The following is a 44291-nucleotide window of genomic DNA, read 5'->3' as shown; positions in this document are numbered from 1 at the left end:
ACAGAAAATACGGATCTGTTTCTTTTGTTAACTGTTTACTGTTCACTGTTCACTGTTTCAACCACTAGACACAAATTATTTTAGGAAATTTGAAACAGGAACGTTACTAAATCTCCCTTACCCAAACTGATGCGATCGCCTGGGCGCAAACGATGCCGATTTCCTGGCAATAAGGCCAAGTTATTGATGTAGGTACCATTGGAACTTCCTACATCTTCGATATAGTGAGCGCCTCCCTCTAAACGAATATCAGCATGAATCCGCGAAACAATTTCTGAATTGGGAAATCCGGAAACATCTATATCTGGAGGAATGCGATCATTGGGCTTGCCCATATGAACAACAGAAAGGTTTTGCGGTAACTCAATTATCCTGTCTGTTTGAACGTGGATCAGTTTTGCCATCTCCTGCTGCAATTGAGTTCTAGAAACACTAGATGTGACAACAGTTGGCGGTGGAGTTTGGGCAGTTGTAGGAGTTGGTTCTGGGGGTGGAGTTGGTGGTGCTGATACTTGCTCTTGTGGGGGTGGAGTTGGTATTGATGGGGGTTCGCTGAAAACAGGTTGTGGAGGTGGGGTAGTGATGGTTGGTGGCGGTGGGCTGCTTTGTGTTGTCTCTAGTGATTCATCAAATGCAACTGCTGTTGGCGGTATAGGTGCGGAATTAGGGGGTGTGTAATCAGCACCATTAACCGATATCGGTTGTGGTTGTAGTGGCTCAGGGTTAACCAGAGGCGGTACATTAGGTGCGCTAGCAGCAGTGGGAATAGCTGCACGCAGGTTATAACCACACTGACCGCAAAAAGCTGCATCTGTCTGTACGTTTGCCCCACAACTGGGACAGTTACTAGTAGCTGGTAATGGGGTGTAGCAAGCTTCACACTGGACAGCGCCGTCTGGGTTTGGGTGATTGCAATTAGGGCAGACGATCATGAGGTTAGGTTAGCCTTTGTTGATGTTCTATGGTGTAATAGTGCGTTCAAGCAGAGGGGCAACTCTAGCTTTCGGTTTTAACAAATGCGTTTGAAAGTCGAAGTATGAAGTCTTATGAAGTGTGATTGAGTTTCATCCTTCATACTTCATTACTTGTTGTTTTACCCTGCATCCTTTTTTAGATCACTTCCAGCAGCCGCATCTAGCAACCACCAAAGTTCTCCTTCAGGTTGAATTAAGCGGGATGGGTAAGTCAACTCATCTGCCACAGGTGCAAAGACTTGAGCAAGAGCTGGTCTTTTATTCGCACCAGCAACAACAAAGATAACGCAGCGAGCAGAGTTAATGAATGGGTATGTAAAGGTGATGCGAGGGTTTGCGTCTTTGTTCCCAACTGTAATCAGCTTATCTGTAACCTTTAAAGCTTCGGTATGGGGAAACAAAGATGCGGTGTGACCATCATCTCCCATTCCTAGCAAATTCACATCTAAAGGAGGAAATTCTCCTGGTGAGGAGTGAAAAAATTCCTGTAGATGTCTTTCGTACTTAGCTGCTGCCATTGCGGGGTCAGCTTCATCTGTGGGTATGGGATGGATGTTACCTGGCCCGATATCGACGCGATCTAACCACGCACGACGCGTCATCAGTTGATTGCTATCTGGATGCTCAGGTGCTACGTAACGCTCATCTCCCCAAAACACGTGAATTTTGTCCCAAGGCAGTTTTTGGCTAGAGATTGCCTCGTACAACGGTTTCGGTGTACTGCCACCAGACAAGGCAATCGTAAACTGCCCACGCTCTTTGATAGCTATTTCTATTTTAGACAAGATCAATTCTAACGCTCGCGCAATTAGTGTTGTTTGATCCCCAAGAACTTCAATTTTTGTGCTCATCGCGTCATCTTCAAACTAGCTACTTCAAGCAATACAATAGCGAAATAATGACAACTTCCCTTTTTACTTTTTGAAACTTTTAACATCATTCATATGGATGTAGAGCCTGGTTGAGCCGTTGTACAAAATTCTTGCCAAATCGTAACAAAAATTTGTATAAACAACGACAGGAAGAATACCGCCTCCTCTTAAAGGGCGGATGTAGCGACAGAAGCGGTTTCAATCCCTATACTATAATCATATCAGTCAGCCCCAGACTTGAAAACCTACTCGTTTCCAACGGAAAGCTGGGCGCTCTAGATAGAATTTACGGAAATTTTCCGGAAATATCACTTGAAGCGTCTGGGCTAATGGATAAGAAGTGGAATATTCTTAAAATGTGCAAGGTTTAAAGCATAGAACTGTTTTAGCCTTGGTAGAGTTCATTCCAGTTTGCGATCGCTTCACGTTGGGCAATTAACAATTGTTGAATGCCTTTCTCCGCAAAATCCAGTAGAGAATTGAGTTGGGTACGGCTAAAACTACCTTCTTCGGCAGTGCCCTGAACTTCTATTATCCCCAACTGCTGATTCATCACCAGATTAAAATCTACCTCAGCCCTGACATCTTCAATGTAGTTCAGATCCAAAAACGGCTCACCTTGCAACAATCCTACAGAAATCGCTGCTACCTGTCCAATGATGGGCGATCGCTCTAATACTCCTTGCTGCAACAATTTAGAGATTGCATTCGCTAATGCCACAAACCCGCCTGTAATCGCTGTTGTCCTGGTTCCAGCATCTGCTTGCAACACATCTGCATCAACAGTCAGCGTGCGTTCTCCTATCGCTTCTAAATCTAATGCTGCTCTTAAACTACGTCCAATCAAACGTTGGATTTCTTGAGTTCGTCCAGACAACTTCAGAAATTCTCGTTCTTGCCGTTGCGGTGTGGCTGTTGGTAGCATTCGATATTCCGCAGTTAGCCAACCTTTACCAGTTCCTTCTAGAAATTTAGGAACTCCCTGTGTTACGCTGACGCTACAAAGTACTTGAGTGTCGCCACATTTTGCCAGAACAGCTGCAGGCGCAAAGCGCGTAAAACTTTGCACAAAGCTAATAGGACGTAGTTGGTAGGGTTGCCGACCGTCTGGACGCTGCCAAGCCATTGGGTTTGCCTTAAAATTTGTATCCACTATACAGTCGGTTATGCTTTGAGTATTAGGCTTTAAGTATTATAAAGCTTGACTCATTTTCTCGCCAATAGTCAACAACATCAACAGAGTTTGGTACTCTAAAAAAGATAATCACTATACTTTTGTCTCAAAGCTTATTGGGAAGTTAAAAGTAAATCGATAATATTTTGCTGCACAGCCTCTGGTGGCTGGTCTCCGTTGATAGTTAACAAGCGGCGGCGACGATCATAATACTCTAAAATAGGAACAGTACGGTCATAAAAAGTTTCCACACGACGCTGCACAATTTCCGGTAGATCATCTGGAAGAAAACGTCCCATACAACGATTCACCATAACCGCTTGTGGGACTTGTAAGTAGATTGCCCAGTCTAAGTTGTGCCCTAGATCATCTAATAAAAAGTCCAATCCCTCAGCTTGCTCTGCTATACTAGGATAACCCTCCAACACCCAATTATCCTTAAAATCAGACTTTTTTAGCTGAATCTGGATGGATTCAAGAATTATTTCGTCTAGAACGAGTTCTCCTGTCTCCATGTATGACTGTGCGAGATTACCGAGATAGGAAAAGGATGAAATTGCAAACCTGTGCTGGTGCTCTAGGATACCTCCGTTATCTTGTTCTGAGTTTCCTTTAGGAATAGAATTTTTTTGAGGAAAATCCTCTGGGCAAAAAGCAGCGATAGCTTCGCTGCTGCACTGCGCGCAGATCATATCTTGTAATATCTGATCACTGGAAATCAGAGGAATATTAAAGTATGTGCAAAGCCCTTGTGCTTGAGTGCTTTTCCCTGCTCCCGAACCTCCTATTATGACTAATTTCACAACATTCGCTCCTAATTTTTTGAAAAGAATTCAGAATACACCAACGCAGAAAACAGTCAAAACTCCCTGAGAGAAAACTTTCACACTCATTTGTCCTGTCTCTTAATTGATTTATGTTTTTCGTTATATGTTTCTATTTTTACAACAACTTTCTGACAAAAAGCAATCATCTGTGTTTCCATAACTCTTGACTTCAGCATAAATGTAGTGTTTGACTAAGAATACGACGCACCAAAATACATTACGTATCCTCAAAAGCAGCTAGATTATACAGTCTACTTTCGATAGCATAAATTTAAGCAAAACCACTGACTTTTATTGTTTTATTTTAGATACTATATGCTTGCTCAATTAGAAACCCCAAACTTAAATTCAACCCTCGATGTACCATACTCCGTTGAAGGCATCATACAAGTTTTCACTACCTATCATCGTAGTTTTTTTACTAGTGTTGTGGCTCAAGCACTGAGAATCGCCGGTCAAGGCACACCAGTGTTAGTAGTACAGATTCTCAAGGGTGGGATTCGTCAAGGACAAGAAAACCCGATTCGACTGGGACAAAAGTTAGATTGGATTCGCTGTGATTTGCCTCGTTGCATTGATACACCACACTTGGACGAAAGCGAAACGAAATCTTTACAAAAATTGTGGCAATATACACAAAAGGTTGTGTGTGAAGGTAAGTATTCTCTGGTTGTATTAGATGAGCTAAGCTTAGCGATTCACTTTGGCTTAATTGCTGAAACAGAAGTTCTAGCATTTCTGGCAAAACGTCCTTCCCACATCGATATTGTCCTGACAGGATCACAAATGCCCAAATCTATTCTAGAAATAGCAGACCAAATTACCGAAATTCGTCGTAGTTATCAACCGTAATTGAGTGTATCGATACCGAGTTACGACATTATAATATTACCTATCTCCGAGAGAAGGCTCCCGCTGTAACGGTACTCCGTACCTGCGGAAGTCGCTACGCGTCTGGTGCGGTGAGATGAATCAGTGTTACAAACATAACCTCGAAGGTTATGAATTGAGAGCAAAATAACTAAAGCAGAAGCTTCAATTCGTTCATCAAAGATTCCGGATTGGAGGTAAATGATAAGTCTAAAACACATTAATATGGAGAAGTAAATGTTAAAAAATGACCGGTGGATAATTCAGCAAGCTCAATTGGGTATGATTGAACCTTTTGAACCTAGTTTGGTTCGTGCTGTTTCGATAGATAGCACAGGTTTACCTCGTCCAGTCCTGAGTTATGGACTTTCTTCTTATGGATATGATATTAGGTTGTCACCTGTAGAATTCAAGGTATTCCGTCATATTCCTGGCACAGTAGTTAATCCTAAAAGATTTAATCCTGATAATCTTGAATCTGTACCATTACACTCCGATGAAGATGGTGATTATTTTATTATTCCTGCACACTCTTATGGTTTAGGAGTTGCACTAGAACGGCTTGTTATTCCACCTAATATTACTTGTTTATTTATTGGCAAATCTACATATGCTCGTTGTGGGTTAATTTGGAACCTGACTCCCGGAGAAAGTGGTTGGACAGGCTGGCTGACACTGGAGGTGTCGAATTCCTCTAGTGCTGATTGTCGAGTATTCGCCAATGAAGGTGTAGTTCAAGCTTTATTTATGGAAGGCGAACCATGTGGAACTACTTATGCAGATCGTGCAGGAAAATATCAAGACCAGCCTCATAAAGTGACGCTAGCTAAAGTTTAATAGATATGATTTCAAGTAGGAGTTAAACCATGCCAGTCAAACAGCCGAATACTGAAAGATTAAACAAAATGGTACTCTCGAAACTAGAGATGATTCCATGAAATCATACCAAAGCTTCACTACAAACAATCATGGGTATTGGCTGAGATAATGTAGGTAAACTGTTATCTTGCCATTCGCGCATATTATGTTGACGGTAAATCTGTACCAGTTGACTGAACAATTCTTGACCTGTGAAACCATCACGCCGCAATTTATTTAACTCTCGGTTGACTGCTTGATTCACACAAGCGCGAAACGTTTTTTCTAAAATATTGACCTGAGTTTTGAGTTCTTCATGTGCAATCGCTTTAAAAAAGATCCTCAATTCCCGCAGAATATACCTTTGACCTTGAGTCAAACGCGCGTTAAACTCCCTTTCGGCTTGACGATGCTTTACTTCTTCTGCAAATTGATGTTTCAGGCGCATGACAGCAGAGTTATGTTCTTTGGGAAGAGTTGAGGTGGGAGTGGTGGAATCAGCTTTAATTGCACCCAAGATGCGGGGGATATCCCTAGAAATGATTTTCCCTTTGTCGTCCAATAAAAATAACTGCTGGTAGCCTTTTATATCAGGTCTATTGGGGTCTGAAGCTTCACAGAAAACGTATGTTCCGTTTTGCTGCATAGAGAATTTAGCTGTACGAATACCATGCGGTAAATGAGCAATTCGTTCATATTCTCCGAGGTCATGTTTTTGTAATTTTCTCAGAATTTCTTCAGCTTCATTTAAATCCAAAAAATCCTCTTCTGCTTCAATATCAAAGAGACTCAACTGTTTGCCTTGTTGTTCGTAAATGGCATACATAGCTTCTTCGTTGAGTTGCTCAGTTCGGTCAAGAATCGCAGCATCTTCACCGATAGTATCATGAATTTCCTGAATTCTATTTTTCAGCTTTTGCTTCAAACCTAAATTGCGTTCAATACCCAATTCAGGTAAAAAGTTGTATCCATAAATGACATCTTTCTCGCTACCAATTCTATCTATACGACCAAAACGCTGAATCAATTTTACTGGATTCCAGTGCAAATCGTAATTCATTATCAGATCACCATCTTGGAGGTTTAAACCTTCTGCCAAGACATCGGTAGCAATCAGTGTATTAATTTCTGATTCACCTGGTTTAAATTTATATTCCTTGTTAGCGTTCGGCGCGAATCTTCCCACTAAACGCGCTTTATTCTTGTTGCTACCACTATAAATGACATCAAAATCATCTCGTTGTCCGCCTGGGTTTAAGTTCTCATATAGATACTTTGCTGTATCTGCATACTGAGTGAAAATTAATCGTTTTTTATTTTTCAGAGTAGATTTAGATAACCAATTAAGAAGAGTTTGTAGTTTGCTGTCTTTTTCAGGGGTGATAGGTTCAACTAATGCCAAAATCTTTTTTAGCAGTTTAATATCATGCTCGATATGCTGTTGTAACTTTTCTGCATCAAAATCTGCTATATCATATTTATCAGAGACTTTTTGCAATCCATCCATCAAATCTTGTTCTTCTGCTTGGTTATAATCTTCCGATAGCAGAGTTTGGGCTTCTTCTCCAGCTGCGACAAATCCTTGAGACAGTGCTTTTAAAAACCTTTCATGCACTATCAAGAGTTTTTTGATAGATTTTTGAAAAGCGCAAACACTGGACTCAAAGCGCTTAAACAACAGCACTCGCATGAGTCCTCGCAAGTTAGCGCCTGCGCGCTGCAATGTGTTATAAGGTTCTTGCTTTTGTTTATCTTTTAAAACATAATTCCACAGTCCATAACGCGCATAACTGAGTTCGTTAGTTGGTGGTTTGGCTAATTGGCGCTTGCGAGATTTACCCAAGTATTGACGTAATTCTTGGTATAGTCCTTGGTATGTATCCTCAATGCTGTACTCAATGGTTTCTAGTTCTCGCTTGGGAAAAAAGCGATGCTTTCCACCAACGATGACGTAAGCGCGTCGGCTTCCTTCCAGGTACTCACGAAAGTTAGCTGGATCTACTGCTTGTTGAGTTTGTGAGTCGAAACCGTAAAAACGTAGAATATGGTTGCGGGTACGACGAATTAGGATATGAGAGAGTAATTCTTGTAACTTTTTCTCGCCTTTTTCAACTAATTGGAAATATTCTTTTAAATCAGGAGGATCTATCGGTAAATCAGTTTTGTCGTCTTGATGAAATAGTTTTAGCTGGTGGTAGATATCCCAAGCACTCTTATTTCGCGGAGTCGCTGTTAATAAGCAACAACGTTTACCAGCAGCTAAAAATGCTTCTAGGACTTTATATCTTTGAGTCGTGTGATTTCGCAGGTTATGGCTTTCGTCTATAAGTACAAAATCTCTATCTTGAAATCTGAAATTATCTAACAAAACTTTGAATCTGCTTTCCTCGTCTTGTTTGAGCATTCCCATTGAAAGAACACGAGCATTTAGCTGGTAGACTTCGTTGTAACGTTCCCACATTTCTAGTAGTGGTGCAGGACAAATAATTAAAGGACGTGCGCGTTCTGTTTGTTCAAATCTTTTAACAATTGCAGCGCCAATAAAGCTTTTTCCCAGTCCGACAACATCCGAGACGAAAGCGCCGCCATAGTCTCTGATATTTTGCACAGCATTATTAACGGCGACTTTTTGAAAATCTGCTAATTGTTTAGTAATTACGTCTTCTAAAATTATGTCTTTTGGTGCGGTATCTTCTAATCTGTCTTTTACTAAACTATAGAGAGTTTTCATATAAACATCATAGGGACGAACTGTAGAACCCGCCCAAGATTGTTTCATTTCTCTCATCAAGGCTTCGTTAAAATCTTCCGCTTCGTTCCACAGTTCATCAAACCAGTGAGTTAATTCTGTATGGTTATCGTTTCCGTGAATGACTACATTGAGTTCGGTATTATGGGTGATACCAGAAAGGGTAAGATTGGATGAACCAACTATAGCAATGCCTTTCTCAGCACGTTCTAAGGCTCTACCTTTATGATCGTAAACAGTACCGTAGTCAAAAATATAAGCCTTGGCGTGTAAAGTTCCTTTGGTGTAAACCCGGACGTGAAGCCGTTTTTCTTCAATCATCTGCACGAGATTTTTTACCAGTATCTCAGCTTCATCTGTCTGATCCATGAGTTCGATACTGGAACGGATATTGGCTGCTGTAACACTCGCCATCTGTTTTTCTTCACTGCGCTTGGGATATTTTTGCGCTTCGATTTTATCTTCAATTAATTCTAGTCTTCGGTATCCTTGGGCTATTTGTTCAATGGTTTCGCGATTGCTAGTATTGCCAATTAGCAGACGTAATTCTTTCATGTTGGCGAGGCGTTCTGCAATGGCGGTGAAGCCAGAAATAAAGAAGTAACCTACCGCAAAATGAGCCGCTTCTGATGAGTCGAGAATGCGCTTGATTTGGTCTACTAATTTTTGATTGCGATTATCTATTATATCGTGGGTAGGCATATTTTTCTATTTTATGCATAAGTCGTAGGGCGCATTATGCTTTGTTAAAGCACTCTATGGTAAAGCTGCCATTTCTTACATCTTGCATTTGGTAAAATAAATATCAAAGTCATTGCATATGATTTGACTCCGTTCTTGTCCGCCTAGGACTGTAAGTCCCAGGCTAATAGCCGAAGTTCATTTTAATGGACTAAAATCGATATTTGTTTATTCTGATACTACGAGCGAGATTTATTCTCTTCTCTATTGTCCTATAAGCCATAAAGAGCGGCGACTCTCTCATCTATTTCTTTCTCCCATGCTTCACAGTCAACGCCTTTTGCATCTAGGCATTTTTGGACTATTTTAGATATTGCTTCGCGTTCTGTAGTTGAAGCATTGGGGATAGGAATTTTACTTATATAGATTGCTCTTAACTCTAACCGTCCACCTTTATCCGCGTCACCTAGTACAGAACAAATGTTTTTTAGATATTCCCAAACGGGTTTAGAATTTAACACGCCTAGAAGATAAAGGTCATTTGAAGGTATGATAAAAGCTTTATTGTTTAAAAATAAACTATTTTGATCAAATGCAAATCGTGGTTCTTTACATATTTCGGGATAAACAATCTTAGGTTGTTCAAAAACAGGGTAGTAATCACAAGCACGGAGTTCCCACCAATATTTACCTTTGTCATATCGCTTTTCTAATTCAGCTTGCCACTGCTTTAAATGTGCAAAAACAGCAGGATAGTGGTTGATGTTAACACCAATAGGTGTAACAATAAGCCAGCGTTTTTTAGATTCAAGACGCCACTTGCGAACGTCATCACCTACAGCCAAATGTTTAATAATTTCTACACTTTTTTGGTCTTGGATGATTAGTTCTGCCCGCTTCGTGTCATCAATGATAAATGCTTTATTAAAACCTGTTTTAATTCCCCAATAAATTTTACCCTTGATATACTCATTTAATTGAATACCTGTTGCTTCCATCTTTCGCAGACGGTTGCCATTAGTCATATCGGTTAGTGACCAGCTTGACCCTTTTAGAGCATCCTTAGCTAAGATTTGCCCATTTTCCCTAATAATTTCAAGTACATTAGGATAGGGTGGGTTCAAATATTTTACTTGTGTAAAGATACTTGAAACATTATCGCTTTTACTATTTTGACCAATAAAAACCATTGGAAAAGTAGCAGCACTTTTAAATACTGGTAACTCTCCAAAATCTGTAATGCTATGAACCTGGCAATTATCAGCGATATGCTTTCGCAACTTCTCACCATACTTTGCGCGGAACCATTTATTAGAAGAGATGAACGCCAACATTCCACCAGGCTTTAAAAGTTGCAAAGCACGGGCATAAAAGAAACAATATAAATCAGATGTTCCTGTATAAACAGCCGGATACACTTTTTGTAGTGTTGGCTTTAAGTGTTTTATTAATTCTTGTCGCACATAAGGCGGATTCGCTACCTGAATATCAAAACCACCATCTGCAAAAACTTCTGCAAACTCTACCGCCCAGTCAAACCCTTGCACTTTGCTGCTTCCATGAGTCACCAGCGCAATTTGAGTTTTTAATTCATTAATTTCCTGTTCTAATTTTCGCTTTTTACCTCCTTCATGAGTTCGCATATACTCAGCTTTCTTTTGGCGATACTGGTTGATAAACTCATGCCTAATAACTCCTGTCGTTGATGGACTAGGTGCAATTAAACTATCTCCCTGTTCAATTTTATATTTCAGGTTGGGTAAAGGTGGCGGGTTATCTCCTTCGTATTCCACGGCTAGCGATAACCACAACCTTAACCGGGCAATATTGACTGCAAAAATGTCAATATCTACACCATAAAGATTATTTTCTATAATGTCTAGCTTGCGGTGATATACATTCTTGGAATCCAATCCTGTGTTAGCAGATAAACATTGACGCAAATCTAATAACTCATGAAGCATACCTAGTATATAAGCACCGCTTCCACAGGCTAAATCGCAGGTTCTGACTTGATGCAATGCTTCTAAGATGGCTTCAGAATTTTTTATCTTATCTGGAATATGTTCGTCAACAAATTGAGCGATTGCATCACTTGACTCTCCTGATACTTGAGTTTTTAAATACCCCTTCAAAGCTTCCCGACACATGAAATAAACAATCGGCTTGGGAGTATAGTAACTTCCAGATTCATGCCTCCCTGTTACCAATTCCTCGAATACCTTGCCAAGCATTTCCGGATCTACTGCTACCTCTACATCTAGCGGCGTACTTTCAGTAACGGTGAAAGCGAAGCGTTGAAATAGATCATGAAGAATACTTTTTATACAATCATCTGGGATGATAATTTGATAATTTTTATCGTCTTCATCTTGCTCAAAAAGACCGCCATTAAGGTAAGGAACAGTACCAATTAACTCTTTCAGAAAACCACCATTATTGATGCCAGCTATATCAATTTCTTGAGGGTTGTTCAGTCCTGTAAAAAAGAGGAGTGAAAGTCTGTCTCTATAAAAGTTTCTGTTTGAAGTGCCGTCTTCATCTTGATAAGCTTCCGACAAAGCTGATAGATAATCTATTCTGCCTTGAAATTTCAGCCAACCTTTTTTCTGGATGAAACCTATAAACATCAAACGGTTAAACAACTTTTGAGTAAATAACCGTTTACGTTCTGAATCGGTTGTCCATTGAATTAAGCTTTCTACTTTCTCGAAAGTTTTACGATACTCTTTGAAAAATTCCTGAGTAACACCTTCAACATCAAACGCCTCATCATGGCGTGTCTGAATATCTAAGGGTGATGCATCTGGGTTGATAGAATCCAGATCTAACAAACTTATTCTTTCTGTTGCTGTACGTAATTGTTCACCTTCTCCAACTGTAATACGACGGAACAATTTTCGTTTTTGAGGCGAACTGTCGTACTTAACATTAATAAAGTGCCACCGCGATTGTGATTGATTAGAAAACACAAAAAGAGCATAGGGGTGTTTTTTCAGAAGATTATTGACAACACTTCTTTCGCCTTGTCTTGATAAGTCTTCTGATTTGAGACGCGCATAAATAACATGGAAAGTATTGTTACCCCCGGAAGCTAATAATAAAGGATCGTCTATTAGTTCATTCTTCACTGCATCAGTCATTCTCCGACGAGAAAGCTCTTTATTCACTCGCTCGTAGTTTAATTGACTCCAAAATAATCTTTTTAGTCCGTCAATATTTTTTAAGTTTTGAAGCGAATTTGAGATTGACTTTTGTACTTCTAATGCGATCATATATGCTACAATATGTGGTTATTGTGTGTTGTCCCTAAAAAAGTGCAGCAAACCTGACCGCGATTTTGATACGTCGCAGTTGCTGCTAAATATTCAAGAGGTGAAAAATTGGCTATTCTATTCCCAAGCGCGGTTAATCGTTGAGTAAGCCACACTCAATGAATCAAAGAAATTGGTTATTTTGCTAACTCAATTTGTTGCCATAGTTACTTTACTAACTAGGCAAGCAAGAGCAAATTTAGCTGACATTTGTAAAGCAAATCAGCTAACAATGGTTTATGAAAAGTGTTTAATTAACACTTTTGTAATGGCATATTCTCATCATTAATATGCGCTTGAGAGTATGATTTTCATACAATTCAAACAAAATTTATGGCTTTTATGGTTTCATACACCATATGTGTCGTAGACGCCATCCTGAGTTGAGATATGCAATACGTATAATCTTTTAGATGCGACCTTTACTAGCTATTGTCAGTATAAATAACAGAGTATATAAAATAACTTATATTTTTGCGGAATTTACCAGAAATTTAAAAACCCAATGTCGCTAATTTGCTCTAAAGAACAAAACATACCGCTCTACCTCTGATAAAATTGATATTCAAAGCTGCATGAACAAGATGTATATTCTTCTACAAAATTTTACATACAATTTCATTTACTGTTTACGCTATAAAGATCAGTGTTTTCACTGAGGCGAAATATTAGGTTTATTATCCTTCACACTTCAGCTTTTTTATTGATTTATCTTGCTCATAACTCAACTCTTGTTCCATTGACAACGCAAATTCTGCTTTTTGTAACTCCGTCCCTAAGTACATAGCGTGTTCAATTTGCAAGCCCTGACAACTAGCTGCTATTTGTTGATACAGTTGTTTTGCAGACTTACCTAAAAAGCAGTTCACAACTTCTCCAGAACCAGGAGTCATCTGTTCGACAAGAATTTTGCCGTCTTGCACACTAATCACAAAACTGCCTGCGGGATCTGCATAATCTCGCTGCTGACAAATTTTCGTATACTGAGACTGAATAACTTTTTCTGCATTTTCCCAGCAGTCATCATATATATGGGCGCTTTGACTGATAGTAATTAATGGTCCCATTTTTAATGAATGAGTTGAGATTTTACATATTTCATCTCGAATATGTTGTTGCAAAGCACGCAATCCCATTGCATTTGCGGGCCATGCTGAAAACATATCATTACTCCGCAAAGTCGCGGTCATTGAGAGTTCATTATCAACTATTCTCACCCAAATATGATTCAGGCAAGGCGGACTATCGTTAGCATCATTACTAACATCCCACAAAGACATGACCGCCCTAGCTGAATCAATATCAATGACTAGTTTATCAATCACTTGCTGAATTTGGTCGCGTCCAAACCAAGAACGCAAACGTTGACCGTATGTATACTTTACTCCTTCTTGGTTGGGTGCATCGTCTAAAGTTTGAGAAATATATTCTTGTAAAAAATCACGGTTAATTGGTAAATAATTGGGTTCTGGAAAATAAAAATTTTCTGGTTCTGAAGTGACAACTGCCATGACATCAATTAATTCCTGCCATTGTCCCTCATATGCACTTGGTCGAATTGTTCCGGTTGTTTTAATTAAATGGATGATTTTCACCCAAGTTTCAGCAATAGTTTTACCCTCAATTCTGTGTGCGTATCGTGAACCTGGTAAAGCAGTTGGCACTACAATAGATATGGGAAATTCTAATGGTAAACCCCAAGGTTTGCTCGCTACTTTTTCTGCAAAAGACTTCACCAGATTACAAGCTTCAGCAATTGATTTCGCTTCTTGAAACTCTATAGACTGACGCAGTTTTTGTAGCGCACTAGCATCAACTTCAATATCAATATATCCAACATAAAGCGAGCGAATCACCCAGCAACGGCGTCCAGTATCGCTCAATCCTTGTTCAAAGCCATTGCGGAAAAAGTCGAGCAAGCAGATTCCAGCACCTGCGTTCTTATCTTCTTTGGTGGCGTTAAGAACAACCAAGTTGCGGACATGGGGATTATAAAGCAAATTGCGAATCAGTAAGTTTATTCCTCTTGTCGGAGAGTAGAGCTGTCCAATGACAGCATATTCTTGGGGGTGTAGATGTTTGGCGATCGCACCCTTTACAGTCCATCCCGTTATCACTGCTGTCTGACCTTGACCATAAATCAGCGCTTTCGGCTTGTGCAGTGCCTTGTAATTATATTTGATTGCCTTGCCAGTTGCTGTCATGGTTGCCAGAAAGTCAAAAAAACCGCCTCGCTTAACATATCACCACTACTGGTGCTAGTCGAGCAAATTGTTTAAAAAAGTTTAGCAAGTTCGATTGTGTTTTCTCTACCTTTGTCAAAGCTACCCGTCAGAGGGAGTATTTCTGAGGACATAATACGGTAGTGTTCTGTTGTGGGTTAAACAGGATCAAACTGCTACATTATGAGCAAAATGCCCAAAATTGACCGTCAAAGGGAGCATCAAGCAAACGAGCGCACATTTTTAGCTTGGCTACGCACTTCAATATCACTAATTGGCTTTGGTTTTGCTATTGCTAGATTTGGTCTATTTATACGCCAGCTTAATTTCTCTCTGACTCAACAGCAACACGAACCATCACCACATCCTTTTTTCACCTCAGAAAATTTGGGTATTTGTTTGGTAATATTTGGTATTATTACTTTACTTTTAGCAGTCTGGCGATATAATCAAGTTTTTTCTCAAATTGAAGAAGGAAATTATCAACCCAGTAAGTTCACCGTTTGGGTAATGACTGGAGTAGTCATTATTTTTGGAATCCTCAGTATTCCTTTGCTCCTTTTGCGAAGTAATGCGCCTCGTTCCCCGTATCAGCTTCAAAATCAACCACAGTCACGTCATTTCCGTTAACTTTCAAACAGATTTACTGACTGAAAGTATACTAAAAATACAGAGAAATCATCATCTATAAAAAGGTTTTATTAATTACAAACAATTGGTATATTGAAAACGATATGACTCAGTCTTGCGGAAAAAAATATTAGGATTATGGCTTTAACTGCTTCAACAATGTTACCACTAGGTACTAAAGCGCCAGATTTTCATCTACTGGATGTGCTACATGAAGAAACGATTTCGCTTTCGACTTTTGCTGATAAACAAGGTTTACTTGTGATGTTTATTTGTCAGCATTGCCCGTTTGTAAAGCTTGTGAAGTCAGAATTGGCGCAGTTGGGAAAAGATTACGTTCATAATGGTTTAGGAATGGTTGCCATTAGTAGCAATGATGTCCATAACTATCCAGATGATGATCCTGAATTTCTCAGGGCAATGGCGATAGAACTTGATTTTAAATTTCCTTTTTGTTACGACGAAAGCCAAAAAACTGCAAAAGCTTACACAGCAGCTTGCACACCAGATTTCTTTCTCTTTGATGACAGGCGTCAACTTGTTTATCGAGGACAATTGGATGATAGTCGCCCTGGCAATGGCAAAGCTGTAACAGGTAGAGATCTACGCGCAGCTATTGACGCAGTATTGTCCGGTCAACGAGTTACAGCCAACCAAATGCCCAGTATTGGTTGCAATATCAAGTGGAAACCGGGCAACGAACCCAGCTATTTTGGTTAAATAACACAGAACAGTGAACAGTGAATAATTGATAACTGGTAAGTGGTAACTGGTAACTGATAACTGATAAAAATCCTCCTGAACAAAGGAGAAATAATTGCAAAGGAGGATTTATATGATTTACTTTTACCTTTAGTGTTTTATTTCTAAGCTAAGGACGTAAGATCCTAGTTGGATTTTTCCTGCCCACAATTCGTACTCCACTCGTAGATGCTTTGGTAGGGGGTGTCCGTCGAGTGTTAGGCTGCGGGTGAAATTTCTTAAGCGAATAGGTTCGCTAGGTTGTAATGATTCAACAGGTAACCAGTAGCGAGTAATGCCGTAAACTCCCTGTTCCCAAAAGTGACGATAACTCAACTGACCATTTCCTTGCATAGTCATAGTCACTCTGTACGGGGAAATTTCCAGCCATAATACTCGCGGACCACTAGGAACTGGAGTGCTACTTTGTTCTTGGCAAAGTGTGTTGTTTGTCAGCAGAAAGTCGTCTACGCTTTGAGAGTCTTTTACAGGTGGTGCGGACAAAAGTAAATGGAATCTGTCACGATCTTTTTGGTAGAGTGTTGCGGCAGTTTCCACAACAGACCAAACTGGTAGATCTGTGGAAATAAGTGATAGGCACACGGGCTTGCGATGGTGAGTAAGCATGGGAGCGATAAGGGCAAAAAGCCAATCAATGAGATGAGTTACAAGAAGAAATTGATAAAGATTAGTAGATCTGGGGGAGCAAGGAAAGCGATACGATACTAGCGCAGTCAACGCCAGTTTATCTTAATGTCAGCTTCTGTTATAACCGTAGAAAAGAGGGAGAGCGCTTCTCAAAACTTAATCATTGAGCCTGCTGCTTCTCTATCTCTACAAGGTCGCATCCGTGTTCCAGGTGATAAATCTATCTCCCATAGAGCTTTGATGCTGGGCGCAATAGCCGAAGGCGAAACCCAGATTTCCGGTCTACTTTTGGGAGAAGATCCCCGTAGCACAGCAAGCTGTTTCCAAGCGATGGGGGCAGAAATTTCCGAGTTGAATACGGAATTGGTGCGGGTTAAAGGCATCGGTTTAGGAAACTTACAAGAACCAGTTGATGTCTTAGATGCTGGTAACTCTGGAACAACGATACGCCTGATGCTGGGACTTTTGGCATCTCATGCTGGGCGCTTTTTTACCGTGACAGGTGATAGTTCCTTGCGATCGCGTCCCATGTCCCGTGTTATCAAACCATTACAAGAAATGGGATCGCAAATTTGGGGACGAAAAGGTAATACACTTGCACCACTTGCAGTTCAAGGAAAGTCCCTCAAACCTATTCACTACAATTCCCCCATCGCCTCTGCCCAAGTGAAATCTTGCATTCTCCTTGCAGGTTTGACGACAGAGGGAAAAACGATTGTGACAGAACCATCACTTTCACGCGATCACAGCGAACGCATGCTACGGGCATTTGGGGCAAATTTAGTTACAGACCACCAAACCAACAGTGTCACAATCACTGGGCCTACTCAACTTTACGGGCAAACAGTGATTGTTCCAGGCGATATAAGTTCCGCAGCTTTTTGGTTAGTCGCTGGGGCAATTGTACCAGATTCTGAACTGGTTATTGAAAATGTTGGAGTAAATCCCACCCGCACAGGCATTTTAGAAGCCTTGGCGATGATGGGAGCAGATATCCAACAGGAAAATCAGCGGGAGGTGGCTGGGGAACCAGTCGCTGATTTACGAGTGCGTTCCAGTCGTTTGAAAAGTTGCACTATCTCTGGTGATATTATCCCTAGGTTGATTGATGAAATCCCAATTTTGGCAGTGGCAGCGGTTTTCGCGCAAGGAACGACGATCATTCGGGACGCTGCTGAGTTAAGAGTCAAAGAAAGCGATCGCATTGCTGTCACAGCACAGCAACTCAACAAAATGGGGGCACAGGTGACAGAATTACCTGATGGTATGGAAATCACTGGCGGAACCTCCCTATCGGGTGCTGAGGTTGATAGTCATACTGATCACCGGATTGCGATGAGTTTGGCGATCGCATCTCTCAAAGCTTCTGGTCAAACGATTATCCAGCGTGCAGAAGCAGCAGCGGTATCCTACCCAGAATTTTTTACCACACTGCAACAAGTTTGTGGCGATGGCTAAATAAAGTCTGTTGTGGCTTAGATTTCTATGCAAAAGCCTGCATAAGCAGGCTTTATTGGCGTAAATAACTGCAACAGCAGCATTAAAATATTGCTCAATTTAGATACAATATCAGTTTTCGGACTCAAATGAAATACAACTCATTAAGTAACAAAACCCATTAAGATTTATGAAGTCTAGTATTTTTAAACAACTTTTCCAACGTAGTTGGATTTTCACTTTACTGAGTCTATTGGTAGTAGTAGCCCTCAATGGTTGTAATCCCAGTCAGTTTAAAAGCCAAGCGGCTCAAGTTCCGCGAATGATCACTGCTACTCTGGGTGCACCTTCAACTTTTAACTCAGCATTGAATGAGACGGCATATGGCGTTTTTGGCTTTATCTACGACTCATTGATAAATGAAAATCCTCTTACCAACAAGCAAGAGCCTGCTTTAGCCGAGTCCTGGGAAGTTTTTGACAATGGTAAGCGGATTATTATTACCCTCAGAGAAGGACTAAAGTGGTCAGATGGTCAGCCAATGACTGCTGATGATGTTGTGTTTTCTTACAACGAAATTTACTTAAATCCAAAAATTCCCACTCCTGTTAAGGACTCTCTGAAAATTGGTGAAAGTGGGGCAACACCAAATGTAAAAAAACTTGATGAACGACGCGTGGAATTCACGATACCCGAACCTTTTGCTCCTTTTTTAAGATGGGTAGGCGGTATCACAATTCTGCCTGCTCATGTTCTACAGGAGTCTGTTCGCACAACTGGTTCTGATGGGAATCCCAAGTTTTTTTCAATGTGGGGAACAGACACTGATCCAAAAAAAATTGTGGGGAACGGTCCTTATGTGATGGAAAGTTACATTCCAAGTCAGCGAGTGATATTCAAGCGTAACCCATACTACTGGCGCAAAGATACTCAAGGCAAACCTCAACCTTACATTGAGCGCATTGTTTACCAAATTATTGAATCTACTGACAATCAGTTAATCAGTTTTCGCTCTGGGCAGCTAGATGATTTGGAAGTGACCCCGGAAGGGTTTAGTTTGCTTAAACGAGAGGAAAAGCGAGTAGGTTTCAACATTTATAACGGAGGACCTGATACAGGCACAAGTTTTATTGCTTTTAATCTCACTAAAGGCAAAAATCCTAAAGGACAACCTTTTGTAGATCCAATCAAGTCTCGTTGGTTTAATAAAAAGGAATTCAGACAAGCTATAGCCTATGCAATTAACCGTGAAGCGATGAAAATAAATGTTTTTCGCGGACTAGGAGAACCGCAAAATTCCTTTGTTTATGTCAAAAGTCCCTTCTACCTTCCACCAGAAAAAGGGTTAAAAGTTTACAATTACGATCCAGAGAAAGCAAAGAAATTACTATTACAAGCCGGTTTCAAATATAATTCTCAGAATCAACTGTTGGATGCTGATGGCAACCGAGTCAGATTTACGCTGTTAACCAATGTAGAAAGGAAAACTAGGGCAGATATGGCAGCGCAAATCAGACAGGATTTGGCTAACATTGGAATTCATCTTGATTTGCAAGTCCTTACTTTTAACGCCTATATAGATAAACTTAAAGTGTCCCAGAACTGGGATTGTTACCTTGGTGGGTTTCTTGGCGGCGGCGTTGAACCTCACGGTGCTAGCAATATCTGGAGAATTAAAGGAGCATCCCACGCATTTAATCAAGGTTCACAACCCGGTAAACCTCCAATCATTGGCTGGGAACCTTCCGATTGGGAAAAGGAAATTGACCGACTTTATGTTAAGGGTGCACAAGAATTGGATGAGAACAAGCGCAAAGAAATTTATTACGAATATCAGCGAATTGCCTCGGAACAGTTACCGTTTATTCACTTGGTAGAACGGTTAAATTTGCAGGCAGTGCGCGATCGCTTCCAAGGTATCAAATACACAGCCCTAGGTGGCCCATTCTGGAACTTGTATGAAATCAAAGTTACAGAAAACTAGTTGTGTATAGGTTGGGCTAAATTCAGGCTGCAAAATATCAAAGCAACCAATTTTTGTTTACCGCTAAAGGACTAACAACCCGAAAGCGGTACCACAGTTTCAGCAGCTTGTTTTCTCCCATGACGGGGGTGAAGATGCAAGGTGATTTCCGTATCGAGTCGCTTGAGGAAAATGAGTAGTTTGCCCTCACTGAATCGTTGAAACTCTCCTTTCATCAGATGAGATACTTCTGGCTGTAGAATGCCGAGAAAGTCACTGATTTCGCGCTGTTTCAAGTTACGTTCTTTCAGGAGGTGGAGTACGACAATGCCTATCTTATCACGGGTAAAAAGTTCCTCTGCATCCTCTAAACCGAGGTCAGCGAATACGTTTGGGTTGGGTAAACCCTCAACAAGGATGGACAACCCTTGTATTTTTGCGGCCTCCAGTCAACTAGTTTTGCCCAAATTCGCAGGCTAAGCCGCAAAAACACACCCAGATTTTGGGTTTTACGAGTAGACATTGTGTAGGGTTGTCCATCCAAGGCTCATGGAAAATCAGGACTTACGCAACTGGCACATTTTTATTCAAACTGTCACACGGGGATAATTTGGCTATAACGTTTATAAATCAATGCTTACCAGTATTTACCTCCATTTGAAATATATGTGCCAGTTGACCTTATATTGTGACGCTTGCGTAAGTCCTAAAAATGAAGCGGCTGTTTTCTTCAAAAACAGGTTCTTCTGTCATGGTTGTTGCTCTCTAGCTAGCGCGTCCTTATAGCGTTGTTTAACCAGGTCAATATCAGTCTGTGGAGTTTTTATACCTTTCTAACGTGTATTATTGGGAAAAAATCCTAAAAATCTGTTGTAGCGGCTTCAATGAGAAATTACCCTTAGGGGTACTGACTTTGTCAAAGCATATCTGCCATATTTAGAAATCATTGCTCCCCGCTATATGTAAAAAAATGTAAAAAAATGCAATATCTTTCATAAAACAGGCATCTGAAACCTGATTAATCAATGTACGTGCATTATTTAGAAATCTAGGACTTATGGACTTTACTTTGAGACAGTTACGTGCATCAACGCCACCGCACTCAATCTTCTTGGTTGAACTGAACAGAATACTGGCAAATTTTTCAATTTCTATCCCAAAAGTGCATCAGTGATGGGTGCTTAGATCTATGAACCCAAGTTGCTAGTTATCAAAAAGTGCCCCGACTTAAGTACAAAACTTATTTGTTGTAACTTGAAATATTTAGACATGTTTTTGTATGTTGTGATACTATTTAGGGGACTAACTAGCAACTTGCGTTCTTAAGAATACAGAAAGAAAGCTAAATGAGTACTTAACTTCTGTTCTGCAAATCAAGTCATCCAATACCATGCCATAAAAATTTTGTCAATGCGTAAGCGCGAAAATCATTGCTTGCCGTTATATGTAAACACATGTAACAAAAAGTTGCATTTTGCATGAAACAGGCATGTGAAACAGTATTAATCAATATACGTACCTTTGTAATGCCAAAATGTCCATTTATTTTTTCGGCAATCCGAAATCCATATTCAATCCTTTGTAGAGGAATGTAATTACGACCGAAAAAAGTTTATTTCAACTGAACTTCTCCTTGGCAAATGATCACAAAGCTTACTGCATATGAATTTGTGCGATTTTTGAAATTGGCTGACTAGGTAGATATTAATGGCTGACGCTTACTTTTTAATGAACCACAAGAAACGACTTCACAACTTTAAATAAAACTCTTTTTTTACTAGCCGACGCTTCAGAACTGTTGGACTTTCACATGAGACTCAAGTAAGATGACTGACTATTTAAATGATTTAAAATTTTCCACTTTTATAGACCTGCTGCGCTACAGAGCACTAGACCAGCCAAATAAAGTAGGTTTTACCTTTTTACAGGATGGAGAAACAGAAAGCTCAAGCTTGACTTATCAAGAATTGGATAGACAGGCTCGGGCGATCGCGCAAGAGTTACAGTTATTAGGTGTTGCCAAGGGGGAACGTGCCCTACTTCTATATACGCCTGGTTTGGAATTTATTCCGGCATTTTTTGGCTGTTTGTATGCAGGGGTTGTTGCTGTTCCCGCCTATCCACCCCACTTAAATCGACCTATGCCAAGGTTGCAAGCGATTGTGGTGGATACTCAGGCAACGGTAGTGCTTACTACCGCCCAAATACTATCTAATGGCTCCCGTTTATTCACTCATACTCCAGAGTTGGGGGCTCTACAATGGCTTGCCACTGACAGTCTCACAGGTGGTCTGGAAGACCATTGGCAAAAGACGGAGGTAACTAGCGACACATTAGCTTTTCTGCAATATACTTCGGGTTCTACCTCTACACCAAAAGGTGTGATGGTGAACCACGGAAATCTTTTACACAACCAACAACTGATCAAATCAGGTTTTGGACATACTGAGCAAACTATTGTCGTCGGCTGGTTGCCCCTGTTCCATGACATGGGTTTGATTGGGAATATGCTTCAGCCCCTGTACTTAGGAACTGAGTGTATCCTAATGCCGCCAGTGGCTTTTCTCCAAAATCCTTTCCGTTGGCTCCAAGCCATTTGCCGATACAAAGCGACCACAAGTGGTGGGCCGAATTTTGCTTATGATCTGTGTGTGAGCAAAATTACTCCCGAACAACGGGCGACTCTTGACCTAAGTAGCTGGGAGGTGGCTTTTAACGGAGCCGAACCCGTCCGTGCCGAGACTATTGAGCGGTTTGCTCGAACTTTTGCTGATTCTGGCTTTCGACAAAAAGCTTTTTACCCATGTTATGGCATGGCAGAAACGACGCTCATTGTTTCTGGTGGTACCAAGGAAGCGCCGCCAGTATTCCAAAGCGTCGAGAAAGCGGCGCTAGAACAAAGTCGAGTCATTCCAGCCACTTTAGAGGATGGTGCGACTCAGAAATTAGTGAGTTCGGGTCAACCCTTGCAGGATTTGCGGGTTGTGATTGCCCACCCTGAGACATTAACTCGCTGTGCACCTGGAGAGGTAGGTGAGATTTGGGTTTCAGGTAACAGTGTGACTCAGGGTTACTGGAGGCGAACTGAGGAGACAGAACCCACTTTCCGCGCGTACCTCAAGGACTCTGGAGAAGGTTCATTTTTGCGTACAGGCGACTTAGGATTTTTGTACTCAGGCGAACTCTTTGTTACTGGTCGCCTCAAGGATTTAATTATCATCCGTGGTCGCAACCATTACCCCCAGGACATTGAACTGACATTGGAACAGAGCCATTCGGCACTGCAACCCACCTGTAGTGCGGCATTTGCCATTGATGTCACAGGTGAAGAACGGCTAGCAGTTGTTGTGGAAGTCAAGCGGAGCCACCTCCGGCATTTAAATGTCGAGGAGGTCGTGAAAGCTATTCGTCAAGCAGTTGCAGAACAACACGAGTTGCAAGTTTATGGTGTCTTACTGCTCAAGCCTGGAAGCATTCCCAAAACTTCCAGTGGCAAGATTCAACGTCATGCCTGCCGCGCTGATTATCTTAATGGCAGCCTGGATGTAGTAGGTAGCAGCATTTTGGAAGATACCTATGTCATGGAGAGCAAAGATAAACTGACTCGCGAAGCTCTGCTAGCAATAGAATCAAAACACCAAAAGCCGCTATTGGAGTCTTATCTTCAGGAGTGTGTGGCACGGGTGTTGAAGATAGCCCCGAACCAGTTGGACTTGCAGCAGCCCTTGAGTTCCTTGGGTCTGGACTCCTTGATGGCAACAGAACTGCAGCACAGCATCGAAACCGATCTGGGTGTGGTTCTGCCGATGACGAGTTTCTTAGAAGGCGATAGTATAGTCCAACTTGTTAGCTTGGTGTTAACTCAGTTGGCTGCACCTAACCAACAAACCACTCTTGTCCCAGTTGTGGAAGCTGATGTTGAACAACCTCTGTCTTATGGTCAGCGCTCCCTGTGGTTTTTGTACCAGCTAGCACCCCTAAGCCCAGCTTACAACATTGTCAATGCGGTGCGCATCAAGGGAGATATAGACATTCCTGCATTACAGCGTGCGTTTGAAAAACTGGTAGAACGCCATCCTGCTTTACGGACTACTTTCACTGCTTATTACGGGGAACCCGTTCAACAAGTTCACCAGCAGAGGGTCTTTGACTTCCACAAGCAAGACATTTCCACTTGGAGTGAGGAGTCTGTGAACCAACGTCTGCTGGAAGAGGCGCACCGTCCCTTCAATCTGGAACGAGGTCCCCTGATGCGGGTAAATCTGTTTGCGCGGTCAGCACAAGAGCATATTCTGCAGCTGGGTGTACATCACATCGTGGGTGACTTCTGGTCCCTGGCAGTACTGGTGCAGGAGCTAGGAATACTGTACGAGGCTCAAAAAGATGGTACTTCTGTGTCCCTTGCTCCTTTGCCACTACAGTACACTGACTATTCTCGCGCTACAGCAGAAATGCTAGCAAGTGCAGAAGGAGAGCGGTTTTGGGCATATTGGCAAAAGCAACTGGCGGGTCATTTACCAGTATTAAATTTATCCACCGATCGACCTCGACCACTGATTCAAACCTATCAGGGGGCAACTGTACCGTTCAAGCTGAGTGCAGATCTGACCCAGAGACTTAAGGCGCACAGTCGCACCCAAGGAGCCACCCTCTATATGACGTTACTGGCTGCCTTTAAGGTGCTGCTCCATCGCTATACAGGTCAAGAAGATATTCTAGTAGGCTCGCCCACAGCGGGGCGGAATCGCGCTGATTTTGCGGCGCTGGTAGGCTACTTCGTCAATCCCGTGGTTTTACGGTCGGATATGTCAGGAAACCCAACCTTCCTTGCGTTTCTTGGTCAAGTACAACAGACCGTGATTCATGCCTTTGAACACCAAGACTACTCCTTTGCACTGTTGGTAGAGCGACTGCAACCAGTACGAGATCCAAGCCGTTCGCCCCTGTTCCAAACCATGTTCGTCTTGCAGAAAGCGCATATTCTCAATGAGGAAGGCTTGGCATCGTTTGCTTTAGGCGAGACTGGGGCACGGATGCATCTGGGCAAACTGGAGATGGAGTCCTTGGCACTGGAACAACGGGTGGCGCAGTTCGATTTAACACTGACAATGGCGGAAGTGGACGGAGAACTAGCGGCATCCTTGGAGTACAACACCGACTTGTTTGATGCTGCCACCATCATGCGGATGGCAAGTCATTTTCAAACTTTGCTGGAAAGTATTCTCGCCAATCCACACCATAAACTCTCAGAGTTATCGATATTATCAAAAGCAGAACTGCATCAACTGCTTGTAGAGTTCAACCAGAATCAATCCAAAATCCGCATTCCCAGGCAGGAGCCTGGGAACGAGCCAAAATCCAAAATTGACCAATGCGTCCACGAACTGTTTGCCGCCCAGGTGGAGCGAACCCCCGATGCTGTAGCGGTGGAGTTTGCAAATGAAAAACTGTCCTACCGCGAACTGAACCTGCGTGCCAATCAACTAGCGCATTACCTAAAGTTTTTGGGTGTGGGATCGGACGTGCTGGTTAGTATCTGCCTAGAGCGATCGCCACAGATGTTGGTAGGAATTTTAGCCATCCTTAAGGCAGGTGGGGCGTATGTGCCCCTAGACCCGGCATATCCACCCCAAAGGTTGGCTTTGATGCTGGAAGATTCTCAATCGTCGGTGTTAATTACCCAACAGAAAATCACACAATGGCTACCCAAACACAAAGCTAAGGTCGTGTCGATAGACACAGACTGGGAAGTTATTGCCTGCGAAAGTCAGGAAAACCCTGTTAATAATGATGTCACTGCTGAAAATCTAGCTTATGTCATCTACACCTCTGGGTCCACTGGTGTTCCCAAGGGTGTGATGATTCCACACGGTGCTTTGACGAACTACACCCAGGCGGCGGCGGATGAATATGAGTTGGACATAGGCGATCGCGTATTGCAGTTTGCCTCTATTAGTTTCGATGCGGCGGCGGAAGAGATATTTCCCTGTCTGATACGGGGTGGAACCTTGGTGCTGCGTACTGATGCCATGTTAAGTTCAGTACGCGTGTTCTTACAAAAATGTTGTGAACTTGAGCTAACGGTGTTAGATCTGCCTACAGCATTCTGGCATCAAGTGGCTTCTGGCTTAGCTACCGAAGGTTGTATCTTACCTAAGCAACTGCGTTTGGTATTGATTGGCGGAGAAAAAGCGCTGAAGACCCAGTTGACAATTTGGCAAAAATATGCTACCAATAGCGTGCGGCTAGTAAATACTTACGGTCCTACGGAAACCACAATAGTTGCCACCAAGTGCGACTTATCGGAGTTAGCCTCAGCAGAGGTGCCCATTGGTTCTGCAATTCCTAACGTTCAAACTTACGTCCTGGATAACCATCTCCAACCAGTTCCTATTGGCGTAGTGGGCGAACTATACATTGGCGGGGTCGGTGTGGCAAGGGGCTATCTCAACCGTCCCGATCTGACAGCCGATAAATTTATTTCCAATCCCTATAGCCAAGAACCGATAGCACGGCTATACAAGACTGGGGACTTGGTTCGCTACTTGAGCAATGGAAACCTTGAGTTCATCGGGCGGATTGACCACCAAGTCAAGATTCGGGGCTTCCGGATCGAGCTAGGGGAGATTGAGGCGGTGCTGAACCAATATCCAGGGGTGCGGGAGGTTGTCGTCTTGGATAGAGAAGATATCCCTGGTGAAAAGCGCTTAGTAGCTTATGTAGTCCCTGACCAAGAGCAACCAATTACAACCAGTGAACTGCGTCGGTTCTTGAAAGAGAAACTGCCAGAGTATATGGTGCCTTCCGCCTTCATACTGCTGGATAAACTGCCACTGACACCCAACGGTAAGGTAGACCGCCTCGCGTTGCCTGCCCCTGACGGCATCAGACCCGAACTAGAAGAAACTTTTGTAGCACCTCGCAACCCTGTAGAGGAAGTGTTAGCTCTAATCTGGAGCGAAGTACTCAGAGTGGAGCAAGTGGGAATCTACGACAACTTTTTTGAATTGGGAGGTCACTCACTACTAGCAACTCAGGTTCTCTCCCGACTGCGGGACATTTTCCAGGTGGAACTACCCCTGCACGTTCTGTTTGAGGCAACGACCGTAGCGAAACTGTCCCAACATCTAATTGCTCTAGAAAGAAAGCCAGGTCAAACTGAAAAGATTGCTCAGATTATCCAAAACATTGAGGCGATGTCCGGCGAAGACATCAACAAGACGCTTCAGCAGAAGAAAAGGTAAAAAGGTGAAGCATGAAAGACATCAAAGACTTTTCAGACAAAACTCGACTTTCTCCAGAACAGCGTGAACTTCTCGCCTACCTGCTGCAAGAGGAGGGCATTGAACTTGAGGGGACGCCAACGATTTCTAAAAGAGAAAACCCTGAGGAACTACCTCTCTCCTTTGCCCAGCAACAACTATGGTTTCTCGACCAACTGGTGCCTGGAACCCCTACCTACAACATCCCCGCAGCTATACGCATTCAGGGTAAACTCAACGTGGCGGTGCTGGAGGAGAGCTTAAACGAAATTGTGCAGCGCCATGAAGTCTTACGAACCAAATTTTTCTGTGTTGATGACCAACCAGTCCAAGTTATCGTCCCAGATATGACTTTAACGCTGGCTAAGATCAACCTTCAAAAATTCCCTGATACTGAGCGGGAAGGCGAGGTGATGGAAATAGCTGTAGAGGAAGCCCAACAGCCTTTCGATTTGACAAAGGATTCTCTTGTGCGTGCCAAACTCCTGTGCTTATCTACAGAAGAACATGTGCTATTGCTGACTATGCATCATGCGGTTTCCGATGGATGGTCCCTTGGCCTGCTCGTGCGAGAGCTAGCGGCACTCTATGAGGCATTCTCTACAGGTAAACCTTCACCGCTTCCTGCTCTTCCAATTCAATATGGAGATTTTGCGGTTTGGCAACGACATCATTTGCAGGGGGAGGTGTTAAAGACTCAATTAGACTACTGGAAGCAAAAGCTAAGCAATAACTTATCTGTCTTGGATTTACCGACAGATAGACCTCGACCGACAAAACAGACTTTCCGGGGGACAAAGCAATCATTCTTTATAGGTAAACCCCTAGTTGAAGAACTTAAAATACTAAGTCAGCAGCAAGAAGCGACGCTTTTTATCACTCTACTAACTGCCTTTAAAACCCTACTTTACCGCTATTTGGAGCAAGACAAAATTTTGGTAGGGTCACCTGTAGCCAATCGCAACCAGATTGAAATTGAAAATTTGATTGGTTGCTTTGTGAATACTGTAGTTTTTCTGTCTTATTTTGAAAATCATTTTACCTTTACCGAAGTATTATGGCAGGTTCGAGATGTTGTTTTAAACACCTTCAAAAACCAAAATATACCATTTGAGAAATTGGTAGAATCCCTAAGTCCTGAGCGACATTTAAGTCATGCTCCTTTATTTCAGACAATGTTTGCTTTCCAAAATACACCAATGCCATCTTTGGAATTTTCTGGTCTGAAGTTAAGTCCTATTGAAATTGACAATAAAACGGCGAAGTTTGATTTAACGCTGAATTTGGAAGAGACTCCACAAGGACTTAAAGGTTGGTTTGAGTACAGTACAGACCTTTTTGACCAGTCCACGATTGTCCAGATGATAGAAAATTTTCAAATTATCTTAGAAACAGTTGTAATTAACCCTCAGCAGCAAATAGATCAAATACCCTTACAGAGGCTTCCCGAGCGTAAGCAAGAGTGTGAGGAGCTAACAATTATTGAGTCATCCACTGAGTGTATTTCAGAAAAAACCTACATTGAGCCTCACACACAGACACAAAAAGAACTCGCAGAGATTTGGCGTCAAGTTTTAGAAGTTGAAAGTATAAGTATTAACGATAACTTTTTTAAGTTGGGTGGGTATTCCTTGCGAGCAACTCAAGTGGTGTATCGTATTTGTAAAACTTTTGAAATAGATATGCCCTTGACGAGTCTTTTTGAAGAGCCAACCATTTTAGGGTTGGCAAGTAACATTGAAAAGCTACGTCAATCAAAACAAGGCGGTCAAAATTCCCATAAAGTAGAAACAGTTTCCAGAGATCAACCTCTTTCGCTATCTTTCTCTCAAGCAAGTCTATGGTTTTTAGCTCAGTTACAGCCTGATAGCTCTGCTTATAACATCTCTGCTGCTGTTCACATTCAAGGATCACTTGATATAGCGACGTTAGAAAAAAGTTTTCATGAAATTGTGCGTAGGCACGAAGTATTAAGAACTAGCTTTAGAATTATCAACGGGCAACCAGTACAGGTAATTTCTCCCAACTTAATCCTGCCTATATCAGTGGTTGAGTTGCAACATCTTCCAAATCAACATCTATCTGCTGAGGTGCAACGTTTAGCAAACCAAGAAGCTCAGCAGCCTTTTGACCTCTGCAATGCTCCCTTACTACGCACCACCTTAGTGTCCTTAGGAACACAAGAGTACGTGCTGTTGGTGACAATGCACCACATTATTTCTGATGGCTGGTCGATGGCGATTCTGATCCAAGAATTGTCCGAGCTTTATCGAACCTTTGCTATGGGCTTACCTTCTTCGCTGCCGACACTACCTATCCAGTATGCCGATTTTGCTAACTGGCAGCAACAATGGCTGCAGGGCGAAGTTCTCGAAACTCACATGTCGTATTGGAAGCAGCAACTTGCTGGTATTCCTAAATTACTGGACATCCCCACTGACTATCCACGACCAGACGTGCAGAGCTTTCGAGGAGCAAAACAAAGGTTAGCACTGTCTGTACCTCTGAGTGATGCGCTCAAAAACTTGAGCCAGCAGGAAGGAGTCACTTTATTTATGACTTTATTAGCTGCTGTTGAGACATTGTTTTACCGTTATAGCTCTCAGGAGGATATTGTTGTTGGTTCTCCCGTTGCTAATCGCAATCAAGTTGAAATTGAGCAACTGATTGGCTTTTTTGTCAACACCCTAGTATTACGTACTAACATGTCTGGCAACCCCAGTTTTCGGGAGTTATTAGCCAGAGTTCGTCAGATGAGTTTGAGTGCTTATGAGCATCAGGACTTGCCCTTTGAAAAGCTAGTTGAGGAACTTCAACCGGAGCGGAATTTAAGCTATAATCCTCTGTTCCAAGCCATGTTTTCCCTCAATGTCCCTACACCAACTTTTGATCTACCCGCTTTAACTGTAAGTTCCTTAGAGATTGAAGATAAAACAGCAAAGTTTGATTTGACGCTGAATTTGGAAGATACTGCACAAGGACTTAAAGGTTGGTTTGAGTACAGTACAGACCTTTTTGACCAGTCCACGATTGTCCAGATGATAGAAAATTTTCAGACAATATTGGAAACAGTTGTAATTAACCCCCAGCAGCAAATAGATCAAATACCCTTACAGAATCTTCCTGAGCGTAAAGTTGATAATAGAACTTTGGCAACAACAAAAATAACTGCCGATGATGTTCCTTATGTACCACCCCGAGATACTATCGAACTCTTACTAGCTCAAATCTGGTCAGAGCTTTTGAATAAAAACCCAGTTGGAGTGCGAGATAACTTTTTTGAACTCGGTGGCTATTCACTGCTCACTGTGCTATTAATATCTCAGATTCAACAGAAATTTAATACACTTTTACCCCTTGAGACGCTATTCCAAGCTCCCACCATTGAACACTTGGCAAAGCTTATACGTGCCGCATCACAGACTCTCCCGTTCTCTGCACTTGTTCCTATACAACCTCAAGGATCTCGACCTCCGTTATTCTGTATCCATCCAGGTGGAGGTAACATTCTTTGTTACCGTGAGTTAGCAAGTTGTTTAGGTATTAACCAACCTCTATACGGACTTCAGTCAATTGCCTTAAATCCTGAATGCCAGCCACATACTCAAATTGAACAAATGGCTGCTCACTATCTTGAACAGATACAAACAATCCAACCAAAAGGACCTTACTTACTTTGTGGCTGGTCTCTTGGGGGTGTAATAGCTTTTGAGATGGCTAAACAATGCTACTCTCAAAAACAATCAATAGGGTTGTTAGTTGTTATTGATGCTTATCCTCCTCATACTATTACCCACGAACCAATAGACGATGCTTCTATATTAGTAGAGCATTTTGCAGATAATCTACCTTTGTCAATAGAAGATTTGCGACGAATGGAACTTGATGAGCAATTAATTTTTGTAACGCAACAAGCTAGACAACAAAATTTGGTCTCCTTGGATTTTGATGTAAATATTGCACAACATTTATTAAATGTTTACAAGCTAAATGACGAGGCGATGAAAGCTTACGTTCCACAATATTATCCAGGTTCAATGGTTCTGATTCGAGCGAGGGAAAGCAACCCTAGTTTAGCTTCTGAGTGGGATGCTCTTGTTGAAAGAGTTGAGCATTATGAAATATCTGCTAACCATCAAAATATACTTAACCTAGATAATGCAAAAGTTGTAGCAGAAAAACTTTCTGCCTTATTACAATCAATGGTTAACTAACTGTAAATCAATTCAGTTTCGCTGATGGTAATTTATTCTGGAATGAGAATACAAGGAGATGTAGTTGAGGTCTGTAGACAAGATAGAAACCATCTCAGACGTGACTCTAAGTCTAGGAGATAAGGAGGGTTTATGAAAACCTAACTTTTAAAGTTTAGCTTTGGAGAGGTTTTTATAAACGGTGCAGAAGAAGAACCGTTACTTTTAATTCAGATGGAGGAAACTTAAAGTGGAAAAAATCAAAATGTCTAAAACAATGTCTGAATCAGCTGTGTTTTCAAATAAATGCTTGCATGAAATTTTTGAAGCAAGAGCACGTCAAGCACCTAATAAAATTGCTGTTTCCTATAAAGATGAGCAAATTTCTTATGAGGAATTGAATTGTCGTGCCAATCAACTCGCTCACCAATTACAATCTTTAGGGGTTGGTGCCGATGTACTAGTTGGTTTATGCACTGACCGAAGCATAGAAATGATCGTGGGAATACTTGCTATCCTAAAAGCTGGCGGAGCATATGTTCCTATAGACCCTAATTACCCAAGCAATCGTATTCGCTTATTACTTGAAGATAGTGCTGTTGCAGTGGTAGTGAGTGTATCGAGTGTAGCAGGATGTTTAGAAGGCTTCAATGTAAAAGTTGTTTGTATTGACGAAAATCTATCCTCACTTAACAATCAGCCTGTAACTTCTGGGCAGGTTATTAGTAATGATAGGAGTCTCGCTTATGTGATCTATACATCTGGGTCAACTGGAATTCCCAAAGGTGTGTTGATTGAGCATCGCAACGCTGTTCGCTTATTTGAACAAACTCATCAATGGTTTAACTTTGATGACAAAGATGTCTGGACAATGTTTCATTCGGTAGCATTTGATTTCTCAGTATGGGAGATCTGGGGCGCTTTACTCTACGGAGGACACCTAGTTATCGTTCCCTTTGAGGTTACTCGTTCGCCGAAACAATTCCATAATTTGTTGACACATAAGGGGATAACGGTTCTGAATCAAACACCCTCTGCATTTCGTCAATTGGTGGCAACTGATATTGCTAGTGAGGAATCCACTGATTTCGCTCTACGGCTCGTGATTTTTGGTGGAGAAGCTCTTGAACTGAAGCTATTAGATCCCTGGATAGCTCGCTATGGTGATCAACGTCCTCAATTAGTAAATATGTACGGAATCACCGAAACTACAGTTCACGTAACTTACAGGAGGATTACAAAACAGGATTTAGCAAGCTCCGATCTCAGCCCGATTGGTACTCCAATTCCTGATTTGCAAATTCATTTGTTAGATTCATCAGGTCAGCCAGTACCGGATGGAACCCCAGGAGATATTTATATCGCAGGTCCAGGTCTTGCCCGTGGATATCATAATAGACCTGAGCTTACTGCCGAGCGTTTTTTGCAAAACCATTCCTTTAGTACAGAGGGAGCTAGATTGTACTATTCCGGCGATCGCGCTGTTCGTATGGATAATGGCGAACTCATTTATCTTGGTCGAGCCGATGAACAAATCAAGGTACGCGGATTTCGGATAGAACCCAGGGAAATTGAGATGTGCCTGAGAAGCCATCCTCAGGTTACCTCTTGTGTTGTGATACCACATGATTATGGTGATGGTGATGTCCGTCTAATAGCTTATATAGTGCCAACTCCTAATTTGAGTATGACTATAGAGACGACTGAAGAACTTCGCAGTAATTTGGCTCAATACGCAGGAGTAGAATTGCCTATCCACATGAGACCCTCAGCTTACTCTATCCTGAGAGAACTTCCAATCACTGCACATGGCAAAGTTGACCGACGTGCCCTACCTATTCCATGTGTAGATAAGTCTATTTCTAGCACGGAATTAAATGCTTCCAAGACTTCTACTGAGCAAGTGGTGACCGAAATTTGGGAAGACCTCCTTGAAATTAATTGCACAAGTACAAATGATGACTTTTTTGATCTCGGTGGAACCTCCTTAGCTCTAATACGCCTTTTTGGGAGAATAAATGAACACTTTGGAATATCTCTGGATCTAAGTTCAATGGTTGAAGGAGCCACAATTTCCCATTTAGCTAGATGTGTTGATGCTGAATTACGTAATCAACAGCTTGTCAAAGTAAGTTGACGCAAAACGATCCATCTCCCTGTCCCTAAGAATTAAACTTTTACCCTAATTGGAAACAAGATAATGCAGAACATTCACACCAAACTTCAAAAATTTTCTCTTACTCAAGAAGAGCTAATAAAGTTTCATGAGCAAGGGTATATAGGTCCGTTTACTTTATACGAACCCGAAGAGATGAAAGCATTGTGGCAGAAAGAACGCCGTATTATGCTTGATCGGAGCAAAGCTGTCTATAAGGACGACAAAGCAGTTTCAGGAGTAACTAATATTTCAAACTATGATCGCCATCTCGATGTTTCTTTTTTGGCAGATCATGTCTGTCGTCCAGAAATCGTTGATAGAGTCAGCAGTATCCTAGGTCCTAATGTTCTATGCTGGCGATCTGAGTTTTTCCCTAAGTATCCCGGTGACGAGGGCACAGCTTGGCATCAGGCAGACACTTTTGCTAATGCTTCCGGTTCACCTCAAATTGTATGGCCAGAAGCTGAGGACTTTGGCGGCACAATAACTGTGTGGTCAGCTTTTACGGAAGCCACTATAGATAACGGCTGCCTTCAGTTCATCCCTGCCACTCATCGGACGATGTACTATGACGAAACTAAACGAATGCACTATGATCCAGAGCAGATCAACAACATAAATGAAAACCAGGAGATTAAACGCGGCTTCTTTGGTTATGATTACCGCGAGTTACAAATCGATCCAGACTGGACACCCGACGAATCAAAAAGCGTGTCAATGGTAATGCGCCCTGGACAATTCATTATTTTCTGGTCAACACTGATGCATGCTTCGCATCCTCATAGTGGAAAAACAAAAGATATGCGATTGGGTTATGTTGCTCGCTACGTTCCAACCTCTGTAAGAATTTATCCTGATACTGAAATAGTGACGGAATATGGTGGAAGTATTGATCTGGAGAAATACGGTGCAGTATTAGTTTCAGGTAAGAATGAGTTCACTCACAATCGTATTGCAACCCACACAATGAGAGGCAAACCCTTTAACTGTGGCCTGCATGAAGAAAGATAAGTAGAACAACTAAATTCAACGAAATTATAATCTAGGTTGGGGAGCCAGCCCTGTTCGCGCAGCGTCGCACTTTGTGCCATAGGAGGGTTTCCCTCCCTAGGGGACTGGCGTTTGAGAGACTCTCACCCAACAATGGTATGGTTTCGGTGGGTAACGCTTGCCATGAAACCATACTACAAATAATTAAGTTGCTCTAGTTAATCTTTGTGACTGAGGTGGAATACATGAACCAAATTGCTAGTGAAAAAGTGGAATTAGCAGAAAAGTTTAGCTTGATCGATAAATATTGGTCTCCAAAAATTGTCGGTGAACTAAACGGTCAGTATGTCAAGCTGGCAAAGTTTAAGGGTGAGTTTGTCTGGCATCAACATGATAATGAGGATGAATTATTTCTTGTTGTCAAAGGGGTATTAAAAATTAAGTTGTCAGATCGGGAGCTTACGTTGCGAGAAGGAGATTTTGCTGTCATTCCTAGAGGTGTTCAGCACCTTCCGATTGCTGATGAAGAAGTTCAAGTCCTTATGTTTGAACCAAAATCTACGATCAATACTGGCGAGGTGACGAATGAGCTTACAACTGACTGTGAATGGATCTGATTATCCTGTAGACAAAAAAACTGAATATGTAGACAGGCGGGAAGTTATGAATCAAGAAACCAAACAAGCAGTCGCAGACCTTACAAAGGCTTTACTTTCTGTAAGTACATTAGTAAATGCACTTGAAGACTCTGTGCGTGTTTCAACTGTATTGAACGGAAAGTTTACCTCAGAGTTAGGTGGATTTAGCTGTTCAACTAACAGTTTCGGAATCAAAGACTTGTTAAACAAAATTACTACACGGCTCGATATGCGCCAACTAGAATTTTGTCCCAAGATTTTACATAATATGACTACATTCGAGCATGTGGTTAGCAATCGGTTGGCTCTTACTCCAGACTATTGGTCTAATTTTCAAGCGCCAATGGAGTTACTATCAAATGTGGATGAAATTGTTGATGAAGTTGTCAATCATAGCCTTGAATCCTATTTCAAGCGCTCAGAGGTTATTTCCTTCGATGGTGCTTTGTTGAGAGCATATGCAGGAGGAGTGGCTAATGGAAAAGTGGTTATCATTGTGCCACCCTGTGGCATGCCTGTTGAATTATGTGAGTACTGGGTGCACTATTTGTCACAGGAGCATTATGTGATTACATGGGAAAGCCGTGGTCTATTTGGAAAAACTGAAAATTTCGACGCTCTGGGCTATGATGTTTTTTCTCAAGCAAAAGATTTGTTTGCTGTAATGGATTACTTTGGCATTGATTGCAGTCATGTAATGGGTTTGTGTGGTGGAGCGGCGATCGCACTAACAGCAGCATCATTACAACCAGAGCGAGTATCATCGCTTAGTCTGTGGCATGGTGATTTTGAACTCGGTGATAATTGCCAAAAAACTCGACACCAGAAAGATTTACAAATACTGATGTCTATGGCTGGAAGTAATCGAACTCAGGCTGCATCATTACAGAAATTGTTTGCTCAGCCAGCCATCCTAGAAAATATACCTATGCATTTGGCTCATCTAATACTCTACCCGTATGTAACTGGAGAGCTGTTTTTCCGTTATGGTAAACTGAACGGGAGCATAATGAATGCCGACATAATACCTTTTTTAAATAAGGTATTGCAGCCTACGTTGGTAGTGACAAGCAAAGATGACACTACGGCTCATCCAGAAGGCTCTTTGTTTGTAGCTGACAAGCTCTCAAATGCGACTCTACATATAGAGTTACATGGTGACCACATTTCCTTGTTTAGCGCTGAATCAAATCTTACCAAGCTAGCTACAAAGTTTATTCGTGATGAAGCCTTATAGTAGTTGAGTGGCTGATCAGCAAAAGGATGAAGCTGAATCCAGATCAATTCACATCATCTCCGGCTATTTCAGAGATCATCGACTAGACCTCAGGCAATTTGTCATGGATATCGTTCGTACGGGGGATAGGAATGTTCCTTTGTACTTGCGTTTGGCAGACAGAAACAAAGCCGATAAGGCAGTGTTTTCCCAGTTGATGAAGGATTTTCAATGGCACAAAGCACTTTAGATCGCAGGATGCTGGTTTTTGCACTCATCTGGTTGGGGCAACTTGTATCACTGTTTGGCTCTGGTCTGACCAGTTTCGCATTGGGCATCTGGGTGTACCAGCGCACTGGCTCGGCGACGCAGTTTGCGCTCATTTCCTTGTTCACTACCCTACCAGGTATCCTGATATCACCACTAGCAGGTGCGCTTGTGGATCGCTGGGATCGTCGCTGGACGATGATACTTAATGATGCTGGGGCAGGCTTCAGCACATTGCTCATGGCACTGCTACTTTTTGCTAATCAGTTGAATGTTTGGCAGATCTTCTTAGGAATTAGTGCCATTTCTACCTTTAACGCCTTTCAGTTACCAGCCTATACTGTCGCAACGACCTTGCTCGTTCCCAAGCAACACCTTGGTCGCGCTAGCGGTATGGTGCAAGTCGCAGATGCAACAGCGCAGATTCTATCACCAACGGTGGCGGGTCTTTTAGTTGTGACGCTCCACATCCAAGGTGTAATGCTGATTGATGTCGCCACCTTTGCTTTCTCTCTCGTTACACTGCTGCTCGTTCGATTTCCCCGACCTGAAACTACCACCGAAGGTAAAAAAGGGCAGGGAACGCTTTTGCATGAATCTGCTTATGGTTGGTCTTATATCACCGCACGACCCGGATTACTGGGGTTATTGATCTTCTTTGCTGGTAGCAATTTCGTCATGGGAGTTGTCAGCGTGTTGGTTACGCCCCTAGTGCTGGCATTCGGTCCCGTCGCCCTGCTTGGCACAGTGCTATCCGTTGGTGGCAGTGGAATGCTGCTCGGTAGTTTGGTAATGACCGTTTGGGGCGGTGGCAAGCGCCGCATCTACAATGTCCTAACCTTCACATTCTTAGGTGGGTTATGCATTTTCTTTTCTGGACTCCGACCCTCTGTCCCTGTCTTCTTTTTTACTGCATTTTTTTACTTCTTTGGCATACCCCTGATCAACGGCTCGAGTCAGGCTATCTGGCAGAGCAAGGTACCGCCTGATGTACAGGGACGAGTTTTTGCCGTGCGGCGAATGATTGCCTCGGCATCTTTGCCACTTGCGTATGTCATTGCAGGACCGTTGGCAGACCGAGTATTCGAGCCACTGCTTGCTGTTGGCGGACCTCTAGCTGGAAGTATTGGAAAGATTATTGGCGTAGGAAAAGGATACGGCATTGCCCTATTGTTTGTTGTGATGGGAGTACTCACTGTGGTGGCAACAGTTGGGGGTTATTTGTATCCTCGTCTAAGGCTGGTGGAGGATGAACTGCCGGATGCATTGCAAAACATTTAGCATCGTTCCACTCTGCCCTGCTTAAGGCTATCAACGCAGAGGAACTTTCCGCTATTCTGTTACGACTGAATGCAACGCCTGCATGACCAGTTGCAACCAAAGGCACAAGTTCAAAACCAAAATTGCCGAAAAAGTGGCGAGCATCGCTGTATGAAAAATCGGTAGGGTGTTAATCAAAACTAACAAAATGAGGCCACCCTACTTTTGGGTATAAGACCATATCAAAACCAGGGTAACTGAGCATGAAAAAGATGAAAATCGTTACCTTTTTGTTAATTCTCTTTTTTGCATTCATTGGGGTTTACCAGCTAAATCCTCCCGCCGCAGCACCCATAAACGCACCTCTAGCGGAGTTTTCTTCTGGTCGTGCGATGAAACACCTTGAGGCGATCGCCCAAAAACCTCACCCAATTGGTTCACCTGAACACACAAAAGTACGCGATTACATCTTACAAGAATTGACCGCTCAGGGACTTAGCCCAACAGTTCAGAAAACAACGGTTGTCAACCCTAGATGGGGTACTCCATTTGTAGCCGGAACTGTACATAATATTATTGCCAGACTACAAGGAACAAATAACACTAAGGCTATTTTAGTTGCCGCTCACTACGACTCAGTGCCAAACGGTTCTGGTGCCAGTGATGATGGTGCTGCTGTCGTGGCAATGCTAGAAACTATTAGAGCTTTAAGAGCAGGTTCACCCTTAAGAAATGATGTTATTTTTCTCATCAGTGATGGTGAAGAACCAGGGCTTTTAGGAGCAAAAGCTTTTGTAGATGAACATCCTTGGGCTAAAGATGTTGGACTTGTGCTCAATTTTGAAGCCCGTGGAAATAACGGTGCTTCAGTAATGTTTGAAACTAGCAGTGATAATGGATGGCTGATTCAGGAGTTTGCTAAAGCCGCCACCCATCCAGTTGCCAATTCACTCACTTATAGCATTTATAAGCTTTTGCCAAATGATACCGATTTAACGATGTTCAAACAGGCGGGATTTCCTGGATTTAATTTTGCTTATTTGAATGGTGTCATTCATTATCACACTTTTTCTGACAATCTGGAAAATATTGATCAGCGCAGCCTCCAGCACCACGGCGACTATGCCTTGGCTTTGACACGTCATTTTGGCAACTTAGATTTAAAAGATACAAAAAAAAGCGATTGTGTCTATTTTGACATCTTAGGCTTAGCTCTTATTCACTACCCCAGTCTGTGGGTTGCTCCTTTGACAGTTTTTGTAGTTTTATTATTTGTTGGGGTGGTGGTACTCGGTTTTAGAAGAAAGCAGTTGACGTTCTCTGGTATTAGTTTAGGCTTTCTTGCTTTTGTGTTAAGTATTGTCAGTGCTTCGCTGATTGTGACACTTACCTGGTGGATGATAGGGAGCTTGCACAGTGGGTATAAAGCATTTCCTCAGGGCGATACTTATAACAGCCAATTTTACATGTTAAGCTTTGTAGCCCTCACCATTGCCATTACCTCAGGTCTTTATGTTTGGTTCCGCAAAAAGATAAGTATACAAAACTTAACACTTGGCGCATTGCTTTGGTGGCTGATATTTATGGTGCTGACTAGCGTGTATTTGCCCGGTGCTAGTTATCTATTTACATGGCCGCTACTGTTTAGTCTTGTAGGATTGGGGTTTATATTTGCTGACAATCGGGATTGTGCCAAGGTCAAACGCTTGGTAGTCCTAACTGCTTGCGCCATTCCAGGCATCATCCTGCTTGCTCCCACAATTTACTTGGTATTCGTCGCACTTACCCTAGAATTGTCTTTTGTGGTAATGGTTCTGGTCGTGCTACTACTTGGATTGCTAATTCCCCACCTTTGCCTGATGGCAATTCCAAACAAATGGTTGTTGCCCACCGCTTCAATACTGGTAAGTTTAAGTTTTATTGTCCTCGGTAGCTTAACAGCAGGTTTTGACGCTAGCCATCCCAAACCAAACAGTATCTTTTATGGTTTGAATGCCGACACAAGGAAAGCAATCTGGGCGAGTGCTGATAAACAACCAGACGAGTGGACATCCCAGTTCCTTTCTAAGGATACAGAACAAACTAAATTAGCTGAATATTTTCCTACAGTCTCAAGGAAATTTCTCAAAAGTCAGGCTCCTGTAGTACAACTGACTACACCCCTAATCGAGCCACTCAGTAACGACGTGCGTGATGGCACCAGAACTGTACGTATGCGTATTACCTCGCCTCGCCAAGCACGTATTATACGTATATACTTAGACTCAAATACAGAAGTTCTCGGGGCAGCACTGAATGGGAAGAAAATCGACAACTATACAAGTGATCGCACTGCCTCTGCAAAGGAGTGGGGTTTCAATTATTTTGCCCTTCCTAAAGAAGGTATAGAGCTAACTTTGGCAGTAAAGCCATCCCAACCCTTAAAGCTAAAAGCGGTGGATCAATCAGATGGGCTTCCAGAAATACCTGGCAAATCTTTCCCAGCAAGACCGAAGTATATGATGCCCACAGGATTTGCATCTGGAGTTAGTGATTCGACTCTAGTAAGCAAATCGTTTACTTTTTGAATTCAACTCTCAAGAAACACAGGGAACAGGGAACAGGGAAGAAGGGAAAGAGGTGTTTCTTTCATTCATAGCGGGTGGCGCACCGCCCGTGGTCGGCTCAGATCTTGCACCAGGGTCAAAAACCGGGTTTCTTGAGAATGACGACACTTGTAAACCTTAATTTGCCGTTCACAAGCCCGGTTTTTTAGGTTTTGTTGAGAATGGTGCAAGATGTCAGATTCAACTGAAAGTAACAAAATAGAGTTTAGATAGGAAAGTGGGTAATGGAAAATGGGGAAGAAACGATTCCCCAATTCCCAATCCCTAATCCAAAATCTAAAATCCATAAGTTAACATCCAAAATTGCCGTGAGTCAACCTGAAGAAGTGCGATCGCTCTTAGAATCCGTTGCCAATGGTAACGTTACTCCAGATGGAGCATTAGAAAAACTGAAACACTTAGCTTATGAACCTGTAGGCGATTTTGCCAAAGTTGACCATCATCGCGCCTTAAGAACAGGATTTCCAGAAGTCATTTGGGGACCGGGCAAAACTCCTGATCAAATTGCTCAAATTATGGAAGCTATGCGCCAGCGTAATTCAGTGGTGATGGCAACGCGCATAGAACCAGATGTTTTCGCCGTACTAGAAACAAAAGTTCAAGATTTGCGCTACTACAACTTGGCGCGAATTTGTGCAATTACTCCCCCCACCATTGAACCACAGTATCCTGGCACAATTGGGATTCTTTCTGCTGGCACTGCTGATTTACCCGTTGCTGAGGAAGCTGCTGTCACCGCAGAACTTTCTGGTTTCCATGTGCAGCGTCTTTGGGATGTGGGAGTTGCAGGAATTCACCGTTTACTAAATAACCGCCATGTAATTGAATCAGCGTCAGTTTTGATTGTCGTAGCGGGGATGGAAGGCGCTTTACCCAGTGTAGTTGCGGGTTTGGCAGATTGTCCTGTTGTCGCTGTTCCTACTAGCATTGGTTACGGTGCAAGTTTTGGCGGTTTAGCGCCACTCTTGACAATGCTCAACTCTTGTGCTGCTGGTGTTGGTGTGGTGAATATTGATAATGGTTTTGGTGCAGCAGTGTTGGCGGGGCAAATTGTGCGTACAGCTTATAAATTAAGGAATTAAAATTCTCTGCACTTTGCAATTTGTGGAGAAATTTGCACTGGTGTTTACATAATTGGAGAAAAACGAAACGCGACATGGACAAAGCGCCGGTGCTTTTGCATTTAGAAAAGGTAACGGAACACTACGCCGAACTGCTGTACTCTCACCTGAGTGACGTGAGATTATACGAATACCTAGAAGATAACATCCCGATTCTCTCGGCTCTCAAGCAAAAGTTCAAGTTCGCCGCACTAGAAAAATCGCCAGATAACGACACTATGATTTGGCTGAAGTGGGTTGTGATAGTTCCACAACAGCAGTACGTTGGAGTTGTCGAGATAGGTATTTTCGATGATGCATACGCAGAAATCGGCTTCATGACTTTCGTAGACTTCCAGAACCGGGGATACGCGCCTGTCTACTGTTCAAGAGCGATTGCTCTTGCTCGAAGCCGTTTCGACTTTCCCGCCCTGTACGCTAGTGTGAACGAGCAAAACCATGCCTCCCGTAAGGTGGTTGAGAAGCTTGGGTTTGAACTGTACAACGTCAATAAAAACGTGGAGTTCGTCAAAGGAAAACTTTCCGATGAACTCATTTACCGTTTAACCTTCTCATGAGTAGTTAATTAGACACTAAATGATTGAGACTTCACTTGAAGCGCTTTTGTGCTGAAGGTTGATGTATCAGTTAGTTTACCAATTTTGCCAAATATAAATTATGCATTATCAATTATGAATGCTAAAAAGTTTCATAGTTCATAATTTATTGCTCATAACTTTCCCATACCCATGACAAAACAACAAACTTGGAGTCAACGGTTTGAATCGGCACTACATCCTGCGATCGCTCTGTTTAATGCAAGTATTAATTTTGACATTCAATTAATTGAATATGACCTCACTGGCTCTCAAGCTCATGCCAAAATGCTAGCTCACACTGGTATCATTTCCCCAGAAGAAGGAGAGCAACTCGTTGCAGGTTTAGAGCAAATTCGCCAGGAATATCGCCAAGACAAATTTCACCCAGGTATCGAAGCGGAAGACGTACACTTTGCTGTTGAACGGCGTCTTGTGGAAATTGTTGGCGACTTGGGTAAGAAGTTACACACTGCTCGCTCCCGCAACGACCAAGTCGGTACTGATACTAGACTCTATCTCCGCGATCAAATTCAACAAATCCGCGAGCAATTGCGAGAATTTCAACAAGTTTTACTAGATATCGCCGAAAAAAACGTTGAAACGCTGATTCCTGGTTATACTCACCTACAACGTGCCCAACCTTTGAGTTTAGCTCACCACTTGCTGGCATACTTTCATATGGCGCAACGTGACTGGGAACGTTTAGGAGATGTTTCTCGCCGAGTTAATATCTCACCATTGGGGTGCGGTGCTTTGGCTGGAACAACTTTCCCTATAGATCGCCACTACACAGCAAAACTGTTGGATTTTGAGGGAGTTTATGCAAATAGTCTTGATGGAGTGAGCGATCGCGATTTTGCGATCGAATTTCTCTGTGCTGCTAGTCTGATTATGGTTCACCTGAGTCGTCTGTCAGAAGAAGTCATTCTTTGGGCTTCAGAGGAATTTAGCTTTGTGACTCTTAAAGATAGCTGCGCGACAGGTTCTAGCATTATGCCCCAAAAAAAGAACCCCGACGTACCGGAATTGGTGCGCGGGAAAACTGGACGTGTATTTGGTCATCTGCAGGCAATGTTGGTGATGATGAAGGGGCTACCCTTGGCTTACAACAAAGACCTACAAGAAGACAAAGAAGGTTTATTTGACAGTGTCGTCACAGTCAAAGCTTGTTTAGAAGCAATGACAATTTTACTCCAAGAAGGGTTAGAATTCCGTACTCAGCGCTTGGCAGAAGCAGTTGCAGAAGACTTTTCTAATGCTACCGATGTAGGAGACTATCTTGCCGCACGGGGTGTTCCTTTCCGAGAAGCATACAATCTTGTGGGAAAAGTCGTAAAAACTAGTATTGCTGCCGGAAAACTCCTCAAAGATTTGACCTTGGAGGAGTGGCAACAACTTCATCCAGCGTTTGCAGAAGACATTTACCAGGCAATTTTACCCCAGCAAGTGGTTGCAGCTCGTAATAGCTACGGTGGCACAGGGTTTGCACAAGTCAAAGGCGCACTCCTTAGCGCCCGCGCCCAAATGACTGCTAAATAACCTACAAAGGCGTACATTATGTACGCCCTCACACCTTAAAAAGCGATCAGGCAAAATAAATTCTCACAGAGAACTTACTCAGCAGCAGCTATTGATGCTGCGCCCTCATCCTCTTCATTCTTCGGCGGTCTTTGTTGGAACCTTCTTTGGAAACGTCCCGTTGTAGTCCGTTTACGAAACTTTCGGGCATACGCCTGGTTCCGTAGCGCCTTTTCTTTCTTGGGATTGCGGCGCTTGGCCATGTTCACCTCATTAATAAACAACAAAAAAGCTACTTCTAGGCTGATTGTAGGCAATAACAGGTATTGGTATTACTTATATAAATTTAGCCTAGTTTTGCAACAAAATAATTTCAGACGGTAGGCAATTATAGCATATTTTAAGCTTATATATCAACATTTTTGTAGAATTATATAGCAATCCTAAATCATTTATAAACAATTCTGTTCCGCTACATTTTTCCTAGACAAAAACGGACAACCTTAGCATTTTGAGGCGGTTGA

At 42.3% G+C, this 44291-nt stretch carries 28 protein-coding genes; 18 read left to right on the top strand and 10 right to left on the bottom strand.

Annotated elements, in window-relative coordinates; all coding sequences use genetic code 11:
• Nucleotides 1-80: 80 nt before the first annotated feature.
• From AC5590_RS22685 to AC5590_RS22670, 4 genes are all read right to left on the bottom strand, one after another.
• Nucleotides 81-932: an FHA domain-containing protein gene (locus tag AC5590_RS22685; RefSeq protein WP_169265663.1), complete on the bottom strand. Its 852-nt coding sequence runs from the start codon at nt 930-932 to the stop codon at nt 81-83.
• Nucleotides 933-1093: 161 nt separating this feature from the next.
• On the bottom strand, nt 1094-1825 hold the full coding sequence (pgl, locus tag AC5590_RS22680; protein WP_169265662.1) for a 6-phosphogluconolactonase: 732 nt from the start codon (nt 1823-1825) through the stop codon (nt 1094-1096).
• 406 nt (nt 1826-2231) lie between these two features.
• Nucleotides 2232-2972 carry a ribonuclease PH gene (gene rph / locus AC5590_RS22675; protein ID WP_169265661.1) on the bottom strand — a complete coding sequence of 247 codons (741 nt, stop codon included), beginning with the start codon at nt 2970-2972 and terminating at the stop codon, nt 2232-2234.
• 161 nt (nt 2973-3133) lie between these two features.
• Nucleotides 3134-3823 (bottom strand): adenylate kinase family protein, encoded by a 690-nt coding sequence (locus AC5590_RS22670; protein ID WP_318560917.1) that lies wholly within the window; start codon nt 3821-3823, stop codon nt 3134-3136.
• A gap of 339 nt (nt 3824-4162) precedes the next feature.
• Between AC5590_RS22670 and AC5590_RS22665 the strand changes: the two genes are divergently transcribed.
• Nucleotides 4163-4699: a P-loop NTPase family protein gene (locus AC5590_RS22665; RefSeq protein WP_169265660.1), complete on the top strand. Its 537-nt coding sequence runs from the start codon at nt 4163-4165 to the stop codon at nt 4697-4699.
• 255 nt (nt 4700-4954) lie between these two features.
• Nucleotides 4955-5554, top strand: coding sequence for a dCTP deaminase (dcd, locus tag AC5590_RS22660; protein ID WP_169265659.1), 600 nt, complete (start codon nt 4955-4957; stop codon nt 5552-5554).
• 103 nt (nt 5555-5657) lie between these two features.
• Here dcd and AC5590_RS22655 read toward each other — a convergent pair whose 3' ends face one another.
• From AC5590_RS22655 to AC5590_RS22645, 3 genes are all read right to left on the bottom strand, one after another.
• A complete protein-coding gene (locus AC5590_RS22655; protein WP_169265658.1) occupies nt 5658-9026 on the bottom strand; it encodes a helicase-related protein in 3369 nt (1122 codons plus the stop codon).
• Nucleotides 9027-9277: 251 nt separating this feature from the next.
• Entirely contained in the window at nt 9278-12280 is a 3003-nt protein-coding gene (locus tag AC5590_RS22650) for an Eco57I restriction-modification methylase domain-containing protein (protein ID WP_169265657.1), read from the bottom strand.
• Nucleotides 12281-12996: 716 nt separating this feature from the next.
• Entirely contained in the window at nt 12997-14523 is a 1527-nt protein-coding gene (locus tag AC5590_RS22645) for a thymidylate synthase (protein WP_169265656.1), read from the bottom strand.
• 201 nt (nt 14524-14724) lie between these two features.
• Between AC5590_RS22645 and AC5590_RS22640 the strand changes: the two genes are divergently transcribed.
• Nucleotides 14725-15171, top strand: a complete 447-nt coding sequence (locus tag AC5590_RS22640; RefSeq protein WP_169265655.1) for a YidH family protein — start codon at nt 14725-14727, stop codon at nt 15169-15171.
• Nucleotides 15172-15309: 138 nt separating this feature from the next.
• Nucleotides 15310-15891: a thioredoxin family protein gene (locus AC5590_RS22635; RefSeq protein ID WP_169265654.1), complete on the top strand. Its 582-nt coding sequence runs from the start codon at nt 15310-15312 to the stop codon at nt 15889-15891.
• 132 nt (nt 15892-16023) lie between these two features.
• Here AC5590_RS22635 and AC5590_RS22630 read toward each other — a convergent pair whose 3' ends face one another.
• Nucleotides 16024-16539: a hypothetical protein gene (locus AC5590_RS22630; RefSeq protein ID WP_169265653.1), complete on the bottom strand. Its 516-nt coding sequence runs from the start codon at nt 16537-16539 to the stop codon at nt 16024-16026.
• Between the two features lie 126 nt (nt 16540-16665).
• On the opposite strand from AC5590_RS22630, the gene aroA reads away from it, so the two are divergent.
• Entirely contained in the window at nt 16666-18018 is a 1353-nt protein-coding gene (gene aroA, locus AC5590_RS22625; RefSeq protein ID WP_169265652.1) for a 3-phosphoshikimate 1-carboxyvinyltransferase, read from the top strand.
• Between the two features lie 169 nt (nt 18019-18187).
• A complete protein-coding gene (locus AC5590_RS22620) occupies nt 18188-19981 on the top strand; it encodes an ABC transporter substrate-binding protein (protein ID WP_169265651.1) in 1794 nt (597 codons plus the stop codon).
• Between the two features lie 71 nt (nt 19982-20052).
• On the opposite strand, the gene AC5590_RS22615 is transcribed toward AC5590_RS22620, so the two are convergent.
• Nucleotides 20053-20385 (bottom strand): helix-turn-helix domain-containing protein, encoded by a 333-nt coding sequence (locus AC5590_RS22615; protein WP_169265650.1) that lies wholly within the window; start codon nt 20383-20385, stop codon nt 20053-20055.
• Between the two features lie 1401 nt (nt 20386-21786).
• Here AC5590_RS22615 and AC5590_RS22610 point away from each other — a divergent pair.
• From AC5590_RS22610 to argH, 12 genes are all read left to right on the top strand, one after another.
• Nucleotides 21787-27204 carry a non-ribosomal peptide synthetase gene (locus AC5590_RS22610; protein ID WP_169265649.1) on the top strand — a complete coding sequence of 1806 codons (5418 nt, stop codon included), beginning with the start codon at nt 21787-21789 and terminating at the stop codon, nt 27202-27204.
• Nucleotides 27205-27215: 11 nt separating this feature from the next.
• On the top strand, nt 27216-31436 hold the full coding sequence (locus AC5590_RS22605) for a condensation domain-containing protein (protein ID WP_169265648.1): 4221 nt from the start codon (nt 27216-27218) through the stop codon (nt 31434-31436).
• Nucleotides 31437-31680: 244 nt separating this feature from the next.
• Nucleotides 31681-33552: an amino acid adenylation domain-containing protein gene (locus AC5590_RS22600; RefSeq protein WP_169265647.1), complete on the top strand. Its 1872-nt coding sequence runs from the start codon at nt 31681-31683 to the stop codon at nt 33550-33552.
• Between the two features lie 63 nt (nt 33553-33615).
• The gene (locus AC5590_RS22595) at nt 33616-34584 is read left to right on the top strand and encodes a chlorinating enzyme (protein ID WP_169265646.1); all 969 of its coding nucleotides are present in this window, start codon (nt 33616-33618) and stop codon (nt 34582-34584) included.
• A gap of 224 nt (nt 34585-34808) precedes the next feature.
• Nucleotides 34809-35180, top strand: a complete 372-nt coding sequence (locus AC5590_RS22590; RefSeq protein ID WP_169265645.1) for a cupin domain-containing protein — start codon at nt 34809-34811, stop codon at nt 35178-35180.
• On the top strand, nt 35149-36438 hold the full coding sequence (locus AC5590_RS22585) for an alpha/beta fold hydrolase (RefSeq protein WP_169265644.1): 1290 nt from the start codon (nt 35149-35151) through the stop codon (nt 36436-36438). The genes AC5590_RS22590 and AC5590_RS22585 overlap by 32 nt, the downstream gene beginning before the upstream one ends.
• Nucleotides 36439-36445: 7 nt before the next feature.
• Nucleotides 36446-36667, top strand: a complete 222-nt coding sequence (locus AC5590_RS22580; protein WP_318284259.1) for a hypothetical protein — start codon at nt 36446-36448, stop codon at nt 36665-36667.
• The gene (locus AC5590_RS22575) at nt 36649-37965 is read left to right on the top strand and encodes an MFS transporter (protein WP_246162866.1); all 1317 of its coding nucleotides are present in this window, start codon (nt 36649-36651) and stop codon (nt 37963-37965) included. Before AC5590_RS22580 ends, AC5590_RS22575 begins: the two co-directional genes overlap by 19 nt.
• 242 nt (nt 37966-38207) lie before the next feature.
• The gene (locus AC5590_RS22570) at nt 38208-40511 is read left to right on the top strand and encodes a M20/M25/M40 family metallo-hydrolase (protein ID WP_169265643.1); all 2304 of its coding nucleotides are present in this window, start codon (nt 38208-38210) and stop codon (nt 40509-40511) included.
• A 347-nt stretch (nt 40512-40858) separates the two neighbouring features.
• Nucleotides 40859-41632: a nickel pincer cofactor biosynthesis protein LarB gene (gene larB, locus AC5590_RS22565; protein ID WP_169265664.1), complete on the top strand. Its 774-nt coding sequence runs from the start codon at nt 40859-40861 to the stop codon at nt 41630-41632.
• 74 nt (nt 41633-41706) lie between these two features.
• Nucleotides 41707-42228, top strand: a complete 522-nt coding sequence (locus AC5590_RS22560; RefSeq protein ID WP_169265642.1) for a GNAT family N-acetyltransferase — start codon at nt 41707-41709, stop codon at nt 42226-42228.
• A 171-nt stretch (nt 42229-42399) separates the two neighbouring features.
• On the top strand, nt 42400-43788 hold the full coding sequence (gene argH / locus AC5590_RS22555; RefSeq protein WP_169265641.1) for an argininosuccinate lyase: 1389 nt from the start codon (nt 42400-42402) through the stop codon (nt 43786-43788).
• Nucleotides 43789-43862: 74 nt separating this feature from the next.
• Here argH and AC5590_RS22550 read toward each other — a convergent pair whose 3' ends face one another.
• Complete coding sequence (locus tag AC5590_RS22550; RefSeq protein ID WP_169265640.1) at nt 43863-44030, bottom strand: Asl3888 family RNA-binding protein; 168 nt, start codon at nt 44028-44030, stop codon at nt 43863-43865.
• Nucleotides 44031-44291 lie beyond the last annotated feature (261 nt).

Origin of the sequence: Brasilonema octagenarum UFV-OR1 (genome assembly GCF_963888615.1) — a bacterium.
GTDB classification, from domain to species: Bacteria; Cyanobacteriota; Cyanobacteriia; order Cyanobacteriales; family Nostocaceae; genus Brasilonema; species Brasilonema sennae.
The sequence above is the reverse complement of the archived record's forward strand: the minus strand, read 5'-3'. Positions and strand labels throughout refer to the sequence as shown.

Bases quoted from the DNA above. Each gene is read 5' to 3' on its own strand.
- AC5590_RS22630 (WP_169265653.1), bottom strand. From the start codon at position 16,539: ATGCTTACTCACCATCGCAAGCCCGTGTGCCTATCACTTATTTCCACA.
- AC5590_RS22585 (WP_169265644.1), top strand. From the start codon at position 35,149: ATGAGCTTACAACTGACTGTGAATGGATCTGATTATCCTGTAGACAAA.
- AC5590_RS22575 (WP_246162866.1), top strand. From the start codon at position 36,649: ATGGCACAAAGCACTTTAGATCGCAGGATGCTGGTTTTTGCACTCATC.
- AC5590_RS22570 (WP_169265643.1), top strand. From the start codon at position 38,208: ATGAAAAAGATGAAAATCGTTACCTTTTTGTTAATTCTCTTTTTTGCA.
- AC5590_RS22685 (WP_169265663.1), bottom strand. From the start codon at position 932: ATGATCGTCTGCCCTAATTGCAATCACCCAAACCCAGACGGCGCTGTC.
- dcd (WP_169265659.1), top strand. From the start codon at position 4,955: ATGTTAAAAAATGACCGGTGGATAATTCAGCAAGCTCAATTGGGTATG.
- AC5590_RS22665 (WP_169265660.1), top strand. From the start codon at position 4,163: ATGCTTGCTCAATTAGAAACCCCAAACTTAAATTCAACCCTCGATGTA.
- AC5590_RS22655 (WP_169265658.1), bottom strand. From the start codon at position 9,026: ATGCCTACCCACGATATAATAGATAATCGCAATCAAAAATTAGTAGAC.
- AC5590_RS22550 (WP_169265640.1), bottom strand. From the start codon at position 44,030: ATGGCCAAGCGCCGCAATCCCAAGAAAGAAAAGGCGCTACGGAACCAG.
- pgl (WP_169265662.1), bottom strand. From the start codon at position 1,825: ATGAGCACAAAAATTGAAGTTCTTGGGGATCAAACAACACTAATTGCG.
- AC5590_RS22610 (WP_169265649.1), top strand. From the start codon at position 21,787: ATGACTGACTATTTAAATGATTTAAAATTTTCCACTTTTATAGACCTG.
- AC5590_RS22560 (WP_169265642.1), top strand. From the start codon at position 41,707: ATGGACAAAGCGCCGGTGCTTTTGCATTTAGAAAAGGTAACGGAACAC.
- AC5590_RS22605 (WP_169265648.1), top strand. From the start codon at position 27,216: ATGAAAGACATCAAAGACTTTTCAGACAAAACTCGACTTTCTCCAGAA.
- AC5590_RS22600 (WP_169265647.1), top strand. From the start codon at position 31,681: ATGTCTAAAACAATGTCTGAATCAGCTGTGTTTTCAAATAAATGCTTG.
- AC5590_RS22635 (WP_169265654.1), top strand. From the start codon at position 15,310: ATGGCTTTAACTGCTTCAACAATGTTACCACTAGGTACTAAAGCGCCA.
- AC5590_RS22590 (WP_169265645.1), top strand. From the start codon at position 34,809: ATGAACCAAATTGCTAGTGAAAAAGTGGAATTAGCAGAAAAGTTTAGC.
- rph (WP_169265661.1), bottom strand. From the start codon at position 2,972: ATGGCTTGGCAGCGTCCAGACGGTCGGCAACCCTACCAACTACGTCCT.
- AC5590_RS22645 (WP_169265656.1), bottom strand. From the start codon at position 14,523: ATGACAGCAACTGGCAAGGCAATCAAATATAATTACAAGGCACTGCAC.
- argH (WP_169265641.1), top strand. From the start codon at position 42,400: ATGACAAAACAACAAACTTGGAGTCAACGGTTTGAATCGGCACTACAT.
- AC5590_RS22620 (WP_169265651.1), top strand. From the start codon at position 18,188: ATGAAGTCTAGTATTTTTAAACAACTTTTCCAACGTAGTTGGATTTTC.
- AC5590_RS22595 (WP_169265646.1), top strand. From the start codon at position 33,616: ATGCAGAACATTCACACCAAACTTCAAAAATTTTCTCTTACTCAAGAA.
- aroA (WP_169265652.1), top strand. From the start codon at position 16,666: ATGTCAGCTTCTGTTATAACCGTAGAAAAGAGGGAGAGCGCTTCTCAA.
- AC5590_RS22640 (WP_169265655.1), top strand. From the start codon at position 14,725: ATGAGCAAAATGCCCAAAATTGACCGTCAAAGGGAGCATCAAGCAAAC.
- AC5590_RS22650 (WP_169265657.1), bottom strand. From the start codon at position 12,280: ATGATCGCATTAGAAGTACAAAAGTCAATCTCAAATTCGCTTCAAAAC.